This window comes from Salinibacter sp. (assembly GCF_042218895.1).
Classification (GTDB): Bacteria; Bacteroidota; Rhodothermia; order Rhodothermales; family Salinibacteraceae; genus Salinibacter.
Genome location: NZ_JBDGQQ010000080.1, coordinates 1 through 43,710, shown reverse-complemented (window position 1 = coordinate 43,710; position 43,710 = coordinate 1). Strand labels below are relative to the sequence as shown.

The 43,710-nt window shown below is 63.1% G+C and carries 24 protein-coding genes and 1 tRNA gene; 8 read left to right on the top strand and 17 right to left on the bottom strand.

The window, feature by feature from the left end:
- The 4 genes from ABEL04_RS07360 to ABEL04_RS07345 all read right to left on the bottom strand — a co-directional run.
- The coding region (locus ABEL04_RS07360; protein WP_375801739.1) for an enolase C-terminal domain-like protein at positions 1-1,304 on the bottom strand (1,304 nt) is incomplete at its 3' end.
- Positions 1,305-1,348: 44 nt separating this feature from the next.
- Positions 1,349-3,208, bottom strand: coding sequence for an alkaline phosphatase D family protein (locus ABEL04_RS07355; protein WP_375801738.1), 1,860 nt, complete (start codon positions 3,206-3,208; stop codon positions 1,349-1,351).
- A 134-nt stretch (positions 3,209-3,342) separates the two neighbouring features.
- Entirely contained in the window at positions 3,343-4,947 is a 1,605-nt protein-coding gene (locus ABEL04_RS07350) for a sulfatase (protein WP_375801737.1), read from the bottom strand.
- Positions 4,948-4,999: 52 nt separating this feature from the next.
- Positions 5,000-7,060, bottom strand: coding sequence for a beta-L-arabinofuranosidase domain-containing protein (locus tag ABEL04_RS07345; protein ID WP_375801736.1), 2,061 nt, complete (start codon positions 7,058-7,060; stop codon positions 5,000-5,002).
- 402 nt (positions 7,061-7,462) lie between these two features.
- Here ABEL04_RS07345 and ABEL04_RS07340 point away from each other — a divergent pair, with 402 nt between their 5' ends.
- A complete protein-coding gene (locus ABEL04_RS07340; protein ID WP_375801735.1) occupies positions 7,463-8,632 on the top strand; it encodes an aldose epimerase family protein in 1,170 nt (389 codons plus the stop codon).
- A 156-nt stretch (positions 8,633-8,788) separates the two neighbouring features.
- The gene (locus tag ABEL04_RS07335; RefSeq protein ID WP_375801734.1) at positions 8,789-10,324 is read left to right on the top strand and encodes a solute:sodium symporter family transporter; all 1,536 of its coding nucleotides are present in this window, start codon (positions 8,789-8,791) and stop codon (positions 10,322-10,324) included.
- Between the two features lie 72 nt (positions 10,325-10,396).
- Here the strand turns inward: ABEL04_RS07335 and ABEL04_RS07330 are convergent, their stop codons facing one another.
- The 3 genes from ABEL04_RS07330 to ABEL04_RS07320 all read right to left on the bottom strand — a co-directional run bounded on the left by ABEL04_RS07330 (position 10,397) and on the right by ABEL04_RS07320 (position 15,875).
- Entirely contained in the window at positions 10,397-12,541 is a 2,145-nt protein-coding gene (locus ABEL04_RS07330; RefSeq protein WP_375801733.1) for an amylo-alpha-1,6-glucosidase, read from the bottom strand.
- A gap of 157 nt (positions 12,542-12,698) precedes the next feature.
- On the bottom strand, positions 12,699-14,345 hold the full coding sequence (locus ABEL04_RS07325) for an arylsulfatase (protein WP_375801732.1): 1,647 nt from the start codon (positions 14,343-14,345) through the stop codon (positions 12,699-12,701).
- Between the two features lie 60 nt (positions 14,346-14,405).
- Entirely contained in the window at positions 14,406-15,875 is a 1,470-nt protein-coding gene (locus tag ABEL04_RS07320) for a sulfatase (RefSeq protein WP_375801731.1), read from the bottom strand.
- A 147-nt stretch (positions 15,876-16,022) separates the two neighbouring features.
- Here ABEL04_RS07320 and ABEL04_RS07315 point away from each other — a divergent pair, with 147 nt between their 5' ends.
- From ABEL04_RS07315 to ABEL04_RS07305, 3 genes are all read left to right on the top strand, one after another.
- Positions 16,023-19,442 carry an amylo-alpha-1,6-glucosidase gene (locus tag ABEL04_RS07315; RefSeq protein WP_375801730.1) on the top strand — a complete coding sequence of 1,140 codons (3,420 nt, stop codon included), beginning with the start codon at positions 16,023-16,025 and terminating at the stop codon, positions 19,440-19,442.
- A 40-nt stretch (positions 19,443-19,482) separates the two neighbouring features.
- A complete protein-coding gene (locus ABEL04_RS07310; RefSeq protein ID WP_375801729.1) occupies positions 19,483-21,720 on the top strand; it encodes an MGH1-like glycoside hydrolase domain-containing protein in 2,238 nt (745 codons plus the stop codon).
- 69 nt (positions 21,721-21,789) lie between these two features.
- Positions 21,790-23,697, top strand: a complete 1,908-nt coding sequence (locus ABEL04_RS07305; protein ID WP_375801728.1) for a M1 family metallopeptidase — start codon at positions 21,790-21,792, stop codon at positions 23,695-23,697.
- A gap of 33 nt (positions 23,698-23,730) precedes the next feature.
- On the opposite strand, the gene ABEL04_RS07300 is transcribed toward ABEL04_RS07305, so the two are convergent.
- From ABEL04_RS07300 to ABEL04_RS07280, 5 genes are all read right to left on the bottom strand, one after another.
- Positions 23,731-25,308 carry an MGH1-like glycoside hydrolase domain-containing protein gene (locus ABEL04_RS07300; RefSeq protein WP_375801727.1) on the bottom strand — a complete coding sequence of 526 codons (1,578 nt, stop codon included), beginning with the start codon at positions 25,306-25,308 and terminating at the stop codon, positions 23,731-23,733.
- 114 nt (positions 25,309-25,422) lie between these two features.
- The gene (locus tag ABEL04_RS07295) at positions 25,423-27,081 is read right to left on the bottom strand and encodes an arylsulfatase (protein ID WP_375801726.1); all 1,659 of its coding nucleotides are present in this window, start codon (positions 27,079-27,081) and stop codon (positions 25,423-25,425) included.
- Positions 27,082-27,244: 163 nt separating this feature from the next.
- Positions 27,245-28,270, bottom strand: coding sequence for a LacI family DNA-binding transcriptional regulator (locus ABEL04_RS07290; RefSeq protein WP_375801725.1), 1,026 nt, complete (start codon positions 28,268-28,270; stop codon positions 27,245-27,247).
- A 549-nt stretch (positions 28,271-28,819) separates the two neighbouring features.
- A tRNA-Met gene (locus ABEL04_RS07285) sits at positions 28,820-28,891 on the bottom strand.
- Positions 28,892-29,381: 490 nt separating this feature from the next.
- The gene (locus ABEL04_RS07280; protein ID WP_375801724.1) at positions 29,382-29,858 is read right to left on the bottom strand and encodes a hypothetical protein; all 477 of its coding nucleotides are present in this window, start codon (positions 29,856-29,858) and stop codon (positions 29,382-29,384) included.
- A 375-nt stretch (positions 29,859-30,233) separates the two neighbouring features.
- Here ABEL04_RS07280 and ABEL04_RS07275 point away from each other — a divergent pair, with 375 nt between their 5' ends.
- From ABEL04_RS07275 to ABEL04_RS07265, 3 genes are all read left to right on the top strand, one after another.
- Positions 30,234-32,495 (top strand): carboxypeptidase regulatory-like domain-containing protein, encoded by a 2,262-nt coding sequence (locus ABEL04_RS07275; protein WP_375801723.1) that lies wholly within the window; start codon positions 30,234-30,236, stop codon positions 32,493-32,495.
- A gap of 124 nt (positions 32,496-32,619) precedes the next feature.
- A complete protein-coding gene (locus ABEL04_RS07270) occupies positions 32,620-33,579 on the top strand; it encodes a hypothetical protein (protein WP_375801722.1) in 960 nt (319 codons plus the stop codon).
- A gap of 23 nt (positions 33,580-33,602) precedes the next feature.
- Entirely contained in the window at positions 33,603-34,529 is a 927-nt protein-coding gene (locus ABEL04_RS07265; protein ID WP_375801721.1) for a hypothetical protein, read from the top strand.
- Positions 34,530-34,625: 96 nt separating this feature from the next.
- Here ABEL04_RS07265 and ABEL04_RS07260 read toward each other — a convergent pair whose 3' ends face one another.
- The 5 genes from ABEL04_RS07260 to ABEL04_RS07240 form a co-directional block, all read right to left on the bottom strand.
- Positions 34,626-34,967: an MGMT family protein gene (locus ABEL04_RS07260; protein ID WP_375801720.1), complete on the bottom strand. Its 342-nt coding sequence runs from the start codon at positions 34,965-34,967 to the stop codon at positions 34,626-34,628.
- Positions 34,968-35,039: 72 nt separating this feature from the next.
- Positions 35,040-37,070: a GWxTD domain-containing protein gene (locus tag ABEL04_RS07255; protein WP_375801719.1), complete on the bottom strand. Its 2,031-nt coding sequence runs from the start codon at positions 37,068-37,070 to the stop codon at positions 35,040-35,042.
- Positions 37,071-37,775: 705 nt separating this feature from the next.
- Positions 37,776-38,357: a hypothetical protein gene (locus ABEL04_RS07250; protein ID WP_375801718.1), complete on the bottom strand. Its 582-nt coding sequence runs from the start codon at positions 38,355-38,357 to the stop codon at positions 37,776-37,778.
- A gap of 93 nt (positions 38,358-38,450) precedes the next feature.
- Positions 38,451-39,920 (bottom strand): RagB/SusD family nutrient uptake outer membrane protein, encoded by a 1,470-nt coding sequence (locus ABEL04_RS07245; protein WP_375801717.1) that lies wholly within the window; start codon positions 39,918-39,920, stop codon positions 38,451-38,453.
- 112 nt (positions 39,921-40,032) lie between these two features.
- A complete protein-coding gene (locus tag ABEL04_RS07240; RefSeq protein ID WP_375801716.1) occupies positions 40,033-43,164 on the bottom strand; it encodes a SusC/RagA family TonB-linked outer membrane protein in 3,132 nt (1,043 codons plus the stop codon).
- Positions 43,165-43,710: the final 546 nt, after the last annotated feature.

Here is a 43,710-nt window from a genome sequence, read left to right as displayed (position 1 = left end):
ACGCGCTCCTCTTCCGCTTCCGCAAAGCGGTCGTAGTGCTCGCTGAGACGCACGCCCCAGCCCGGCGCATCGGGCGCTTTCCACTGACCATTGCGGAACTGGTACGCAGACGTGTCTAGGGCGTAGTTGCTCCACCGGTCATCTTCGACGAACCGCACGTTCTCGCGCAGCTTGGCGAGGTGAATCCCCATGAGTTTTCCCATCTCACTTTGCCAGTTGTGGGGTACAAGGGCGGCCCCATGCCGGTTGGCAATGTCTGCCATGCGGAGGGCGTTGGCGAACCCGACGGTGCGGAGGTCCGGCTGCACGACATCAAAGTGATTGTTGGACACCCACGTTTCTACATCTTCGGGCTTTTGAATGGGCGCCCCATCCGCCCACATCGCGTTCTCGCCCTCCGCGGTTCGGACGTCAATGTTCTCGCTGAACATCGTCTGCCGCAGCTGAGAGTACGTGTGCTGTTGCTCAGGGATGAGCTCTTCAATCCAGTACAGACTATGTGCGTCGACGCTTTTCAGAAACTGGAGGCCCAACTTCAGCTTTCCCTCGTACCCGTTGTTGGCGTCGGCCATGAGGGTGAAGTTCGACCCTACGGCTCGCCGCGCCTGGGTCACGGCCTTGATGTCGCGCTTGAGGCCGGGACGGGGCTCCATCCACTTGTTCGGCCGGCCTACTTTCATCTTCAACGCCTGATACCCGTCGTCCTGGATGCGAGCGGCGAGCTCCCCGATGACGTCCGGGCCAGTGTCCAGCTCCACGTCCTTAAAATACAGGGTGCCGTCGTACGCGTCGACTCCGGCCCGCACGGGCGACCCGAACAGGGCATACACTGGTTTCTCCATCACCTGGCCGGCCAGGTCCAGCAGAACGCTCTCGAACCACGCATAGCGGGTACTGAGCAGAAAGTCCTGGTAGTCGGAAGCGACGCTCTGGATCGAGTCCCCGTTCCAGCTATAGGCCGCCAGCGGGTTCGTGCCAATCATCCGGTCTCGCAGGCCCGAAACGGTCTTTTCATCGATACGGTCGTAGCCCTCTACCCCCACCCCGACGGTGCCGTCCTCCAGGGTTGCGTGCACGAGCCGAATCGTCCCCGCCTTGCCCTTTGGCGCGTCGTCATACGCGTTCATCGCGATGGGCCGGTAGAAGGACCCCGGCACGCGCAGAACTCGAATTTCGGTGATCGGGGGGGCAGGGGGCGAGGAGGATCGGCTCCACCCGGTCAGGGGCGTGAAGGCCGCGCCGGCCCCGGCGGCCGCAGCCATGCGAAGAAACGAGCGGCGGGACTGCTGATGCGAAGATGCCATGGGGGCCTCTGAAGTTGTTTCGCGGAATTGCGAGCAGAAAATGCCTATTCCGAGCCCGTGGCGGCGCTCTTCAGTCCGACGGACTCGGTGTAGGCGAGATCGCCGGTGATGCCGTCGTAGTAGCGGACGAGCACACGCGGCGTGGGATAGGCCACCCGTCGGTCGTCGTCGTTGGGCCCAGGATTTTCGAACACGTTCTGGACGGAAATGACCGTGTAGTAGGGCTGCTGCATAAACTCGCCCGGTACGTCCTTCATCCAGAACGACGACCAGTGAATGTTGACGGGCCGACCGTTTGAATCGAAGCGCCCGGACGGCGGGCGCCCCCCCTCGTCGGGGAGCGGGTGGTTCGGGGAGTTGTGCGGGCTGGCGATGTACTCCCGAACATTATCGGTCACTCCAATGGCCATGCTGTTATGGAGGTCCCCCGTCAGCACAAGAACAGGCGCGTCGCGCTGGTCCCAAAAATCGATGAGGTCTTTGCGGGCATCCAGGTAGCTGGTCCAGGACTCATCTTTGTTCGGCTGTGAAGGATCGCCGTGCGGGATGGTAAGCGACACGCTGCTCACGACGAAGAACACGTCAGCGTCGCTCTGGCGCATGGTGGTTTTCAACCACCGCGTCTGCCGAGGACCGATCATCTGCACGCCGTCCTTGGCGGGCCGGTCTTTGTCGTGCAGGTCGCGGTAGGACCGGGTATCGAGCACAAGGAAGTGGGCGTTGCTGACCTGGAAGTCATAGTAGGCTCGCCGACCGATCGAGTACACCAGCTCCGTTCCCTCTTTCGCGGGGGCTGGGCGAAGCTGGAGGCGGTGGGGGCCCTGCACCGCTTCGATGGCATAGACGCCACTGGGGGCATCGTCGCCCGCGTGGACGTGCAGGGTGGGCGCCGGAAGGTCGAGTTCGCTGAAGTCGGCCTCGGGGTCGGTAAGGAGTCCGTCCGCGGTGAGCTCCGCCCGACCGAAGCGTACCGGACGGGCTGTGTCGGGAACCGGATTGCTCCACCCAAGGTAGTCCTGCCACGCTCGCACGCCGGGATCGCGGGCCCGGGCACGCTTGCCCTTGTGGCCGGGCGTCCCGGTGCCGTTGATGTCGTTGAGCAGTTCGTGGTCGTCAAACATGAAGTACGCCGGTACGTGCCGGTGCCAGCGTTTCAGGTGGGTCGACCGGTCGAGATAGTGCTTGTAGTTGGCCCACATCCCGGCTACATCTGGGAGGTGCCGGAGAACTGAAGGGGTGTCCTCCGCCGGCACGCCATTGGCGGACCGCCACTCGTCGACCGAGGTGCCCCGGCGTGCTTCGTAGATGAAGTCCCCGTTCATGATCTGGAAGTGGATCTCGTCGTCGATCTGGCGCCGCATCGTACGGTAGGCCGGCATCGCGTAGCTCGTGTCGCCGCGCCGATACTGATAGTTGCAGGCGCCAACCTCGAAGCTGAAATTGAAGAGGCCCTCAGGATTGTGCTCGGGATTCCGATGGGTGGACGGCGACGGCAGCGTGCGGAAGGTGCCCCGTCGGGCCGTGGTATCCTCCGACGCAGGGCGCACTGTGTAGGCGTACCGCGTGTCGGGAGAGAGATCGGTGAGGTGCAGCCAGCCGGTATTGTCGTGGGCCCGCCGAGTGCGACCGGTGTCCGATCGGGCTGCACTCGCGGAGCTGCCCCGGGGCCGGTACTGCACCACAAACTGGGCTGGCGCGGAGGTTCGCACCCAGACGCCCATGCCCGTAGCGCTCGGACGTCCCAGGATGGGTCCGTGCGTGATGGTAGGGGCGGCGCGGTCGGGACGCGCATCCGCTTCGTCGGTCGTCGTCTCCAGCGCCGCGGAAGACTGCCCGACAAGGACCACGAGGGCGAGAACGAGGAGTCCCCCCGCAGCGAAAACCGAAGCACGTCGGAAAGACATCCTTGAAGTGCCGTTCGTGAGAAAGCATCACTATCAGCGAGGACTGAGGGGCCCGAGACTGCTCGATCGCCGGATCCATCTCCTCTGGTAGCGGGGCGGATCTCGTCTCCTCCCCTGCCCCGTGAGGGCACCGCTCAGCCTCCGGCGTCACTCAGGTGGGGAAGGCTAATGTTCTCGGGTCGGTACTCCGGCTCCAACTCGCGCGTCGCCGAGCGCATGATGACCCGATCGTCTACCCAGCGCTGGTACCAGGTCGTCGGCTTGAACTCGTCGTTCAGATCGTTCATGCGCTTCTCCATGTAGCGCTTGAGCCGCCGGTAGGTGCCCTGGTGGTTCGGGTCGTTGACCAGGTTGTCGAGCTGGTACGGGTCGTTGACGTTGTCGAAGAGGTACTCCGACCCGTCGGCGAGCATCTTGGCGTAGGTGTACTGGTCGTCGCGCACCGCCCGCCACTCGTCACCGTCGTGCCACCGGTAGGTGTGCCCCATGCCCTGCATGAAGGCCGCTTCCTTCCGGGGTCCCCCCTCCCCGCGGGCGTGTCCGCTCAGGTCGAGCCCCTCCATGGAGTCGGGGACCGGAAGGTCCAGGAGCCCCAGCAGCGTGGGCGCAATGTCGGGCGTGTTGAGGCAGACGTCATTCCGACCCGGCTCCACCTCGTCGGGCCAGCGGACGAGGAAGGGCACCCGAGCGGCCTCCTCGTAGAAGATCTTTTTGGCGATGCGTCCCTGCGAGCCGAACATCTCCCCGTGGTCGGAGCTGAAGACAAAAATTGTATCGTCGGCGAGGTCGAGCTCGTCGAGGGCGTGCAGCAGCCGGCCCACCTCCCAGTCGACCGTGGAGGTGAGCGCGGCGTACGCCCGCCGCTGCCGGAACCGATTCGGCTTCCAGTTTTCCTTCCACCACTCCTCGTCCCAGCTGGGTACCCAGTAGCGGGCGTGGCCGTCCTCGTAGTTGGGCGGATCGGGAAAGTCCTTTCCCTTGAACATGTGCTCGAAGAAGTCGGGGGTGTTCTCCCACGTGAAGGGGTCGTGGGGCGGGCCGAGCGACAGGAACAGGGCGAAAGGATTCTCCTGCTGGCTCGCCCGTCGCATGTACTCGATGGACAGGTCCGTGAACCGGTTGGGCTGGTACCCGTCGACGTCGACCTTGTCGAAGGAGTCCTTGAAGTAGAAGCCGTCGAAGTAGTTGTGGTTGAAGTTGTTTGTCGCCCAGTAGCCGTCGAACCCCTGCCGGTAGGGGCCCGGCGGGATGAACTGCTGCTTGGTGCCATGGTGCTTCCCAAACATGTGCCACTTGCCCACATAGCCGGTGTGGTAGCCATTGTCCGAGAGCACGTGCCCGATGGCATCCGGGTCGGGCATGGCCCGAAGCTCATTGATGACCATGCCGGTACTGCTCGGATACTTGCCCGTCACCAGGCTGGCCCGGTGGGGGCAACAGATCGGGTCGGCCGAAACGGCCTCCCGGAAATCTGCGGACTCTCCGGCGAGCCGGTCGATGTTCGGGGTGTAGGGCGCCGGGTTCTCGGCGTAGGTGCCCCCGTAACGGTCCCCAGCGTAGCCGCAGGACTGGGGCCGAAGCTGATCGGCAAACACGTAGACGAGGTTGGGCTGATCGGACGGGTCCAGGTCCGGGTTTCGGTGCCGTCCGTCGGACCAGGACGGCAGCGACGGCAACGAGCTGCCCACCAGCCCGAGGCTTCCGGCGGCGGCGCTTTCAAGAAATTCACGGCGGTCCATGACGACCTAGAGAGAGCAGTGGGGGAGGCAAAAATGGAGCACCCGACCGGAGTCAGCTCCGCACGACCGGGAAGGCGCTGATGCGGAGCGTGGTGCTTCCGTACGGAACGAGGGTGAGGTCTTCGGCGTCCGTGTCGACGGGAACCGAACTCGGTGGCAAGGGACCCGCGGCGTTGTTGTATTCGGTCCAGAACGGAATCTTGCGGCCCGTCACCCGGAGTCGGACAGGGGCGTTCTCGGGCGTCCACGGGTAGTCGTCGGTTTCGGTGCGCTCCAGCGACACGTCCTTCCCGAGCTCGTCCGGTTCAATGTCGAGCCCATAGTTCCACGGAGCGGACGGATGCACCGCGTACGTCGGCACGCCGTGATGCGAATCAATCTGCTCACGGGTCCCGTCCACGGCGTGCGCAAACACGAGGGGGCCGCGGCGAATGCTCACCGAGCGCTCGTGCCCGCGGGACGCCTCGACCGAGGCCGGAAGGGAGACCGTTACGGTGTCGCCCGAGGTCCAACGGCGCTCGACGGTAGCCATCCGCCCCGACTCGACCGAGTCGTAGGACTGCCCGTTCACCTGAATCGTCGCGGGGCCGTCCGTCCAGGTGGGCACGCGGAGTCGGAGCGGGAACGACACCGCCGCGTCGGGGTCGACCGTGAGGCGGACGGTGTCTTCGAAGGGATACGTCGTGTCCTCCTCAATGGTGACCTCGGTCCCGCCGGCCACCTGCGCGGTGACGTCGCACGGCCCGTAGGCGAGGGCCGCGAGGCCCCCGTCCGGAGTAGCCCGCCACATCGACCGCACGAACTTGGGCCAGCCCTGATGCATGTTGGTGGTGCAGCAGGGATAGCCGTTGAGGAGCCCAAAGCAGTTGTTCTCCCCGTCGTGGTCGGTCACAAAGGGAGAGGTCCCCCGCTCGACCGACGCGACTTCGATCTGGTTCGGTTGTTGATAGTACTGCCGCCCCATGTAGTCGGCGGTGTGCTGTGCCGGAAGGGCGTTATAGGCGACCCGTTCGAGACGGTCGGCGTAGTCGATGCGCCCGGTAATGCCGACGAGCGTTTCGAGCGAGTACATAAGTTCCACGACGCTGCAGAGCTCGGTGCCGTGCACCGGATCTGTGCCGTGGAGCAACTCGTCGCCGGAGAACATCCCCTGGGGCTGGCGGTGGGGGCCCATCAGGTACCGAAATCCCGCGTCGACGGCGTCGAGGTATCGGTCGTCGCCGGTGAGCATGTACTGCAGGGCCGGCTGCTTGAGGCCCATTCCCGTGTTGACCCCGTGCCAGTTGCCTTCCTGAGACTCGAAGCGCCCGGTCCAGTCGTGGGTCTGCTCGAAGAGGGTTTGAGCTAGGTCCAGGAGGCCCGATTCACCGGTGCGGTTGTAGAGCCAGTAGACGCTGGCCTGATTTTCTCCGCCCCGCATCTTTGACCACCACGACCAGTGATTGAGGGGCTTCTCCGGCAGCATCTCCTGCTGGTACCGGAAATAGTTCGACATCAACTCTGGCACGCGCTCATCGCCTGTGGCACTGTGGTGGACCTGTAGCACCTTCATCATCACCATGCGGGGCCACCAGTCGCCAGGGCGATCGGTCTGGAAGCCGTCCCGGTCTACGTACGACTTGTCGGGCGGCGGCCCAAAGTAGCCGTCCGGCCGCTGGCTCTGAAGGGTCCACTCAAGGTAGGGCCGAACAGCCTCCTTGAGACGCTCATCGTCGAGCACGTAGGCCAGGGGCACCGCCCCGTCGAGCCAGTATGGGCCACGCTCCCACACGTCGCCGCTACCGCCCCGCCAGGCATTGGTTTTTCCTACGTTCGGGTATATCTCGTGCAGGCGGCCCGCCATGCCCTCGGCCATGCGGGTAAGCTGCTGTCGAAGCCAGCCTCGCGGGGCAACGCTTCCGGCCGGGAGCATCGCGAAGGCCTCCGTCTCCAGGGGATCGCGGTTGAATACGTATGGGCTCTGGCTCGTGGCCGGGGTCGTTCCCGTCTCGACCCCTGTCACCGGCCCGATCCCCGCCAGCACTCCTGCCAGCCCGAGCCCGCCCCCCAACTGGTGGAGGGCTTCACGGCGGGTGATTCCGGAGGCGGCGGACGTGCGAGCGGCGTCGGTCACGGCGGAGGTTGTGTTTTGTTCGAGTTGTCTGGTTCTGCAGAGGGACCGGTCGGGCTCCCAAGCAACTTTGAACCGGTTCAAGGGAAAACCTACTGCTCAATAATAGGGGTACACCGTGAGACCATCAACCGGTGTTTTCGGCAGACGCTACTCTTCCCGCCCGTGAACCAATGCCCCCGAGGGAAAGCCCGACGAATATGCCCTCAACCCGAATTGGCCCCGTCTGCCCTCATTCAAGAGAGGCCACCACGCATCTCTCGTGCAGGAGAGTCCAGCGAGCAGCGGGCAGGCCGTGGATTCAACTACGATTGAATCGATTTGGCAAAAATTGACTTCGCTTTGCCATTTTGTCTACGCATAGCTATACTCGACTGGTCATTGTATCATACATCCTCCGAAGCGATGCCCGTCCGTGCTCCTTTTCTTTTCGCCATCTTTCTCGTCGCAGGAAGCGTGCCTGTGCTGGCGCAGTCCGCAAACCGCTCCGTGAAAGCCGAGCCCTTCGGCCACTCCGAAGGGGGCAAGCTCGTCAAGGTCTACACGGTTACCAACGCGAATGGCGTCGAACTGCGAACGATGAACTACGGAGGGACGATTCTCAGCCTCCGGGTTCCGGATCGCGACGGCACGCTCGAGGATGTCGTTCTTGGCTTCGACTCCTACAAGAAGTATCGTTCCGACGCTTACCTCTCCGCCTCCCCGTACTTCGGGGCCCTCATCGGCCGGTACGCCAATCGTATCGACGAGGGCCGCTTCGGGCTCAATGGGAAAACCTACCAGTTGGCGACGAACAATGGGCCGAACCACCTGCACGGCGGCGATGTCGGGTTTGACAAGCGGTTTTGGACGGGGCACCCGTTCGTGGACGAGCATGGGGCTGGGGTCCGGTACACGTACGTCAGTCCCGACGAGGAGGAAGAATACCCGGGGCGCCTCACGACCTCCGTAACCTATCGGCTGACCAGCGACAACGAACTCATCGTGTCTTACGAGGCCACGACGACCGAGGCGACGCCCGTCAACCTGACGCAGCACAGCTACTTCAATCTTTCCGGGCACGACGAAGGAAAAATTCTGGACCACCGCCTCATGATTAACGCGGACCACTTTACCCCCATTGACTCGACCCTTATTCCGACGGGCGAACTCCGCTCCGTGACTGGAACCCCATTTGACTTCCGCACCCCGACCCAAATCGGCGCCCGAATCGACGCGGAGAACCGCCAACTCCGGTACGCTCAGGGATACGACCACAACTTTGTGCTCAATCGCGACGACGCAGGGAAGGATTCCCTCGCGCTCGCCGCCCGCGTGTACGATCCTGAGTCCGGGCGCCTCTTGACCATCCGCACCACCGAGCCGGGACTTCAGTTTTACTCCGGAAATTTCCTCCGCGGCAATCTCGTGGGGAAAGACAGCACGGTCTATCGGCACCGCAGTGGTTTCGCCCTGGAAACGCAGCACTTTCCCGACTCTCCGAATCAGTCGGCATTTCCGTCGACGATCCTTCGGCCCGGGGAGACGTACCGGTCCCGGACCATCTACTCGTTCTCTACACGTCCCCGTGACTGAAAGGCGGGAATCCACCGGCCCACGAGGCTGGCGTTGAACCGAAACACGTCTCCCCGGGGAGCCCCGTCACGGACCGGGAGGGGTTCCCCCATTCCCTCTACAAGCTCCACCGTACCCCACTCGCGCTCGCCCGACCAAACGTCGTCACCCTCGGAAATGGACCTCAGTTGGATCGACCTGACGGCCTTCTTCGTCTTCCTCGCGTTCGTGATCGCCGTGTCTCTCTACGCCGGGCGCGGCGACGAGACAGGAGAGGACTACTTCCTCGCGGGCCGCGACCTGACTTGGCCCCTGATCGGGCTTTCTCTCATTGCGTCGAATATTTCGACCGAGCAGATTGTCGGCATGGCCGGTGGGGGCGTGGCGACGGCGGGCCTCGCCATCGCTAGTTACGAGTGGATTGCCGCCGTAGCGCTCGTCGTCGTCGCGCTGTTTCTCCTTCCCGTGTTCCTGCGACTGGGCATCTACACGATGCCGGAGTTTCTGGAGCATCGCTACGGCCCCGGTCCCCGCACGCTCATGGCGACCTACATGATTTTTGCCTACGTCGCCGTGCTCATCGTTTCGGTCCTGTATTCCGGGGCCGTCCTCTTCGAAAGCCTCATTGGCCTCAACCTGTACGCGTCCATTTGGCTGATCGGCCTCGTGGCGGGCGGGTATACCGTCTACGGCGGATTGAGCGCCGTCGTGTGGTCGGATCTCATTCAGGGCGTCGTCCTCATTGCGGGTGGGATCCTCGTGACCAGCCTGGCCTTCTCGGAAATCGGAGGGGTCGACGCTTTTTTTGAGGCCAACGCCGACAAGCTCCACATGATACAGCCCGCCGATCACCCGGAGCTTCCGTGGACGGCGATGATTCTCGGAATTTGGATCCCGAATCTCTACTACTGGGGGCTCAACCAGTTCATCACCCAGCGTACGCTCGGGGCCGAATCCCTCTGGGAGGGTCAGAAGGGCGTCATCTTCGCGGCCTTCCTCAAACTCCTGATGCCGTTTATCATCGTCTTTCCCGGCATCATTGCCTTCCAGCTTTATCCCGAGCAAATCGCCCGTTCGGGCGACGATGCGTTTCCGGTCCTTCTGGAAAACCTGCTGCCCGGATTTGGCCTGCGGGGAGTACTCTTCGCCGCGCTCTTTGGGGCGGTGATGAGCTCGCTGGACTCGATGCTGAACTCCTGCTCGACGATTTTCACGATCGACATCTACCAGCGCTACGTCAATCCGGATGCGGATCAAAATCGACTCATGCGGGTCGGTCGGATCTCGACGGGGGTATTCGTGCTCCTGGCGTGCCTCATGGGACCGCTCCCGGGACTCGTTGAAGGGGTGTTCAAGTACATTCAGCAGTTCCAGGGCTTCATTTCTCCAGGCATTCTGGGAGTCTTTCTGGTGGGCCTGCTGATGCCCCGTGCCTCCTCCGCGGCGGCGATGGCCGGAATGCTCGTAAACATTCCGGTGTACGGCCTCCTTCTTTGGGCGCTCCCTGGCATGGCCTTCCTCAACCACATGGCCATCACGTTCATTACGGTTCTCGCGACGATGGCCGTGGTGACGGCCTGGGCCCCGCGCTCCGAGCCGGCCGACCTCGCCCGGCAGCGCACCGACATCGACCTCACCCCGCATCCCTGGGCGGCCGCGGGTGGAGGTATCGTCGTCGCGGCCACCGCCATGCTCTACGTGATGTTCTGGTAGACGTGATGTTCTGGCAGCTCCGGGAGACTTTCGAGGAGGTCATCGGGGGCGTCTTCTCGACGCTGCGGCGTTCTATTCCGGCCCGGCGGGCGCCCTGGCTGCTTTACTGCGGTGCAGGTCGATGAGCATGCGCGCCACGATGCCGGTCCAGATGTAGGTCTGGTGATGGCCGCCCCAGTGGGCCTCAGGACTGTAAAATTCCCAGAAGGTGTGGGTCGTCTCGAGCTGATGGATCACGTTCGATAGCACGCGATCGGTGAGCCGACGGGCCACGTCGTCGTAACCGTACTCCAGCAGTCCCTTCATGATCAGATACTGCCATTGGATCCACACCGGCCCGTTCCAGTAGCCCTGCGGGTCGTAAAACGGGTCGTTGGCGGCTAGGGAGGGCAGACCGTAGGGCCGCCAAAACGTGGTCGTGTCCGTCATGGTCTCGACCAGTTTCCGGGCCTGCTCATCGCTCGCAACGCCCGCCCACAGGGGCATGAACCCGATGATCTCCTGACGCTTCAGGTCTCCGGCCTCCCTGAACGTGAAGTCGTGGTCCGTCCGGTCGACGTAGTAGAAGAAGCCTGTCTCCTCGTCCCAAAAGGTCTTCCGAATGGCCTCGGACCGGGCGTCGGCCTCCTTCTGCCAGTACCGGTGGCCGGTCGAGTCGCCGAGGGCCTCCGCCATCTTCGATAGCGCTTCGGCCTCCTTCACGAGCATCGCGTTCAACTCCGGCGCCTCGAAGTTCGACGGCCACCCAACATCCTTCCAGACCGCGACGTTCGCGTCGCGAACCGACTCCAGGACGGCGTGTCCGCCCCATTCCGCCAGCCCATCGCTGTCCTGGTCCCGGTGGTTCTGCCACCACCGGTACAACTGCTGTCCCGACTCGTAGGCCTGTCGGAGGAAGCGCCGGTTGCCGGTGTGCCGATAAACCGTCCAGTTCTCGTAGCTGAACCACGGGGCGGAGCTGGTAAAATCGCCCCGGGCAAAGTTTGTCGCGTCCAGGTACGGCCCGGCGCGGTACTCGATGTACCCGTTGGCCCACTGGCGATCCATGTAGAGGCGCTGCGAATTGAGCGCGCTGGAGGGGTCGAGAAAGACATACGCCAGCATCGCCAGGCTCTCATGGAAAACCTGGCCGGCGTGGCCCCACCCCCAGGTTGGTTCACGCGAATAGATGTAGTAGTTGTGGCGGGCTTTTCCTTCCGGCGGCATCATGCACTGCCGCATCAGATTGAAAGTCCCCCAATACATCAACCGTCGCTCCTTGCTCCGGAACGGGAGCCGAGGGACGCTCCGGTAGAGCCGCTCGTTGTGCCGGAGGGCTGCCTCCATGTCGTGCGAGAAGAGAGACCGGCTTTTCGCGTAGAACGGCGTGCTCGGGGCATGCGCGTCGGCCACGCCCCGAACGATGCGGAGCGTGTCGGAGGCCCCGGCCGCCAACTCGAGACGACGCTGCAAGGCGACAATCCGGGCCGAATCGGCCGATGCGTCGAGAATCCCCCTGGACAGTGCGGTCCGGAAGGCGGTCGAGTCGCCGAAGCTCCCCACCTGGGCCGGTCCCTGCATGCGGAGCAGATCCTGACGATCGGTCACGTGGGGCACTTGATCTTTCCGCTTCGTCCACCCATCCGGGGGATGCCGGTGCTGAAAGACAAGTCCGTCGTCGAGCGAATCGGCCCGCACGGCCCTCATCGGCGTCGACCGTCGCACGAAGGACGTGACGTCGAGCGAGATGCGCTCGTCTGTCTGGTTGGTCATGATGAGCCGCCGGACCGCGTACTTCGAACTGTAGACCTGAAAGAACGCCCGAACCGCCACGCCGTCGAACGGACGGTAGCGGTACCGGACGAGGTCGCTGTAGGAGGCTGTGACGACGGGCCGATCGGCCATGTCGCTCAGCTGGTGCCGCACCGCTTCGCCCTTTCGGAAGGCCACCCCCCAGTCGCCCGCATGGTCCGTCCCGAAGTGGATCGGGGCATCGGGCTCGTCAAACTGAAACCGATAGCCCTCGTCGACGAGGTACGACGAGCGTCGCATTGGGGCGGCGTAGGTCGCGAAGAGGGGATCGTCGGCCGTGGCCGACAGGCGTGACAGGTACGGCACGGCCCCGGTATCGGGGGCCGTCGGGGTCGGCGTGAACGGTGCCGTCGATGCCTCCGCCGAGTTCGCCCCTCCCAGCGCGCCCCCCGGATAAGCGACGGAGAGAAGAACGAAGACGGCCATTAGAACGCCCCCCCAATTGCGTCTACCCGGCGGGTGGGACCAGAGGAGCCCACTGGCAGTGGTTTGCGTCATCTTACCAAATTTGCGTCGTCTCACCAGAGATGTGGGTGCCCACAGGTTCACCCGTGGACGAAGTTGGGGCCTCGTCGGGCGGCACCTATGAGCTTCGGATTTCCTTAACCTTCTCCCACGGAATCACATTGCTACGGTCTGCCCAGTTCTGGTACGCTTCTTCGAGCTCGGCCACCGTCTCAGGTCGCTCGTCTGCGAGATCGTTTGTTTCCGTACGATCGTCCGCCATGTTGTACAGCTCCCACTCCTCCTCGCTGAAGCGGGAGGATTCGACAAGCTTCCAGTCGCCTTTGCGGACGGCCCGGTTGCCTTCGTGCTCCCAGAAGAGGGCGTCGTGAATCGGTTCCTCCTGTCCACGGAGGGCCGGAACGAGACTTTCCCCCTGCATCGGGGGCACCGCTTCCCCGTCGTACGTGGACGGATAGGAGGCACCAGCGGCCTCCAGGAAGGTCGGGAGGAGATCCACGACGTGCCCCATCTGGCGTGAGACGCTGCCCGGTTCGACGACATTGGGCCACCGGACGACCAGTGGGGTCGCGATGCCTCCCTCGTGGACCCAGCGTTTGTAGTAGCGGAAGGGAGTGTCGCTCACGTTGGCCCAGGGGGGCCCGTAGGCCAGCTTGCAGTTGCGAGCCCCAGGGGCCACGCCGTCCGGATTTTGGCTGTTAATCCAGTCTTCTGCACAGCCGCCGTTGTCCGACAGAAACATGACCATCGTGTTGTCGGCCACCCCAAGTTGTTCGAGGCGACGAAGGAGGCGCCCGATGTTTTGATCCATTCGGTCAACCTGAGCGGCGTAGGCCGCCATCTTCAGGTCCCACTGCTCACGGCTGTCGTCCTCCACCTCCAGCCAGTCCCGTACCTCCTCCGACTCTGGGTCGAGCAGTGAGGGCTCCGAGAGGGTCCAGGAGTCGTCGATCAGCCCCATCTCGCGGAGACGGTCGTACCGCTTCTGGCGCACCTCCAACCAACGTTTGCCGTACTCGCCTTCGTATTTGGCGATGTCCTCCTGGAACGCCTGGAGGGGGAAGTGCGGCGCGTTGTAGGCCACGTACATGCAGAACGGCTGGCCCGCCTGGTGGGCCTCATCCATGAACTGGAGGGCATAGTCGGTATAGGCGTCGGTCGAGTACCAGTCCTCCCCTTCTGGCTCAACCTCCGTCCCATTCAGGTAGAGCTGGTGGGTCGGCTTAAAGTAGTCGTCTACGTAGTTGTGCTCGCCGTAGAACCGGTCGAAGCCCCGGTTCGACGGCCAGTAGGCCTCTTTCTGGTGGCCCACGTGCCACTTCCCGACCATTCCGGTGAAGTAGCCCGCCTCCCCGAGTGCCTCCCCGAGTGTCACACACTCCGAGGTAAGGTGCCCCTGGTACCCGGGCCTTCCGTAGTCGCGGGAGAGGTGACCAACCCCCGCTTTATGGGGGTAGAGCCCCGTCAGTAGCGAGGCGCGGGTCGGGCAGCAGCGGGCGGCGTTGTAGAACTGCGTGAACCGCATGCCGTCGTCGGCCAGCTGGTCGACATTGGGAGTATCGATTTCGCTCCCGTAGCAGCCGATATCCGAAAATCCCATGTCGTCGGCGAGGATGACAACAATATTGGGGGGCTCCGTGGGGGAGGACGAACGCCCTTGGCAGGCGGTGAAGGTAGCGGGGCCGACGGTCGTCGCGGCGGCCGCGCCAACACTGGCGAGGCTCGATCGTCGGAGAAATTCGCGACGGTCTACAGAAGAAGACATAGGAACGTTGAAGGCGGAAGCTGTGAGTGCGTCGGGGACAAGGGCTGAGGGTTCTCTTGCTCAGGCGTCGTCCAGGTGTTCTGGACGAAAACGGGGCTCCAGTTCGCGGGTGGCGGAGCGAAGGATGACGCGGTCCTCGACCCACTGGTCTCGGTACCAGGTGGTGGGCCGGAAGGAGTCGTTTAGCTCGTCCATTTTCCCGCGCATCCAGTTGCGAAGCCGATCCCGGACATCGCGATATTCGGGATCGTCGGCGAGGTTGTTAAGCTGATAGGGGTCCCTGCGGTGGTCGAACAGGTACTCGTCGCCGTCGAGCATGGTCGCGTAGACATGCTGCCCGTCGCGGGCGGCCCGCCACTCGTCGCCGTCGTGCCACTGAAAGGTGTGGCCCATGCCCTGCATGAAAGCGGCGTCGGGGCGCTCTCCGTCTCGGCCCCGGACGATGGGGCTGAGGTCCTGTCCTTCCATCGAGTCCGGCACCGGAAGATCCATCAGCCGGAGCAGCGTAGGAGCGATGTCGGGGGTATTCAGACAGGCGTCCGTCACCCGCGGTTCGACCGTCCCGGGCCACCGCACGAGGAACGGCACGCGGGCGGCCTCTTCGTAGAAGATCTTCTTCGCGATCCGGCCCTGCGACCCAAACATCTCGCCGTGATCGGAGGTGAAGACGAAGATCGTGTCCTCTTCCAGCCCGAGTCGACGCATTGCGTGCATGAGCCGCCCGATCTCCCAGTCGAGGCTGGCCGTCTGCGCAGCGTACACCTGGCGCTTGCGGTGGCGGTGCGGTTTCCAATTGTCGAGCCACCACTGCTCGTCCCACTCCGGATGCCAGTAGCGGGCATGACCGTCGGCATAATTGGGAGGATCTGGAAACTCAGCGTCACGAAAGAGATGCGCGAAGGGGTCGGGCACATTGTCCCAGGTCCACGGGTCGTGTGGCGGCCCGTAGGAGAGAAACAGCGCAAACGGCGCGTCTCCCTCTGCGCCTCGTCGTAGGGCGGTGAGGGCCTGATCGGTGAAGGCATGCGGCTGGTACCCGAAAAGGTCGATCCGGTCGAACGTGTCCTCGTAGTAGAAGCCGTCGTAGTACTCGTGGTTAAAGTTGTAGGCCTTCCACTCCTGGTCGAATCCCTGTCGGTGCGGGCCGGGCGGGATGAATTGCTGCGAGGGGGAGTGATCCTTCCCGTACATGTGCCACTTGCCGAGGTAGGACGTTCGGTAGCCGTGCTCCCCCAACACGTGGCCCAGGGCGTCGGGATCGGGCATTGCCCGCAGTTCGTTGATCACCATGCCGGTGCTGCTCGGATACTTGCCCGTTACCAGGCTTGCGCGGTATGGACAGCAGATCGGGTTTACGGCCACCGCCTCCCGGACGTCGGCGGACTGCTCGGCGAGCCGGTCGATGTTTGGCGTGTAGGGCTCCGGATTGTTCGCGTAGGTGCCCCCGTCGTACCGGTCCCCAGCGTAGCCACACGATTGCGTCCGCAACTGATCGGCGAAGGCAAAGACAAGATTGGGTCGGTCGGACATCAGGGGCGAGGGGACCTATGCCGCCAATTTGACAATGTTGACCGGCGCGGGTTTTCTTGCCGGGGACGTTGAACTAGGCCAAACCGGTTCAACGTCCTACAAGGATACCCGTCTACACCCGCACTGTCAAGCGTTCTGGCCGCCCCCATGCCTTTTTCTCCCCCCCTGTTCTACCGCCGGTCCACAATACTCCTTATCGGCCTCGTCCTGGCCGGTGGACTGGTGGGGTGTCGAGCCTCCGACGGGCCGACCCGTGTCGGATATGTACTCTCGGCGAAAACTCCTTCCCCGGTAGACACTGCCAACCTATCGTGGCTTGCGTCCACGAATGGGTTGCAGACCGACACGCTCCGTGCGTCCAATCTGTCCAGCGCTCGCCTGGAAGGGATTGATGTGGTGTGGGTTCACGCCGCGAACTCGTCGGCCTACGGGAGGCTCACGGCCAATGGGCAACTTCGTCCCCTCCGCCGGGCCTTTGAGGACGGGATGCGCGTCCTGGCGACGAACCATGCCGCCCGGCTGCCCTACGATCTCGGGATTGAATCGAACGCGCCATCGCGGCGCGTCCGCTCTGTGCAGAACCGGGAGCACAACGACAAAAAAGGACTGCAGAGTTTTCGGGGACATCCCCTGTTTACTCGCGGGCTTCTCGGCGGGGATCAGCTCTGGGACGCCACACAGGACCACCGGTTGTCCCTCGTCGGTTACTTCGGCACCGCCACGCCCGACTCTGGGCGCGTTCTGGCCGTCGAGCGGGCCCGGACGGCCGTGCGACGCCAGAACAAACTCGCCATCGAGCACACCTCCGAGGCCGGGGGGCGCATGCTCTCCGTCGGGGCTTTTGTCTATCTGAACCGCCCCAACAACCTGCGCGTCAAGCTGGAGCAGTTCCTCAAAAACGCCGTCCACTACCTCGACGGAACGCTCGACGGGGCTCCCAGCACGTACTGGCGCTACCACGAAAACCTCCCTCGCCGGTTCACTGGCCCGCAGTCGCCCCCGATCGAGCCGTCTCCGGACCGGGCCCTGACCGACCGGCCGCGCACCGATCTGGCCTGGCATCGGTCGGCCCCGAGCGATGAGTTCTTCGACGTTGCCGGCCGCCGGGCCATCATCATGGGAACCGAGAATGGGGGCCTCCGGGAGGTGTGGACGCACCCCTTCAAGCTCCTCTACAACTACGAGACGGGCGTTGTCCGGGGGGACTCGGTCGCATGGCTCGACGAACTTCCGGTCGAGATCACCGCCCGACCAGAGGCCTTCGTCCGGCACTACGACCTTGGTCCCGACTCGCTCCGTCAGGTCATCTACCCCGGACTGCAGGCCTCCGGCGGGGTGGTGCATTACCGAAGCACCGCGACGGATCCGGTTCGGCTGGTGATTCGGTTCCAGACGAATTTCAACTACATGTGGCCCTACCCAAAAAATTCCCTCGGGAATCTCTATTACCGACACGATGAAGGTTTGAATGCCCTGCGCGTTCGGGATACCACCGGCACGTTCTACGCCTTCATGGGAGGCGACATTGCTCCTGAGGCCCAGCTGTCCGGGGCGTACTCGTCCGTGCGGTGGACGCCGGAAGGGCTTGAGGGAGCGCCTGCGGACACCAACCTCGTTACGCACGCTGCCACGTACCGCCTCGACGATGAAAACAACCACACGCTCGTGTACGGCGTTGCTGGTAGCAACGAAGGCGAAGACGCAGTCGAGGCGGACTACCGTCGGCTGGTGGGCGCGCCCCGCGAGGTGTACGCCGATGTAGTGCAGCATTACGAGACGCTGCTCGACCAGTCCGCGACGATCGTGTCTCCCGACTCGACATTCAACCGGCTGTACCGATGGGCGCTGGTCGGATCGGACCGGTTCGGCATCGCTACCCCCCATCTCGGACGGGGCCTGATGGCTGGGTACGGGTTCTCGAACCCTCAGGGCGGAGCATGGGCGAGTGGAACGCCCGGGTATGGATGGTACTTTGGTCGCGACGCCGTGTGGTCGGGACTGGCCGTCAACGCGTATGGCGATACCGACCTCGTGCGCGACCAGCTGCAGCTTCTTCAGGAGAACCAAGATCTGCGGGGCAAGATCTACCACGCCCTGAACACGGCCGGACCGGGGGTCAAGCAGTTCAACGCGGCCGACTCGACACCGCTCTATGTTCTCCTGATGGCCGATTACATCCGAACGTCGGGCAACCGGGCGTTCCTTCGTGAAAGCTGGCCCCACGTCAAGCGGGCGATGGACTTTCTCCGGTCGACCGACACCGACGGCGACGGGCTTATTGAAAATACCAACGTGGGCCACGGCTGGATCGAACTCGGGGAGCTCAACGAGGCGCACAGCACGTTCTACCTGTCGAGCCTCTGGTGGAAGGCCCTCACCGACGCCGCCTATCTCGCCGGCCTAACCGGTCGAGATTCGCTGCGCCGGTCGTATCGCCAGCAGGCAGACCGTGTCTACGAGACGCTAAACACCGATTTCTGGAACCCCGACCAGCAGTTCTTCGCCCAGGCGAAAAACCGGAATGGCTCGTTCAACGACGCCGTCACCGTGATGCCGGCCGTGGGCATGGACGTGGGAGCTGTCGAGCCGGCGAAGGCCGATCCGGTGCTTGATGCTCTTGCGAGCAATCGGTTCTCCTCGGACTGGGGGGTCCGCATCATCGACCGGACCTCGTCGCTGTACGACCCATCGAGCTACCACCTCGGTACCGTCTGGCCGCTGTTTACGGGATGGACGGCCCTGGCCGAGTACAAATATGGGCGTCCCGCGCAGGGCTACCGTCACGTGCGCAACAACCTGTACGTGAAGCACCACTGGGCAGCCGGGTTTATCGAAGAGGTCCTGAATGGCAACCGGTACGAGCCGAACGGCTTCTCCCCGCACCAGGCATGGTCCGAGACCAACTCGCTCCTTCCGCTCCTCGAAGGAATGGTCGGGTGGACGCCCGTAGCGACCGAGCAGCGGGCCCGACTGGCCCCTCAGTTCCCAGCCGCCTGGGACACAGTGGCCGTACGAAACCTCCAGGTCGGCGATACGCACCTCCGCCTGAACATGAGCCGTACGGACACGACGACCCGCTACCGCGTTGTGCGTCAGCAGGGGCCGCCCGTGACGGTCGAGTTCGCCCCCGGCCTGCCCGCGGGCACGTCGGTCCAGGCGATTCGGGTTAGCGGAAAGTCCGTTTCCCGCTCCGACTCGACGGCCCAGGGGGTTCTGGCGCCCCCGATTCGCTTCGAGGCCGACCAGCAAACGGATATCGTCCTTGATCGCACTGGTGGGGTGGCAGCCCTAGCGAAACAGCCTAGCCCTTCTCCCGGCGACCGCTCACAGGGCTACCGAGTCATTTCGACTGCGGTTGAGGGAGCGACCGCCCGCATCACGGTGGAGGGGCGGGCCGGCACCACCGAACCGTTCCGCGTCCGCGTCTTCGACCAGGCGGTGTCTAGCGTCGAGGGCGGGACGCTCCAGTCGGTCGCCGACGGGATTGCCCGAATTAACGTCCCGTTTGCCGCGACCGACGGCCGCTTCGCCCGCAAGACCCTCGTCCTTGCCCTCGACCCGCGCTAGGCCTCCCGCTTCTCTTCTCCCGCAGCATCTCCTCAGTCCCGTGTCCGATTCTGATTCTGGGATCTGCTCGTATCTCGGCCGCGACGACGGCAAATGGTACCTGGGCGGCGGGGAGCGGGTGCTCTTTGCGCCGCCTCACCCCGAGTATACGGAGGTCCCAGGCTTCTGGGACGACGCCCACTACTACGACTTTGCGGTGCCAACCCCGTTCACCGTGACGCTGCTGGACGACGACGGGCAGCCTCTCGGCCTTCGGTCGACCGGCCAACACTGGCGGCCCGACCGCCTCCGACAGACGTTTGCGACCAACGGACCGATCGAGGTCGTAGAGCGGCGGGCCGTGTGCCCCACCGACGTGTTGCTCTCGACCTTGAGGCTCCGCAACACCGGCGATACGCCCCAGACGGTTCGCGTCGTGGCGTGGACCCGGCGGCCCGCCGCCTCCCCGGGCGCAGGGCCTAAGACTATCGAGACCCCGGGCCGGCAGGTTCGCTTCACCGAGCAGCACCGGAAGGACAACCGGCCGGCACACGATGTTGGGGGGGCCCTTGGCCTGCGGCCCGTCCCATTGTCCGCCTCCGCTGTCGTCAGCGAATCCGGGCCGCGTCCCCCCCGCTGGTCGTACACGCCGTTCTACGAAACCCACGACGGTGAGGAACTCGGCCCCGCTCTCGAGCACCCAAACGAGGGGCCCTCCGGCGCGGCCTACGCGGGGCTTCTTACGACCCTCGCCGTCCCGCCCGACGGAACAGCCTCGGCCACAGCCGCCCTGGGGATGGCCCCGACGGCTCAGCAGGCCGGCACACGGGTCACCTCTCTTCTCGACGAGGACGCCCCACTTGCGCGAAGCACGCAGGCGTGGGCCGATCACTTCGAGCGCGTGCCCTCCCTCTCCTGCTCCGACGACCATTTGGAGACGACGTACTGGTACCGCTGGTACGGCCTGCACCTGCTCTCGCGGACCGAACCGGAGGGCAATTTCCAGCATCCGGCCGTCTACGAGGGCCCCGAGTACTTCCGCAAGCACATCACGTACAGTGCGCAGTGCCACATGCGGGAGACGCGATGGCTGCCGGAGCCGACCTTCGCGCAGGGAAGCCTCCTCAACTTCATCGACGGTCAGCGGGACGACGGGGGCTTCTACGGGCACGTCTTCCCCCACCACGTTCACGATGAGAGCTTCTACCATACGAACTGGGGCCACACCTGGGGCGTGCATCGGGTGCACCCCGATCCCGATTTTCTGAAGCGCGCCTACAACGGCCTCGCGAGCTATGTCGACTACTTCGACCGGGAGCGCGACCCGGAGGATAGTGGCCTCTACGACATCTTCAACCACTACGAGACCGGCCAGGAGTACATGCACCGCTACGTCGCCGTCGAGCCCGAGGCCGACGAGGTGCACTGGGGCCGTATCTTTCGGCTGAAGGGGGTGGACGCGGCCGTGCAACTGTATGAGACGAAGCAGGCGCTGGCCCGCATGGCCGCGGTTCTGGATCGACCCGGCGACGCTGAGCGCTGGAGAGCAGCGGCGCAGACGACGGGCGAGGCCCTCCGATCGGCCATGTGGGATCCGGACGACGAGCTCTTCTACGACGTCGATCCGGAAACCGGGGAGCGGACGGGCGTAAAGGCGGCGGTCTGTTTCTACCCGTACTTCACCGACCTCGTGGAGGAGCGGCACCTCCCGGGCCTGAAGCGCCATCTGTCCGATCCCGATGCGTTCTGGACGCCGTACCCGGTACCGGCCACGAGCCGCGACGACCCAACCTTCAGCGCGGCGCCGCACTGGAAGGGCCAGCGCAAAAACTGCCCCTGGAACGGGCGCGTGTGGCCGATGACAAACAGCCATGTGGCGGAGGCCCTCGGGCAGGCAGCCCTGCGCTTCGACGACGATGCTCTCCGGGCGCGGGCCGCCACCCTTATTCACCGGTTCGCCCGGATGCTCTTTTTCGACGGCGACCCAGACCGTCCCAACTGCTTCGAGCACTACAATCCGCTTACGGGGCAGGCGTGCCGGTACCGGGGCATCGACGACTATCAGCACTCCTGGATCGTCGACCTGCTAATCCGGTACCTCGCCGGTGTCCGCCCGAAGGACGATCACGTGGTCGTGGATCCCTTCCCGTTTGAGGTTGAGCACGTCGCCGTCGAGGACGTTCCGGTGCGCGGCCGCCACGTCGCCGTGGTACGGGACGGCGACCGGTTTCGGGTGGACGTGGACGGGGAGCGGGCCGCGTCCTCCTCGCTTGGGAACGCCGTTCGGCTCGACCTCTAGCCTTTGTGCATTCCTCGTATGGCGGGACATTTTCTCTGCAATAACAGAACTTACCCGGCCAACTTCCTCATGCGAATCCGCCTCTTCCTTCTCACGGTCGCCCTGCTCGCCACCAGCGTCGCGCCGGCGCTCGCCCAGCAGCGCCGGGCCGTACCCAACCCGATTCAGCCACCGCCCCGCTGGCAGGCCGCCCTCGAGAATGGGACACGAACGACGACCGGACACCCCGGCGACAACTACTGGACCAACACGGCCCACTACGAAATCGATGCCACCCTCTCGCCCGAGACGCGCACGCTGCGGGGCACCGAGACCATCACCTACGTCAATCGCTCGCCGGACTCGCTCCGCCAGCTCGTGGTGCACCTGCGACAGAACATCTACAAGGAGGGCTCCGCCCGGCGCACCGCCCTGAGCACCCCTGGGGGCATGCACCTCTCCCGCGTCGAAGTCGAGGGCCAGCCGATTGCCGAACGGCCGCGCTCGGCCGAGGTCGGCTACGACATCCAGAACACCGTCATGCGCATCGACCCACCGAGCGACGTGGCCCCCGGCGACACCGTCCGGCTCGACTTTGCCTGGAGCTACAAGCTCCGCAAGAAGGGCCCCTCGCCCCGCCAGGGCACCGACGGGGAGGTGTACTTCCTCGCCTACTGGTATCCCCAGATGAGCGTCTACGACGACGTACAGGGCTGGGACACCGATCCCTTTCTTCAGCACGCCGAGTTTTACATGGACCACGCCGACTATGACGTGGAGCTGACTGTGCCGGAAGGATGGCTCGTGGGCGCCACCGGAACCCTGGAGAACCCCGACGAGGTGCTTCCCTCGAGCGTCCAGCGGCGTCTCGACCGGGCCCGTGCCGCCGACAGCATCGTGACCGTCGTTGGTCCGGAGGAGCGCGGGGCCGGCACCGCTACGCGGGCGAGCGACGATGAGCACCTGACCTGGCACTTTCAGGCCGAGGATGTGCGCGACGTGGCGCTGGGGACCTCCGACCAGTACGTGTGGGACGCCACCGCCGCCGAGACCGGCGAGGGAACGGCCCTCATCCATGCCTTCTACCGCCCCGACCGCAGCGCCTGGCCTCAGGCTGCCGAGTACGGTCGGTTCTCAATTGAGTACCTGTCCAATCACCTGACGCCGTATCCCTACCCGCACATGACACTCGTCGAAGGCTTCGTGGGCGGCGGCATGGAGTACCCGATGGTGACCATCCTCCACGGCGAGGGCTCCAGCCCGAAGGGCCTTCATAGCACCACGCTCCACGAGATCGTCCACCAGTGGTTTCCGATGATGGTGGGCTCGGAGGAGACCGACCACATCTGGATGGACGAGGGCACGGTGACCTACTGGACGCGTGAGGGCCGCGTTGCCTACTGGGGCAAAGAGGTCGAGCCTTGGGCCGAGGATTCCGGCTACTTCCGCCGGGCCGGTACGGCCCGCGAGACCCCACCGATGCGGCACGGCGACCTCTTCCCCTCGGTCGGCGCCCTCGTGGTGGCCTCCTACGACAAGACAAGCCGCATGCTGCGCGCCCTCGAAGGCACTGTGGGTACTGAGGCGTTCCGGGATGCCTTCCGGGCCTACGCGGAGCGCTGGACGGGGAAGCATCCCTACCCCTACGATTTGTTCAACACATTTGAGGACGAGCTGGGCCGGGAGCTCGACTGGCTGTGGCGGTCGTTCCTCGACACGACGTGGACCCTCGACCAGGCCATCGCCAGCGTCGACGCTTCCGACGACCGCGTCCGGGTGGCTGTCGAGGACCAGGGTCGCATGCCGATGCCGGTGCTGGTGAGGGCCACCTACGCGGATGGCTCAACCGCCACCACTCGGATCTCAGTCGATCGTTGGCTGGAGGGCCAGCGCGAAGCCACCGTCACGCTACCCGGTGGCACGGTGCAGCGCATCGAGATCGACCCGCAACAGTTCTTTCCGGATGTCGACCGTACCGACAATGTCTGGACGCAGTAGACCGGCTTCACGGGGCGACGGGGGGCGTCCCCCCTAATTTCCATCGGTCAGATTTGCCGTGTACGTGTTCGTGCCGGGTTCCACGCGGACCGTCGTCTCTTGGGTGCCGTCGTGCAGGCGCACGTCAAAGGCCGTCGGCGTCTCAACGGTCAGCTCTACCGGGTCGTCGGGCGCGTCGCGGGCGGCTGCCTTCAGCGCTACTGTGACATCGTCGAAGACGAGGTTGCGCACCCCCACCTCTTCGGTCGTCAGCAGCGTCCAGTCGACCATGTTGTTCGGCACGTCGAGCGTGATGCCGATGTAGTGCTCGATAAGTTGCGCGATGGGCCCGTCCGCCGACCAACCGACGAAGTTTGGTGAGGCCGGATCGCCGGGGGCGGCCTTTTCTGGGGCATAATTCTCCCAGACCGTTCCGGTGTCCTGGAAGACCTCGGAGAGGTTATCGAGGTGGTTCACGACGATCTCACGGGCAAGTTCATGTCGTCCATTCGCGACGAGCCCCTTCGTGATCATGTGGTTAGTGGGCGCCCAAACCGAGCCACGCCAGTAGTTGCCCTTCGGGCTATATTTCGGGTGGTCGGCGGCGAGGGTAGGCACGCGGTGAGGCCGGTTGAACTCGTCGGGGTTGTTCAGGTGTTGGACGAGGCCGTCGACGTGTCGACGGTCTGTGATGCGTCCCCACATCGGCCAGAACGAGGCCACCGTCATTTCCTTCATGAAGGAGCCATCCTTGTCGAGGTCCCAATAGAACTGGTCCGTCTCGCTCCACATGTCGCGGTTGACGAGCGTCTTCAGATCGTCGTGGAGGGCGCGAAACTCGTCGGCCACGCCCTGCGCGCCGATGACGTCGGCCATCTTCGCGAGATAATGCGCCGCCAGGGCTTCGTTGGCATCGTAGTCGACCCAACTGTACGGCGGATAAAATTCATCGGCCACCGAGCGAGGGGAGTTGTCCATGCCACTGCTCCAGCCCGACCAGTAGTAGTGGCCGTTGTCGTGCCGCCGGTTTTGCTTCACCCACCGGGCATAGTCGGCCAGCACAGGTACGACCCGCTCGAAGCGGGAGGCGTCGCCAGTGGTTTTGTAATATTCGTACTCGATCCACGAAAACAGATTATTCCGCGTGAACCAGGGCGCGTCCTTCGGCTGGTCGTCCGACCCGTCCGACTCCTTGATGACCCCCGCAATGGCCCCATCGTCGTGCTGCTTGCGGTAGAAGTTGTCGAGGCTTTCGATGCTCGGGAGGGCGCCCTGGCCGTACTTCGCCCAGGCGAGCGCAAAACAGAGGTCCCACTGGAAGAGCCGGTTGTCGAATGCCTCGTCGATGTACCACCGAACGAATCCATTCTGCGGGGTCCCGTAGTGGGTCTGCTTGTATCCAATGGCCCAGCACGCATTGTACATCTCTTTCAGGTCGGGCCGCGACGGCACGATCGGCTCCGGCACCACGTCGAGCAACTTCGTACGGAGGGACGGCAGGTCGTCGTCCCGCTCCCGGGGAGCCTGTTGGTCCCGCGCGCCTGTTCCCGAAAGCGCGCTTGGGGCGAGTGCCACGAAGGGAGCCGACTGCAGGAATGCACGGCGGCTGGGCTCGGAGGCGTCGTCGGACATGCAGTTGACTGTCAATTTGGTGTGTAGCGAGGGGGGAAGTCGGCGGCACGCCGAGGAGTCTCGGCGCAGAAGCCGCGGCAATCAGGACGGAGGGGGGGTTGCGGCCCCGCAGCACTATTCGCTCTTCTGCCGCTTCCGGATCTTCCGGTATTCGGACCATGGGAGAACCCCAACCCGGTCGGACCACTCCTGGTGGCGATCGGCAAGGCGCGCGACGATCTCGGGATGCTCGTCAGAAACGTCCGTGGTCTCGGTCCGGTCTGCCACCATGTCGTACAACTCCCAGGTCTTGCGCCCATCGGACGTGACGAGCTTCCACTGCTGGGTCCGAATGGCGTGGTTGTCCGTATGAGTGAAGAAAAGGGATTCGTGCCCACCCGAAGCGGGCTGTTGATCCCGGAACGCAGGCATCAGGCTCGCACCGTCCGCCGGCACAATCTCGCGACCGTCGTAGGTCGAGGGGTAGTGCACACCCGCAGCGTCGAGGCACGTGGGGAGGACATCTGCGACGTGGCTGAGCCGGTCGGACTGGCGCCCCGGATTCACAATTCCATCCGGCCAGTGGGCGATGCCGGGCGTGGCGATGCCCCCCTCATGGGTCCAGATTTTGTAGCGCCGAAATGGCGTGTCGCTCACGTTGGCCCAGGGCCGGTGGTAGCCCATGTAGGATTCCGGTGAGCCGGCCTTCGCCTCGGGGGTTCGGTCAAGGCCGATGGCGGCTGCACCATTATCCGAGACGAAGAAAAGAAGGGTATTCTCGAGCTCTCCGGCCGCCTCCAGGGCATCCACGACTCGGCCAATGCCCTGGTCCATCCGGTCGATCATGCCGGCGTACGTGGCCATCATCCGCGTCCATCGCCGTTGATCATCCACCTCCGACCAGTCCGGAACCCGGGGGTCCCGGTCCGGAAGGCTCCACTGCTCGTCAATAATTCCCTGCTCGACTTGGCGTTCGTACCGGGCACGCCGGATGGGGTCCCACCCCTCCTGGTAGCGAGAAATGTACTTCTGAATGTCGTCTTCCCGCGCCTGAATGGGCCAGTGCGGAGCCGTGTAGGACAGGTAGAGGAAGAACGGATCGTCGTTTCGAGTGCCCCGCTCGACGAAGTCGACGGCCTCCGAACTTAGGAAGTCCGTCATGTAGAAATCGGGCATCAACTGCGACTCCGGCTTGAAGACGCCCTTACTGTGGGGGGCATACGGGGCGTTTTTCTTCACGATTGTCCGGTTCGGCGGAGGATTGAAGTAATCGCTCACGCCCTCCAGAAGCCCGCTGAAGTGATCGAACCCCCGGGCATTCGGCCAGTGAGCGTACTCCTTGCCAAGGTGCCACTTCCCTGACATCATCGTCTGGTACCCCTCGGCCCCGAGCACCTCCGCGATCGTAACACAGCGATCGTTGAGGTGGCCCCGGTACGCCGGCCGCTCCAGGTCGGCCCGCATGTGGCCCACGCCTGCCTGATGGGGATAGAGCCCCGTCATGAGCGAGGCCCGGGTAGGGCAACAGCGGGCAGCGTTGTAGAACTGTGTGAACCGGAGCCCGTCTTCGGCGAGCCCGTCCAGCGTGGGGGTATCAATCTCGGCCCCGTAGCAGCCCACGTCGGAAAACCCCATGTCGTCGGCCAGGATCACGACGATGTTCGGCCGTTCGGCTGTATCTGGCGCGCCCCCGGTCGACCGGGACGGTGCAAACCGAGGCCCCGAAAGTGCCGACCACGCGGCGGTACCGAGTCCAGCAAGACCAGACGTCCGAAGAAATTCGCGGCGTTCCATAGAAAGGAATGGATCGAGGCACGGAGAACATCGGCACCACAGGCGGGGGCAGCCCGGAGCGATTCTCCTCGCGGGACCTGGCTCCTGAATCTTCTACCGCACGAGACGGGCGGACGGATTGAGAAATTTTCCGGACCCGCGTCGGCCCAGGAAATCCGGGATCTCAGAGCGACCGCGTCGAGTCACGGAGGACGAGTTCCGCCTCCAGTCGCTGCTTCTCGTGCTGTAGTTTCCGGTCCGACTCAACGTGGCGGACCAGAATCTCTGCCGCCGCTCGCCCCATCTCCACTTTCGGAATGTCGATTGATGACAACGGGACGCAGCCGTACTGGGCGAACCCGATGTTGTCACATCCCATGACCGAGACCTCATCGGGAACCCGAATACCGAGTTCCGACAGGGCCCGCATGAGCCCGAGAGCAACGAGGTCGTTGTAGCAGAGAACGGCGGTCGGGCGGTCGGCCGGGCTCCGATCCCGAAAATACTCCAGGCCCGTTTCGTAGCCATCCTCCAGGCGCGCCCCGGCCGGAATGACGCGCTCGGCGCTAAAGGCCAGGGGCGATTCGCTGTAGGCCTCCCGAACACCAGCCGCACGCTCGCGACTGTGCATCGAGTACTCCGGGCCAGCAAAGTGAACCAGGTTCTCGTGGCCCGCCTCGATCAGATACAGCGCTGCTCGCTTCAGGGCGCGCACGTTATCGATGTCCACCAAATTGCACTGCACGCCCTGGATTTCTTCCAGGAGAATGAATGGGAAGTTGCGCCGCTTCAGGTCGTACAGGTACGAGACGTCGGTCTCCTCCCCAAGCACCGGCACCACGATGAGGCCAGCCACATCCTTGGCAACGAAGACGTCCACAATTTCCTGTTCCGTTTGGTAGTCGCCTTCAGAACTGGCAGTGAGGATGGAGTAGCCGTGCTCATTCGCGTGCTGGCGGGCCCCCGCGATGACGTTCGCGTAGTACGGATTGGCGGACTCTTTGATGATAAGACCCAGGCTTCGCTCACCGCCCCGCTGAAATCCCCGCTGCGCAGATGCACGAGGCCGGTAGTTCAGTTCATCGATGACGTCAAGAACCCTGCTGCGCGTCGAGTCGCTAACAGTGTCAGCGTCGTTGATGACGGCTGAGACTGTGCCCTTCGATACGTCTGCGGCTTCCGCAACGTCGTCAATGGTTGGACTTCCCATGCGAAAAGATCAGTTTGTTTCAGAGGACAGGAGGAAGAACAGTCAGCGGATGGAGAGAAGAAACTGACTTGTAGCGATGATCATAGGCGTTTTCTAGGTCCGTTCACCGCAGGTTGAAGGGGATTGGTATCGAGGGGGACTCTGTTCCTGAACTGTTCTGAAACAGGATGAACTAGCTTTAGAATACAAGGATCTGAACTGGTTGTCAATAGCTCCGGTTTCCCCCGGCCGTTGGTTCGGAGAAGCATTCAGTTTGACCTCAACCCGTCTCCGATTTTTTGTAAATGACCGAATACTTCAAACGATCGCCGTGCACGCGGGGCTGTAGTTTCAGGCGCTTGGCTCCTTGCCCCGAGCAAGATATACGCGGCGCTCCCTCCACAGGAGTTGAGGACAGGTCTCCCACGGTCAGTGACCGGGCATCGGTACCACCTGCCAGGTGGAAGTATATCGGCCGGTTTGCAGGACGGTAGACCACGGGTCTGTGAGCCCCCCCGGAAAACGAAAAGGCGGCTCCGTGAGGAAGCCGCCAGGAAACGTTCGGTACGGTAGCGGGGGCGGGATTCGAACCCGCGACCTTCAGGATATGAGCCTGATGAGCTACCACTGCTCCACCCCGCGATGTGTCACTCATTGATATTTGAGTGGTCGGGCGCAAGTTTCACGGGCAGCCGATTTCACGGCGATCTAATACACCCCCAAATTGTGCTTCACGCCCCGCGCACCGGCAAGTTTTACTCACCCAGGAGCGTTCTAATCTGCCACGCTCGACGCCTTTGATTCAGGCACGGACTCTGGGGCCAGGAACCGTGGTAGGCCCGCCGGCCCTGCGTTTCAAACCATTGATGGCCCGACGAGAACCGGGCGGCGATCGGGACATCATCGCTGACCCGGCCCGATTCCACTGGGGGATTCCTTTCGGCGCAGAGTTGTTCGGATAAACGGGGCCGAGGTGCACTAGCTGGGTCAACGCGTTGGTGCCGCCGGGCAGCACGCTGCGTTCAGGAACCCCTTTTTCGGATCCAGTGGAAGTTTTTTCGGAGCGGAGTCCAGCTTCGCCCCCCTTCGATTCCGAAGCGATCAGGGGGCCGTGTGCGGGCCGACGCCTCCCTCAGCGCGAGGTAGACGACTTCAGCTGAACCCGCACAACACCATGGGGGTGCCCGCTCCCGTACCTGAGCGTGGCCTCACTGGAGCTGAGGTGCTCTATTGACTTCACGTTCATGACGCTGATCTGGCGGAGCACATTGGGTCCTCCCCGCCGAGAACCTTCCACGTACACCCCGACGGTACTTTGGTTTGTGAAGCTGTCTGTTCCACGTTTCTGTAGCCAGTCGGGATGGAGCCGCTCCACAAGGATGTACGCGTTGCTCACAGTCCCTATCTCCTGGATCTCCTCTTCTGTAATCTTATCTGGGCTCTCCCCGCTGAGCTGATTCCCCCCTCCGCATGCAGCAAGGATTCCCCCTACGATGCAAAGGATCGTTCCAAGTCGTAGCAGCGTCCGGTAGCGCGACGAGTCACAGCTGGTGACGCCGGCAGAGTACAGTAGCATGGCGGTGAGACTTGCAGTTACGAGCACAACCATTTCACTTCTGTTTCAAAGGTCTTAACGCGCGGACTCCGGTACGTTCCGCGATTAGCGCGTACCCAGAGGGCGCCCTCCTCCGACCACTGTCGCGAGCCCGCTCTCCTTGGTGAGCGGAATGGAACGCTTTTTTCCGAAACGATTTTGCCCCGAGGATGCGTTATTTTGGGAGCGTTGAAATAGAAAGCAAACGGCCGTAGAACCGGATTCGTGCTAGCGGGATGAAGGCCCCACGCGACTCTGGGGGGTGCGGGTCCAGTCTCTTCCTCTTCGCGTTCCAGACCCCTGCCCGGCGAGACGTCCCGCGGGACCGGTCTTCTGCCAAGCGAATTTGGTTCCTGTGCGCTGCTCTGTACCGTAACATCCACTCGGCAAATGCGCGATCGCGTGTCGCTTCTCTCCCTCTTCCTGGCGGGTGTGATTCTTTTGACCGGAGGGGGCGCTCCGGCTCAGGCACAGGAGGCAGGACAGGACGCCGTCGTACGGGGATTCGTGCGCGCTGCCTCCGATGGCCGGGCCCTGCAAGGGGCAAATGTCGTTCTTCGTGACGGGACGGGTACGGTGCAGGCCGCTGCCGCTACCGACGCGGAAGGGTTTTACCAGATCGCCCAGCTTACTCCGGGCCGCTATCGTCTGCAGGTGAGTTTCGTCGGGTACGAGTCTTATCGCGACACCCTCCGCCTCGCCGCCGGTGAGCGACGAACCGTGTCGGTGTCCCTGTCCGTGTCGCCCCGCACCCTGGAGGGCGTGACCGTCGAAGGGCGCCAGCCCGTCGAGGAGGCCGAGGCAGGATTGCGCCAAATTCGTAGTGCCGAAATTCAGACGATCCCCACGCCTGGGCCTGGGAGTGACCTATCTTCGTACCTGCGAGGCCTTCCCAGCGTCACGACGACGGGGGACCGTGGGGGACGCCTCTACGTTCGTGGCGGCACGCCCTCCCAGAACCTCGTCCTTGTCGATGGCATCCCGATTTACAAGCCCTTCCACATCATCGGCTTCTACTCTGCGTTCCCGGGCGACCTGGTGTCGAGTGCCGACTTCTACGCTGGAGGCTTCGGGGCCGAATACATGGGCCGGATCTCGTCGGTTTTAGATATCCAGTTGCGCGCCGGAAATACCGAGAGCTTCGAGGGGACTCTCGGGGGCGGCCCGTTTTTGGCGTCGGCTCAGGTTGAGGGGCCGCTCCAGCGAGGATCGAGCTCGTTCCTGATTAATGCCCGTCACTCCCTGATCGAGCAGTCGGGCCCGACCCTGCTGGGTCAGGAGGCACCGTACGAGTTCTACGACGTCACGGCCAAGGTCCACACGCAGTCGGAGTCGAGCCAGTGCTCATTTGTGGGCCTTCGGACGTACGACCGTGGGCGCATCGATCCGGAGCGCGCGTCCTCCTTCCGCTGGAACAATACGGCCCTGGGGGGCCAGTGCCTCATTTTTGGGGGGCGTTCTGCGCAGGTCCTCGACGTCAGTTTCGGGACGAGCCGGTTCGGGAACGCCGTGCAATCCCCCGATGGCACGGAGCGAACGGCGAGCACCTGGCGCATCTACACGAACTTCGACCTGAAGCAGCCGGCGCTGTGGGGCAACACGCTACGGTGGAGCGCAAAAGTACGGGCCGATAAGTACGCGTACGGGTTGACCCAGCCCTTCCTCGGCGTTCAGACTACAGACCGATTTCTCATCACCATTGCCACGCACCTCGGTGCGGAGCTGTCATGGGGGGACCGGCTCACAGTCAATCCGAGTCTCGGAGCCCAGATTCCGGTATCACTGGGCGGATTTTCGTTTGAGCCCCGGCTCCACCTCTCGTATCGTCCCCAAGGGTCCGACCAGACGAAGATTACGGCTGCGGGCGGGACTTATCGCCAGTTCATCGTCGGCATTACCGACGAACGGGACGCGGGGTCGACCTTTCAGGCACTCGTTCCTACCCCCTTCGAGAATCGCCCTTCGGAGGCCATCCATGCCCTGCTGGGCTGGGACCAACGGCTGGGCCAACACACGCGCTTCTCATTGGAGGGCTGGTACAAAGACCTGCAGAACCTTCCCGTTGCGCAATGGACGCCCATCGTGCGCTTCAACACGGATCTGGTTCCGGCGAGGGGAACGGCCTTCGGGGCGGATCTCTCGGTCCAGTACAACAGAGGGCCCGTTCGGCTCGGTCTCTCGTACGGATACGGACAGGTGAACTACCAAGCCGAGGTGTCGAGCGGCGACCCGCCCGTGGAGTTTCCCCCTCCACACGATGTTCGCCACAAACTCGGCCTCACCGCCAGTATGGAGATGGACTGGATCACGGCCAGCGCGCGCTGGCAGTACAATTCTGGGCTCCCGTTCACAAGTGTCTACGGGTACGACACGATGCTCGAGATCCGGGGACTCCGCGATCAGCCATCCGAAAGCATCGGAATCCCCCGTGCGCTTTTCGGTCGCGCCTACGGCGCACGTCTTCCTGCCTACCACCGGCTCGATGTGTCGCTCAAGCGCACCATCGACTGGTCCGCCGCTCAGCTCTCGGTGGAAGCCGGAGCAATCAACGCATACGACCGCGCCAATGTCTTCTACATCGACATCTTCACGCTCGACCGGGTCAACCAGCTCCCCGTCATCCCCTACCTTTCCGTCAAGGTCGGCCTCTGATCAGCGGCTGCTCGGAGGGCGTTGCCCAGCGCCCCCGAATGTCATCGCGTTCGGCAGGCGTCTTCGGTCCTACGCCCCCCTTTACAGAACCTCTCACAGACTGCTCTCCGTTTTTCTCTCGTTTGTGTTTAATTTCTACGGAACGTCACGCGTTCTCGGCTCGGAGTGGGCCCCTACGCGCCCTGCCCTGGCCGTCCTTTCCGCGGTGGCATTGCTCTTCGCGAGCTGCGATCCTACTGTAGACGTAGTTCGACCTTCCGAGCAGTATCAGTACTCTCTCTTTGGGGCCCTCAACGTTGCCGCCGATACTCAGGTCATTCGGGTAGAGCCCCTCGGGGACACGACGCAGATTGGCGCCCCTCCCGAATTTGACGGTACCGTCATGCTCAAAAATCTTGACGGCAAGGCAGAGGTCCGCCTGCGTGACTCCTTCGCGACGGTGGGGGAGCAAGATGCTCGGGTCCATAACTTCTGGACCACGCATTCCATCCGGCCCTCTACCACCTATCGGGTGTCCGTCCAGCGCAATGGAGACGCCGTGACGAAAGCCACCACGACGACGCCGGCGCGCCCGCCTGATCTCTCCTACAGTCCGGGCCTCCGTCTACCCTGCATTTTTCCGGGCCCGTTTGAAATCGATCCGCTGAAGCCGCCGAACACGTTCGTCGTCAGGGCCCGAAATATCGAACACATCGCGGTTGCCGACGCCATTTACCCCGTCACCTACGAGACCGAGCAGGAGACCCTCCGTACGCGCAACGACTTCAGCTACTACAACACGATCGAAAGAAACGGGGGGATCTTCGAGATTTTCGTCTTCTACCGCCCGGAGCTGGTTCGTCTCAATCCGGACCCTCCACCGGGCCCGTCTCAGGAGTGTGCAGGGTTCGAAGAGTTTACTCATCCCTACGCCCTCGTAGCGGTGGCATCCGGGGGCCCAGGCTGGCCGGAGGAGTGGCGCGGGCTCCCGTTCGATCAGATCGTGAGTCCCGATACGTTTTCGAACGTTCGGGGAGGGCATGGATTCGTTGCCGGCATCTACTCAGACACGATTCGGGTGCCCCTCCGACGTCGAAATCCCTGAACAAGAAGGCTCTCTAGCCTACCATGGACTGTGATTGCTTGCGCAGGCCGCGCCGCACAGTGTTGATGGTGGCCGCCCTCCTTGCCGCTGTTTTGCTGCTCGGACCTGGGTGTGATCCGACCGTCGATGTCTTTCGACCGTCCGATCAGTACCGGTTTTCCCTCTTCGGTGCGCTCAACGTCGCCGCCGACACGCAGGCCATCCGGGTTGCCCCGATCGACGACACAACACAGCTTGGAGCCCCGCCCACTCTCGGCGTACGGGTCTACCTAAAAAACCTCGACACCGGCGAACGGATTCCTCTGCGTGACTCCCTGACGACGCTCGGCGGGCGGGATGTTCGGATCCACAACTTCTGGACCGCGCACCCCATCCGGCCGTCTACCTCCTACCAAGTGGTCGTCCAAGATGATGGAGCATCGGTGACGTCAGCCACCACGACGACGCCCGACCAGCCGCCGGACCTCTCCGGGGGCTCAGGGTTTCTGCTGCCCTGCGTGTTCCCGGGTCCCTTCGACACCGACTCGCTGAAGGTCGAAAACACGTTTTTCATCGAAGCCCGGAACGTCGAGCGCATCGCTGCTGTCGATATCATTTATCCGATTACATTTGGGACCTTCCGGCTCCGCAAAGAATTCAGTCACTACCAGGACGTCGAGGACAAGGGCTCGTACTTCGAAATTCCAGTGTTCTATCGAGGAGATCTGGTAAAGGCCAATCCGTTCCCCTCCCCAGGACCGTCGTGTCCCCCCATAGGATCGTTTACGGATCAACACGCCCGGGTGGCGGTGTCGGCTGGGGGACCCAACTGGCCGAGCCAGTGGCGCGGGCTCCCCCTCAATCGGGTTGCTAATCCGGACGCGTTTTCGAACGTGCGGGGAGGGCACGGTTTCGTCGGCGGAATATATTCGGACACCCTCAAGGTGCCCGTTCGACGACGCCCCTCCTAGCCGAAACAAAAACGGCACCTCTGTTCTTCCGACGGTCCCATGCCTCAATGAGCACTTTTCCTTTCGGCAGCCCCCAAAGAGGATGCGGGCACCTGCTCAGCCGGAGTTGGGGGTCCAGTGGTGCCGGTCGAGATCCACACGGTCCTCTTCTACGAACGTGACCCCTTCGCTACGCAGCCGCTCCTCCATGGCGCGGGGCGTCTCGAAGTGTCGCTTGCCCGTCAGCACCCCGTCGCGGTTTACCACGCGATGGCACGGCAGGCCGCTTCCAACGGCGTCGTGAAGGGCCCACCCCACCATGCGGGCCGCCCCCCGACGGCCGAGGTGCTCGGCAATGTCGCCGTACGTGGTGACGCGTCCGGGTGGGATCTGAGCGACGACGGCCCGGACGCGTCCGAAGAACGACGCGGATTCGGAGGGCGGGTCCGGAGAAGCCATGTCGTGGGATGCGGCCCGTTTGTCCGATGAGCGCGGGACAGCTTCGCATGCTCCGAGAGGGTGAGGGCGACGCTAGGTCCCTGCCGGCGGCGCGACCCGGAAGTTGATGCGCCGCTCAACGGTCTGACCCGTCGTCTGGTCGGTAACACGAACGGTAATCGCTACCGACTGGAGGGCCTCGGACGCCTCGTTCCAGTCGAGTAGGATGACCTCCGGGGCGGTCCTCTGCGTACCGGTGTACGTGCTTGCGGTCTCGGTCCGTTCGACGTCGGTTCCGTCGAAGAGCCCCAGGAATCCCCCGTCCTGGGTTGTGCGCTCTACCTCGTAGGCGACCTTGTACTTTGTGCGATCTTGGCCGGTGTACGCCAGGTGATACACCTCGAAGTACAAGAGCAACGGGGCATCCGTGGTGAGAGACGAAAACGGATATGGAATCGCGTTCTCGGCGGGATTGGGGGTCTCAAACTGCCGGCCGGACGGAACCATCGGTCGAAGATCACTCATCTCGAGCTGCTCCGGATCCGCGGAAAGCGGCCGCAAGGAGTCAATCCGGATGGTCTGCCGGCCGGTTCGATCTTCGAGGCGTGTTTCTGTGTCTTCCCCCGAGACCTGGAATCGACTCCACTGGAGGGCGAGATGGTAGGGATCTGTGGTACCCTGCACCTGCAGAACCTCGGGGGCAACCTGCGCCCTCCTCCCTTCCTCTGCCCAGTTGAGGCCGAGAACAGAGTTCTTGAGGGCCTGCGGCCGGTAGCTGCTGCCGTACCGCACGAGGGAGACGCGCATGACCTGTCGGCCAGTTTCTGCACCGGCCAGCCCGCCAGTGCCGCCCCAAAACACCTCCGTGCGAGTTGTCCCGTCCTCGTCCATGAACCGGGCTGTTCGGGCCTGAACGGGGAGGGGCGTTTCGCTCGTGGCAACGTCCGAATGCTGGAGGGGCATGCTCTTTTCACGCTCCCGAACGAACACGCGCTGCTGATGATGGACTTTTTGAACCACCCTCCTCGCTACGGCGCTCGGAGCACGTTGATTCCTCCCGGGCCCCTTGCGGACAGTCCGCTCGCCAGTTCCCTCCCCCACTGACCCCCCAGAACTGGGCTTGAGGTCTGCCAGAAGTTGCTGGTTGACGAAGTAGTTCGCGAGATCGTCGTAGACGCCCCCCGCATCCTCATAGTGCAGTGACAGCTGCTGGAAGATGTGCCGCATCGCAGCCAAAGACGAGTAGGCCCGGTTCAGACTCCGGTCTGCGGAGTGGAAGTTCCCCTTTAGTTTTCTAGGCACCAAATCCAACGGGCGTCCGAGCTTGTACGATCCGTTCTGCTCCACAAAGAGATAATACCCATTTTTCCCTACGCCGGGGTAGCTCCAGATTTTATTGGCGGGGAAGTCACTCCGGGTTACCCCGACTCCAAACCGGATTACTTCTTTGAAGAATCGGGCATCCGTGAAGAGGACGGAGTCTCGATGGGATGGAGGTCCGTAACGGATATACAGATCCCCTCGCTCGTCCCACCCCACGATTCGGTCCTCGTGCCCGAATTTTGACCGGGCCGCCTGTACTCGGGCCAAGTGCTCTTCGACACGCTCGTTTACGGAGGTCGACAAGCTGGGATCACGCCGGCGCCACCAGGCTGCGAGCCAGTTGCCACTGTCGTCCCGAAAGACCCAGGTTTCGGGGCCGCCGTCAGCCCCTGCCACGAAGAGCCGGGCGCGCTGCCGGTCGCTCAGGAGTGGAAGCATCTGGGCCACGTGGCGACGCAAGACGGACCGACCCGAGGCCCGAACACTGTCCCCTACGTGGCTGAGAAGCCTGACGTAGGCTTCAGTGGCCCGCTCACGACCTTCGTTGTCTCCTCTGGACCAACTCGCCCAGAGGTGAGCATCGACGAGCCGGGCATCGAAGCGGTCTGCGTCCCGTAGCGCGTTCACTCCCTTTCGCCAAGCCCACCGCATGGAGTCGGGCCGGTTGCAGGCCTTGTAGGCCTTCCCCAGCCAGAAGGCAGCCGCCCCGTGTCGTTCGCTCACACGGGCCGGTGCACGGCGGAACACGCGACGAAGAAGATCAAGCGCCCGCTTGGGCTGATCCTGCTTGTACGTTTCCACCCCCCGATCAAACGGGTCATCCCCGCTCCCCCCTGCTAGCAGGAGAGGAAGTACGCAAACAAGGACGCCCCCCAGGAATCGTCTCACGGCACCCGGTGTAGGTTCAAGCTGTTCACGGACCGCAGCGAAGATGCGTTTTCCCCTGCTGAGTGGGATTGTAGGAAGCCCCTCACCTCTTGTTCACATGCTCTACGCCTGCCCCACCCAGCAATGCCGGCGGTGCCCCCCGCTGCGAATCATCCCAGCACGTGTTGTGCCATATATGAACGGCACGTGTGCCTGCCAGAACCGACCCCCATCGTTGCTCCAGACGAGCTCCGGAGCCCATCCGGCCGAAGGTGGAGGGCTCGGCGATCGTCAGGTGGGCTCTGAGTCGAGTTCAGAGCGACGACGTAGCTGTTTCTCTCGGGAAGAAGCTTGTTTTGAAGGCACCGCGCATGCTTTGCACCGTAGCACAAGCCGCTCCCAGCGGTGCAGAGGGCGAATTGGGACAGGGCGTACAAAAAATTCCCCCGTTAGCGCAGGGACGCCAACGGGGGAATTCGGCGAGAGAATCGCCGATAAGGAATGCTATTTCCTCTGCGAGAACAAACCCTTTGCGGCGTCTCGGCCCAGAGGCGGAACAAAGTCCAGTCCCCCAGCGGACTTCCGAGTCCGCAGGCAGATGTTCGGCCGGGATGACGGAGCGTCCTTCCCGCCGGGAGCCTAGTTCGGAACGATCTTGACGGTTAAGTAGCGCATCGTCTCTGCCGGCTGGAGGTTGGCATCAGGATTTCCGTCCAGCCGGAGTGCAACCCGAACGGGCCCTCCATCATCCGGGATGCCGTCAAGAATGGTCACGGTGAGGGGTGCTGAGCTGGAATCGGCCGGCAGCGTGTAAGAGCCAGAGATCTCGTAGTTGGTTCCTTCCTCCGCGGTGGTTCCGCGGGCGAGGATGGTCGTGTCCTTGGCCACCCCTCCAGTATCAGCCGGAAACTCCTTGACGTACGTCACTGTCTCCTGGGCAACACCGTAGTTGACCTGCGTGTCCGAGGACCGTTGCGGACCGATCAGTTCCGTCTTCAACGAAATCGTTCGTTCTGAGCCGGCTGGTTCCGAAACGGAAATCGTGGCGGGCTGATCGGCAGATTGGGCCTGGGCTATCAGGTCGAACCCAAAGGCAATCTTATCTTTCCCGTCGTACGGCCCGGAGAGCTCATCAAAGCAGCCCGACAGGACGACCGTGCAGAGAACACTCAGTAGGAGGAGGCCGAGCGTGCGGAAACGACTTGTAGCAGTCTCACTCATCACAGTAAATCTGGTGGTTGTGTGCTTGGCATCAGTGGGTCTCGGGGAAACCGGCGCCCCCAGAGAAAGGGGGCGCCAGGGAGGCGTCGCGGCCTAGTATCCCGGATTTTGCTCAAGCTCCGGGTTGCTGGCCACCTCCCCGCTCGGCAGGGGCGCGAGGACACGAAAGTCCTCGTACGAAAGCTCGTCGGCAGGGACGTTCGCCTGCGGCTTCGGAATGTCCCGGGCACGGCGCTTCAAGGTGAAGAAGCGATGTCCCTCGTAGACGAGCTCTCGTCGTCGTTCTACAAGAATCGAATCGATGAGGGCCTGGCCGCTGACGTTGCTTCCAATTTCGCCAATGCCCCGGTTCGTACGGATCACATTCAAGTCCGATCGGGCCCCCGCAGCATCGCCCTGCTCAGCGCGGGCTTCGGCTCGGAGGAAGTACACTTCCGCGAGCCGGATAATGGGAATCCGGTCGGCAAACGACCCGAGAGTCTGGCTGTACTTGGCCAGAACAGGAGTTCCCGAGGAGAGTGTGTCGATGATGGTCCTCCGGACGTCCCCGGGAGGGTACGTCTGGAGAAGATCCTCGGAGGGAATAACCTGGAAGTTAAACGTCCGGAATCCAGCGTCGGACGGCTCGTCCGCCGCCCGAGACGCGAAGGACAAAGAGGCAAGCGACTCGTTGGGGCTGGTCGCCGCGCCATCGTTGTTCGGGTTCATCTTCAGCTCGAAGAGCGTCCCGGGCAGCGTCTGCGCGAACCATGCACCCGGAAAGTCGGACGGGGTCATCATCCGGGCGCCCAGCCCCTGCGCGGCGTCGAGGGCATTCGTAGCGGCCTGCTCGGCGGCACTCCAATTCTGGAGGTAGACCTGAACGCGGGCGAGGAGGGCGTACGCTGCGGCCGCGTTGGCCCGGTTCTTACTAAGATCCTTCCCCTCGAGCAGCGGAATGGCGGCCTCCAGATCCGAAACGACCTGCTGGTAAACCTCCGTGTTGGGGGCTCGCGACCGGAAGTCGGCATCCTCCGGAGACTCGGTAGGTTGAGTCCGCAAAATGACCCCCTTGGTAAAGCCATTCACTTCTCGCCCCGGCGCGTAGGCGTAACAGCGAACGAGGTCGAAGTAGTTCAGTGCCCGGAGGAAAAGCGCCTGTCCACGAATCTTGTCGCGCACGGCCTGCTTATTCGGAGCGGTGAAGTCCTCGAAGCCCTGGATCTTCGTGATGATGTTGTTGGCCAAGTTGATCGCCCCGTAGCTTCCGTACGGTGTAAGGTGGGCACCGGACTGATTCCGCGTGGGTGCATTGTACCGGTTCGCGCCCTGAATAAAGGTGGAATTGTCGGCGAGCGCTTCCGGGTAGAGCATGAATTGCTGACCGTACCGCCCGACGTTCTGCAGCTGGTCGTACACCTGAGCCAGCGCAGACCGAAACCCAGTAATCTGCGTGAAGGCCTGTGAGGAGGGGATGGAGCCTGTCGGCTCGGCCTCGTCGAGGGCGATTACGTCGCATCCTCCGAGGAAGATGCCCCCTCCGAGAACCACGAGAAAGAGAAAGGCTGTAGCTCTGCGTTTCATGATTGACTGGTTGTCTGCTAGGAAGGGCACTTTCAATGGGACTTCTACCGCAGGGAAAGGAGGTCCCCGCCCGATGCCGCGCGGGCGGGAGCCTTGAGTCTGCTGGGCGGACCTAGAGGGTCACGTCGACGCCCGCGGTGAAGGTGGTGGCCTGCGGGTAGCTGCCAAGGTCAACCCCCACACCCTCCGGATCAAAGCCGTTGTATTCCGTGAAGGTAACCAGATTCCGGCCTTGAACGAACAGGTTAACGCCGCTCAGCTCCGGAATCTGTTGCAGGAAGCTACTAGGCAGGGCGTAGCTAATGCGCACCCGCTTCAGACGGATGTAGGAAGCATCCTCGAACCACCGGGTCGTTCCGAATCCGTTGGCGGGAATCGGCCCGAAGCTGTCAAAGAAGCCAGTGGGCTTCGGCGTGTCCGTGACGTCGCCCGGCTGCTTCCAGTAGTCGAGCACGTTCCCGGACCGCCGCAAGAAGTAGAAGGTATTCGCGCTCAAGAAGTACGCGTCGTTGTTAAAGGTTTTGCGGCCATAGTCGTACTGAAAGAAGACCTCGGCCGAAAGCCCCTTGTAGGAGAATTGATTCGTAAGTCCACCGTAGAAACTGGCATTCGTGTTTCCAACCAGGCGGTTGTCTTCTGTATCCGTCCAGTCGTAGGTCAGGTTTCCCTCGGCGTCCTTATACAGTGGAACCCCATTAGCGGGATTGACGCCTACAAAAGGAGTCAACTCAAACTGATCCGGGGCGCGACCGACCCGATAAACACCACCGGCGTTGATCTCTCGGTCGTCCGGCAGGAGCTTGCGGACCTCGGAATCCTGGAAGGCGATGTTGAAGGTCGTTCGCCACTGGAAGGCCCGGTCGATGTTCGTCGTTTCCAGTTCAATCTCAAGCCCCCGATTTCGGAGCTTTCCGACGTTGTCGATGAAGCTCCCGAAGCCGCTGTCGAGAGGGAGGTCCCGGTTCAGGAGCAGGCGATCGGTGTTGTTGCGGTAGGCGTCCACCGACCCGGAGACGCGACCGCCAAAGAGGGCCCAATCGAGCCCCACATTGACCTCGCGCTTCTCCTCCCAGGTGAGATTAACGTTCCCGAGACTCTGCGGCGCAATTCCTGATGTGCCCAGATACTCTCCCGCGGACCCGAAGAGCCGTCGGGACTGGAAGTTGCCGATCTGGTTGTTGCCGACCTCGGCGTAGCTAGCGCGCAGTTTAAGATCGGTCAGGAAGCCGACATCTTGGAGGAACCCTTCCTCGCTGAGGCGCCAGTAGGCCGCGACACTTCCAAAGGTTCCCCACCGGTTGTTCGATCCGAACCGAGAGTTTCCGTCGATGCGAACCGTAGTCCGGATCTGGTAAGTTCGATCGTAGGTGTAGCTCAGATCCGTGAAGAAGCTCAGTTGCCGGTACTCAGTTTCCGAGTAAAACACGCCTGTCGGCTCGGCAGCGGACTGTAGCGTCCGGAAAAGATTGTTGGGGAATCCCCGTCCGCTCTCACCAGTGTCGATGTCCTGTTCCTTCCTGAATTCGGTGCCGACCAGTCCCGATACTTCGTGCACCCCATCGAAGGTATTGGCATAGTTGAAGGTGTGACTCGCATTGTAATTCAACTCCCGATCCTGCTGAAGCGACTGCGAACCGCCGATGGCGGAATAGGCGGGAAGCCGGGGATCCTCGTAATCGTTTTCGAACTGATCCTGCCATTGAACCCCCACCAATGTCCGGGCCGAAAATCCGCCGCCCAGGCTCCATTCAAAGGTGGTGCTTCCGTTGATGGCGGTGTTGTTGGACGACGTATCGTTGAATTTCTCCTGCGCGACCGGGTTGAACGAGAAGACAAAGTTCGGCTGAAGCCTGAATCCACTCGAGGGCTCATTGGGCTGTTTGTAAACCGGTGTGTTCGGCGGGATGAAGTAGGACGCCCAGAACGGACTGTTGATGAACGGCCCGTCCTCAATCGTGCCCCTTATGGTCAGGGTACTCACGTCCACCTTCGAACTCACCGTCAGCCAGTTCGTCACGTCCTGCTCCACATTCACCCGAAGTCCGCCGGACCAGAGCTTGGAGTCGAGAATCTGCCCCTGGTCGAAGGTGTATCGTCCGGAGACGTAAAATCGCGTGTTCTCGTCGCCGCCCGAAAAGGAAAGGTCGTATTCCTGGCTGTACGCCTTGCGGTAGACCCGATCCGGCCAGTCCGTGCGGAGCGAGTCGGCCGTCGACCCAAGACTCAACCCACCCGCCGAGAAGGGCGTGTTGCAGAAGAACGAGGTGGTGGGACGCAGAGCCGACGGCACCGCCTGAAGCGGGCACCCTTCGTTGGTAAACGTGAGCTCACGACCTTGTCCGGGCGAGAGGAAGTCTTGGCCGAAGAGCCGATTAAACGATCTTGCGTTCGCGGCTCCAGTATAGTCGGCCCACTGATCAAGACTCATCATGTCGAACTCCTTCAGGCGCTCGGAGCGACCGACCGAGGAACTGAAGTTGATTTCCGTGTCGCCCGCCGCACTGCCCGATTTCGTCGTGATGAGCACCACGCCGTTGGACGCCGAGGCCCCGTAGATCGAGGCGGCATGCGCACCACGGAGAACCCTGATGTTCTGGATGTCTCCGGGATCCAGGTTCGCGAGGGGATTGCCGGATGCCTGACCGAACGTGTCTCCCGTCGAGACTTGCACCCCGTCAACGATGAAAAGCGGATCGTTCCCCCCCGTGATGGATCCTTGCCCACGGATGCGGACCTGGATGGCCGACCCTGGTTGCCCGCTCGTCGAGGTCACACGCACTCCCGCAACCTCTCCCTGGAGGGCCTGGTCGGCACTGTTAACATCCATCTCCTCGATACTCTCGGCACTCACGTTTCCTGAGGCAGCCGTTTCGGCGGCCTGGTCAGCGGTTTGGTACCCGGTGACCTGCACTTCCTGAAGTTGGGCCGCTGCTCGTTGAAGTTGAAAGTCGACCTGGATGGTTTCGCCAGCCGAGACTTCGATGGTGCGCTGCACGGTCTTGTAGCCGACAAAGCTCGCCACGAGCGTCTGCTCGCCGGTCGGAACCCCTGTTATCCGGTAGCTCCCGCTCGTGTCGGCGGCAGTCCCGATGGTTGTGCCGTCAACCTGCACCGACGCTCCCGGCAACGGCTCCCCATCCTGATCGGTAACGGTGCCAGTTACGGTTCCTTCCTGGGCCCATGCCAGGCTCGGCACCAGAAGCAGGGCCAGTCCCAAAGCTGAAGCTCTTAGCAGTCTTTCCATAGCAGCGGTCAGGTTGTGAATGAGTCGTGTTGGTAGGGGGCCAGCGGCAGGGTCAACTACAAGGCGTGGTGGCCGCAGGGCCGGATGGCTGGGAAGTTACGGCCATCTTCAAGCTGTCCCTCTTAGCGCACTGCAAACGGTACGAAAGAGAATATAAACTGTCAACCGGGTCCATTTTACACCGTGGGCTTTCTGTAACAAATCGCTCAAAACCGCATGTCGTCCCCGCCCTCTTCGACCGAGATCGCTTTTCTTAAATCGAATTTAATACCCTTTCAGCCTCGTCCATCGATTGGGGCAGAGTGGCATGCGGGACAGTGCACGACGCAGCTCGGCAGCTAGTGACGGTCTTGAGCGTGACGCTGCTGAAGACGTGAGCAGCCTGACCATTTCCCGGTGCCTGCTGGCGGCCCTGACTGTTGCTGTCACCTACGTCTGTCGATCAGCAGGTCGTTCTCGAGGGCCCACTTCGTACCCGCCCCGCCTCCTTCGTTTGTCTTGAAACAAACCTGGAGAGTGATTGGAAAGGGAAAGTCCTGTCGCGTT

Bases quoted from the DNA above. Each gene is read 5' to 3' on its own strand.
- ABEL04_RS07355 (WP_375801738.1), bottom strand. From the start codon at position 3,208: ATGTCTTTCCGACGTGCTTCGGTTTTCGCTGCGGGGGGACTCCTCGTT.
- ABEL04_RS07350 (WP_375801737.1), bottom strand. From the start codon at position 4,947: ATGGACCGCCGTGAATTTCTTGAAAGCGCCGCCGCCGGAAGCCTCGGG.
- ABEL04_RS07340 (WP_375801735.1), top strand. From the start codon at position 7,463: ATGCCCGTCCGTGCTCCTTTTCTTTTCGCCATCTTTCTCGTCGCAGGA.
- ABEL04_RS07335 (WP_375801734.1), top strand. From the start codon at position 8,789: ATGGACCTCAGTTGGATCGACCTGACGGCCTTCTTCGTCTTCCTCGCG.
- ABEL04_RS07330 (WP_375801733.1), bottom strand. From the start codon at position 12,541: ATGGCCGTCTTCGTTCTTCTCTCCGTCGCTTATCCGGGGGGCGCGCTG.
- ABEL04_RS07325 (WP_375801732.1), bottom strand. From the start codon at position 14,345: ATGTCTTCTTCTGTAGACCGTCGCGAATTTCTCCGACGATCGAGCCTC.
- ABEL04_RS07320 (WP_375801731.1), bottom strand. From the start codon at position 15,875: ATGTCCGACCGACCCAATCTTGTCTTTGCCTTCGCCGATCAGTTGCGG.
- ABEL04_RS07315 (WP_375801730.1), top strand. From the start codon at position 16,023: ATGCCTTTTTCTCCCCCCCTGTTCTACCGCCGGTCCACAATACTCCTT.
- ABEL04_RS07305 (WP_375801728.1), top strand. From the start codon at position 21,790: ATGCGAATCCGCCTCTTCCTTCTCACGGTCGCCCTGCTCGCCACCAGC.
- ABEL04_RS07300 (WP_375801727.1), bottom strand. From the start codon at position 25,308: ATGTCCGACGACGCCTCCGAGCCCAGCCGCCGTGCATTCCTGCAGTCG.
- ABEL04_RS07295 (WP_375801726.1), bottom strand. From the start codon at position 27,081: ATGGAACGCCGCGAATTTCTTCGGACGTCTGGTCTTGCTGGACTCGGT.
- ABEL04_RS07290 (WP_375801725.1), bottom strand. From the start codon at position 28,270: ATGGGAAGTCCAACCATTGACGACGTTGCGGAAGCCGCAGACGTATCG.
- ABEL04_RS07280 (WP_375801724.1), bottom strand. From the start codon at position 29,858: ATGGTTGTGCTCGTAACTGCAAGTCTCACCGCCATGCTACTGTACTCT.
- ABEL04_RS07275 (WP_375801723.1), top strand. From the start codon at position 30,234: ATGCGCGATCGCGTGTCGCTTCTCTCCCTCTTCCTGGCGGGTGTGATT.
- ABEL04_RS07265 (WP_375801721.1), top strand. From the start codon at position 33,603: ATGGACTGTGATTGCTTGCGCAGGCCGCGCCGCACAGTGTTGATGGTG.
- ABEL04_RS07260 (WP_375801720.1), bottom strand. From the start codon at position 34,967: ATGGCTTCTCCGGACCCGCCCTCCGAATCCGCGTCGTTCTTCGGACGC.
- ABEL04_RS07250 (WP_375801718.1), bottom strand. From the start codon at position 38,357: ATGAGTGAGACTGCTACAAGTCGTTTCCGCACGCTCGGCCTCCTCCTA.
- ABEL04_RS07245 (WP_375801717.1), bottom strand. From the start codon at position 39,920: ATGAAACGCAGAGCTACAGCCTTTCTCTTTCTCGTGGTTCTCGGAGGG.
- ABEL04_RS07240 (WP_375801716.1), bottom strand. From the start codon at position 43,164: ATGGAAAGACTGCTAAGAGCTTCAGCTTTGGGACTGGCCCTGCTTCTG.